Source organism: Staphylococcus sp. acrmy, from assembly GCF_022690565.1.
Taxonomy (GTDB): domain Bacteria; phylum Bacillota; class Bacilli; order Staphylococcales; family Staphylococcaceae; genus Staphylococcus; species Staphylococcus caledonicus.
In genome coordinates, this window is sequence record NZ_JALCVE010000008.1 from 1 (window position 1) to 57,671 (window position 57,671).

Consider the following 57,671-nt stretch of genomic DNA (forward strand, 5'->3'; position numbering starts at 1 on the left):
CTAAATAATGTTTGTAACATTTAAGTTACTTATTGGAATTAACGTTGACATATTGTCATTCAGTTTTCAATGTTCATTTCAAACAGTTACATTTATTAATTATATCAACAATCAATATCTTTTGTCAAGAACTTTTTTCTTTTTATTTAATCGAAAATTTATCTCTTCAAAACTCAATTGATTATTTCAACAAATAATATCTTATAATGTTTTGTTTTTATTTTCAATAGTCAAAATTACACTTTCTTAACATTAAGTTAAAAAACTTAATTATCCGTTTCAAAAATGTTTCTTTCGTTTTTGACGACTTTTACATAATAGCAAGTTTGTAATTGAACGTCAATCATTTATTATATAGAATTATGTTTAATTTTATACATCAAATGTATTCTTTAACGTTTAAGAGTATTATTTATATGAAATATATTAAATTATGAGCCTCTTTTACTAAAAAGCCAGGTAAATAATAGATTAGAAATATTAATTATTTGTAATTTATTCATCCCTTTAGCAAACGTAAAGGTAATTATTACCTTAATCATTTTAATAACTCACTATATTATAACGTCCCTTTTTAGCTAGATATTAGAGTTCTTCGATTTAGTTTTATTCATCTTACTTTATTCTCTTTTTTAATTAAAGTTATTTTATGATCATTCAATTTATATTTCTTAATCACAATTAATATTCCAAACCTGCACTTTTATCTATTGTAAAAAGAAAAAACACAATGGATGTTTTAATCCATTGTGTTGCCGATTTAATTTCACTTCATTATTGTTCTTCTTTATCTCTGCATTCTTTACATATTCCATATATTTCCATACGGTGATGTGTTACGTCAAATTCCGTAATATGTTGAGCAAGCTGTTCAACTTCATCCAATTGTGGATAATGGAAATCGACAATCTTGCCACATTTCTCACAAATAACGTGATAATGATTATGTGTATTAAAATCAAATCGACTTGATGAATCTCCATATGTTAACTCTTTAACAATACCGATACTTTTAAACACTCTTAAATTATTATAGATCGTCGCAACACTAATATTTGGAAAATCAGGTGAAAGTGCTTGATAAATTTCATCCGCTGTTGGATGTGAATGAGAAGTAATTAGAAAACGAATAATTGCTTGTCTTTGTGGTGTGATTCTTACTCCTGCTTTTCTAAGAGCTGCAATTGATTCTTCAAGTTCATGTTCTATAGATTCTATCTCCGCACTCATTGTGTTCACCATCTTTCTACATAAGAATTATTATTACTTTATACTAATATAACTGTTTAGAAAGCTTAATGTCAATAAGTACGCTAGTATTCTGCTAATATCCCTTATCAAGATCGACTAAATTCTCATTTACGCCCTCGTTATTGAGAAAATCATTCAAGTTTCTTTCAAATATCTTTGTGGAATCCTTTTTAATATTGTCATCATTTCCAGTTATGTGAGCAGTTATTGTTACATTTTCAATATCATAAAGAGGATGTTCTGATGGTAAAGGTTCATTTTCAAAAACATCTAAATACGCATGTCGGATAGTTTTATTTCTTAATACCTCTAAAATAATCTCTTCATCTACTATTGTTCCTCTACCAACATTAATAAATAATGTCTCACTATTCATACGTTCAAAGTGTTCTTTATTTAATAAATGATAAGTCTCCTTTGTTTCAGGCAACGTATTAATGATAATATCCGCTTCACTTTGACTTAGAATATTATCCAATTCTTCTATTTTATATATTTGATTAAAGTCTTTCTTTTCTTCTCCTGATTTGCTAATACCAATAATTTCTACCTTAAAGGGTTGTAATAATCTTGCAGCTTGTTGTGCTAATGCGCCAGTTCCTAAAAATAATATTTTTGCTCCACTTAGGCGTTTTCCTGTTAATTTTGAATCATAGATATGATTTTGTTGGTTGTCATATGATGTACGCATTTTTTTATAATCATCTAAGATGAACGCTAATATAAATTCAGATAGTTGCTTAGCTTGAACGCCTCTACTATTGGTTAAGATTATATTTCTCTCTTTTATATATTCTAATGGTAGGTTATTTACACCCGTAGCGTACCAAGCTATCCATTTTAATTTCGGACATTCTTGTAGAAAAGCTTTATCGACTTTACCATCATAGCCTATCAAGATGTCTAATGTGTTTTTTAAATGTTTTGGTATTTCACTAGCTTTTTTAAAGAAAGAAAATTCTAATTCTGGATATTTGTTAATGAGATATTTCTCTATATCACCTAATCGTTTTAAACTAACAATTTTCATAGTTTCACCCCAATATTTGTTTCAAGATTTCCATTTGTGTTTTTACTTTAACCTTCTCAATAACATCAATGATATACCCTTCTTCATCAATTACAAATGTGGTACGCACAATTCCCATGCTTTCTTTACCAAATGAACGTTTAAGTTGATACACGCCCATTTCTTTAGAAAAGTGGTAATCTTCATCAACCAATAAATCAAAATTCAAATCATTTTTCTCAATAAAATTTTGGTGCTTTTTCTTAGAATCTCCACTTATGCCAAACACTTTAACGTTTAAATCATTAAAATTTGATAAGTTATCTCTAAAATCGCACGCTTCTGTAGTACAAGTCGGCGTGTTATCACGTGGATAGAAGTATAAAATAGTCTTACCACCTTTAATTGTATCGTTTGTAATCCAATCGCCTTGTTGGTTCTCTAGTTTAAATGTTGGTAATTTATCGCCCTTTTTTAACATTGTTTCACCTATTTCTTAATATTGTTAGTTATATGATACGATAGTAATGAATATTATTAAAATAAGAGAGGTTGATAATAAATGAATTTCACAGAGAGTGAACGTCTCCAAGAATTATCTAATGAATATATCTTAGGTGGAGTAAACTCACCTTCACGTTCTTATAAAGCAGTTGGTGGCGGAGCACCAGTCGTTATGCGAGAAGGACACGGAGCTTATTTATATGACGTAGATGGCAATAAGTTTATTGATTACTTACAAGCTTATGGTCCTATCATTACTGGCCACGCCCATCCTCACATTACTGAAGCTATTCAAGATCAAGCAGCTAAAGGTGTTCTTTACGGTACACCAACAGAATTAGAAATTGAATTTAGTAAAAAATTACATGAGGCTATTCCCTCTTTAGAGAAAATTAGATTTGTAAACTCTGGAACTGAAGCAGTCATGACAACTATTCGTGTTGCACGTGCGTACACTAAACGTAATAAAATTATAAAATTTGCTGGCTCATACCATGGTCATTCCGACTTAGTATTAGTGGCTGCCGGTAGTGGTCCTTCACAATTAGGTTCTCCAGACTCAGCGGGCGTTCCTGAAAGTGTTGCTAAAGAAGTTATCACTGTGCCATTCAATGATGTTGAATCTTATAGAGAAGCTATGAAACATTGGGGCGATGAAGTAGCTGCAGTATTAGTAGAACCTATCGTAGGTAACTTTGGCATGGTAGAACCTCAACCAGGATTTTTAGAAAAAGTAAATAAAATAACACATGATTATGGAGCATTAGTGATATATGATGAGGTAATCACTGCCTTCCGCTTCCATTACGGAGCTGCACAAGACTTATTAAACGTCTACCCAGATTTAACAGCTTTCGGGAAAATTATTGGTGGTGGCCTTCCAATTGGAGGATATGGCGGACGCCAAGATATTATGGAACACGTTGCGCCTCTAGGTCCAGCATATCAAGCAGGAACAATGGCTGGTAACCCTCTATCAATGAGAGCCGGTATTGCCCTACTAGAAGTTCTTGAACAAGATGGCGTATATGAAAAGTTAGATGCACTTGGTAAACGCCTAGAAGATGGATTAAATAAATTAATCGAAAAACACAATATTACCGCTACAATTAATAGAGTTTATGGTTCATTAACACTTTATTTCACTGATGAACATATTACTCATTATGAACAAGTTGAGAACTCAGATGGGGAAGCATTTGGAAAATTCTTCAAACTTATGTTGCATCAAGGTATTAATTTAGCACCTTCTAAATTTGAAGCATGGTTCCTTACAACTGAACACACTGAAGAAGACATCGACAAAACACTTGAAGCTGCCGACTACGCATTTAGCCAAATGAAATAACTGGTTGAAAGCTTTTAAAGTCTGTCATCTCAGAATTTAACGTCAAAATAATCTACTAAATTGTTAACTTTAAATAGTATCTCAATTTAGTAGATTTCTTTATTTCTTCAATATAAAACTTGTATAGGTTCTTATTTCAAGTGTATACTAAATTCAATGTTATTAACTATAAATAAATTTTAAAGGAGCGTTATAGTTGAGGCTAGGAGCTCGTATACTTAAGACTGGTATTGCAATCATCCTCGCTTTGTTCATAGCTTCTTTCTTACCTGATAATGTCGGTTTGAAATCTGTAGCAGGGATTAGTGCGATTGTAGCAATGCAACCTAATATTTATCGCTCTATTAAAACAATCTCCGAACAAGCTACAGGTAACGTCATTGGCGCTATTCTCGCAGTTGTTATGGTCACTATATTTGGTAAAAATATAGTTATCATGGGTGTAACTGTCATTCTATTAATCGCCATTTTATACAAGTTGAATTTAGCACATGTAGCTACATTAGCTGGAGTTACTGCACTTATTATTATGGGGCAACACACTGGTTCTTTTTATGTAGCCGCTGCATTTAGATTTATTTTAGTCATGATCGGTGTAGTAAGTGCTTCGGTGGTTAACTTAATTTTCCTTCCACCTAAATTCGAAACAAAAATTTACCATAATTCAGTGAATATAGCTTCTGATATATTTATATGGTTTAAACTTGTATTAAATGACGCCTCTGACTATCATCAGATTAAAGAAGATGGTGAACAGATAGAATCACGCATATCGAAACTCGAACAAATTTTCAACTATTACAATGAAGAGAAAGCTTTAACTAGGAAAGCTACTTTTCAACAAAATAGAAAGAAAATCCTATTTAAAGAAGTAGTGGGTACTACTAGACAAGCTTATGAAGTTTTAAATCGTATGGCACGTTATCAAAATGATTTGCATAGTTTAAATCATAATCTTATTTTCCAAATTAAATTAGAATTAGATTCTTTAACAGCGTATCATGAACAAATTTTGAAAAGTTTATCAAAAAAAGCGCGCTATAATGTTGAACATTTTGATAATCAAATTAGAAATCCACAAAAGAAAGATCTTATGGATGCTTTCCAACAGCAACTTATTCAAAATCCTTATCAAGTAGAGTATTCTTATTCAAATATTATGCAAATCATTGCAACAATTGAGGAATATCGCTACTTTTTAGAACATCTTGATCGTTTAAGACTAAGTTTCTTTACCTATCATCGTAATGATACGGATATAGATATTGCAGATGAAGACTTTGATTTATAATTCAAGCATGAGACTAGCATATCAACCTCTTTGATAGAAACATGCGAAATAAACAAAAATACCAAATAAGGCGTAGAGTCGATTCATAATAATTGAATCTTCTCTACGCCTCTTTATTTTAGGATTTAACCCTTAGAATCTGTAATTTTTTATAGGTTTTGAATGCTATATAAATGTTCATAAGCACCTTGTTTAGCAATAAGTTCTTGATGTGATCCTGTTTCAACGATTTGTCCGTTTTGCATAACAATAATCTTGTCAGCATGAGTAATCGTAGATAGTCGATGGGCAACGATAAGCGTCGTACGATCTTTACTTAATACATCTAATGCTTCTTGAATGATTGCTTCACTTTCTAAATCAAGTGCACTAGTTGCTTCATCTAAAATTAAGATTGGTGGATCGTTTAGGAAGATACGTGCAATCGATAGTCGTTGTTTTTGACCACCGGATAATTTAACTCCTCGTTCCCCTACTTCTGTATCGTAACCATCTTGTAAGTTCATAATAAAATCATGTGCATTGGCCATTTTAGCAGCTTTAATAATCTCTTCTTCTGTCGCGTCAGGTCGTCCTAGTAGAATATTTTCTCTAACCGTATCAGAGAATAATACATTATCTTGTTGTACTAATCCTATTTGATTTCTTAAACTACCTGTTAAGAAGTCTTTAATATTATGACCGTCAATTAAGATTTCACCTTTTGAAACATCATAGAAACGTGGTATTAGATTGATTAGCGTCGACTTACCACCACCACTCATTCCTACAAAGGCTACAGTATCACCTTTATTGATGTTAAGATTGATATCTTTTAAAATTGTTGCCTCATTTGAATTATATTTGAAGCTTACATCTTTTAATTCAATATGGCCTTCTTTAATTTCAATTGGCTGAGCCCCAACGCCATTTTTAATATCGTAATCTTCATCTATGAGTTGGAAGACCCTGTCCATAGATGCAAAACTTTGAGTTAATGTAGTAAAAGAAGCTACTAGTCTTCTTAAAGGACCGAAAAGTTGTTCTAAATAACCAACGAAGGCAGCTAATGTACCAACTGTGATTGAACCATTAATTGCTAGATAGGCACCTACGCCAATGACGATAATTGGTCCTAGGTCTGTAACTGTATTAATAGCAGCGAAAGAATATGCATTCCATGATGTATGTTGGAACGCTTTATTTAAGAAGTTTTTGTTTTTATGGTCGAAGTTTTGAGCTTCATTATTTTCTATCGCGAAGCTTTTAATTACAGACATGCCTTGCACACGCTCATGTAGAAATCCTTGAACTTCTGCTAACGCTTGTGAACGTTTGCGGGTTAATTTTCTTAAGCGTCCAAAGAAAAAATATACTGTTAAAATATAGAATGGGAAAATGATGAGCGCAGCAAATGTTAATTTAACGTCTAAGAAGAACATAATTGTTAGTGCAATAATAATAGTGATACAGTCTAACCAAATGTTCATTAAACCTGTTAAAATGAAGTCTTTCGTTTGTTCTACGTCATTAATAACCCTTGAAATTACTTGACCTACTTGATTATTAGCATAGAATCTTGCACTTAATGCTTGTAGGTGATTGTATAATTGTTTACGAATATCATACAAGATTTTGTTACTTGTCCATTGCGCTAAATACTGACGTAAATACTCGATTGGTGGTCTCACAATTAAGAATATGAATAAAGCAATCCCAATAGCGATGCCAAGATGTTGGAATTTCTCATTTGTTGAAAGCGCATGATTATTAATTACGCCATCAATAGCGTATTTGATTAATAGTGGAATTAACATCGGTATGCCAAATTTAATAATACCAATTATAATAGTGGCAATAATACGATATTTATATGGTTTTACAAACTCTAAATAGCGTCGTATCATTCCAATCCCCCCTTTATGTCGCTTAATTTACTTATTGAAAATTAATAGAGGTTGAAGACTTAGTATTACAAACTACGACGTCCATAATAATACAGTCATTTCAACCTCTAACTATTATCACTCAAGTACTATAAAACAAATAAATCGTAATTACATCTTTTATGCTTAATAATTACGTATCTTTTTATATCTTTGCTTCCAAACTTTGATAAAATCAGGTGCAAACGGTCCTTTCTTTTGTTCAATCCACTGTTGAAGGATATCGACATTGCGACGTAAGATGACATCAATATCAGAAGGATAATTCATTTGATTCATATGTTGCTCATACTCATCTTCATCTAATAAGTGATATTTCCCATTAGGATAAACCTTAATATCTAAATCATAATCGATATATTTTAACGCTTCCTCATCACAGACAAAAGGTGAAGATAAATTACAATAATAATAGATGCCGTCTTCTCTAAACATACAAATGACATTGAACCAATATTCTGAATGGAAGTACACAATTGCTGGTTCTCTTGTAATCCAAGTTCTGCCATCACTTTCAGTAACTAACGTGTGATCATTACCGCCTATGATAACATGATCCGTACCTTTTAATATTGTTGTTTCAGACCATACTCTATGAATGTTACCATCATGCTTGTAGCTCTGAATTTTTATATTTTCGCCTTCTTTAGGTATGGATTCTTTAACCATACTCCACACCACCTTTTATTATTTTCGCACTTTAGATTATAGCATATTTTTCATAAAGTCTTTAAAAAGGAATGTTTAAAATATTAACGAATTTATATTTAGATTGTGACATACCTATATAAGTTAACCATTAATGAATTCATATATTTTATTCATCGATACGGGCATCGTATAATCTTGTCGCGTATCTAAATCAAACCAGGCCATATTTTTCTTATTTAATTCTTCTTCTGAAATATTCACTTCCTCAATTACGCTATATACTTGCATATTCCACGTTTTATGTGTGAATTGATGTTTAAATTGGCATACTTTTTCTTCAGCAATAGTTAATGACATGTCCAACTTTGCTTCTAATTGTTCTAATGCATTAGGTTCTTCAAACATTAGAAACTGCCACATACCGTTTAATAACTTTTCTTGCCGTTTCTCAATGAGATAATGTCCTTTATTATTTCTAATTAAAAATATACTTTGTTCTACCGTTTTTTTCTTAACATTTTTAGTTTTTACTGGAAGTTCTAAGACGGTGCCCTCTTTGAAGGCTTCACAATTTTCTTGCACAGGACAAAATAAACATAATGGATTTTTAGGTGTACATATTAAAGCCCCTAGTTCCATCATCGATTGATTGAAAGTTCCAGCTTCTTCATTGACGTATGGTTGTAATTCCTTTTCAAAAGCTTTTCGCGTTGATTGTAATTTAGTATCACGGCTATCGTTATTTAAACGTGACCATACTCTAAATACATTTCCATCTACAGTAGCAAGGGGCTGATTATACGCTATACTCATAACAGCTGCTTGCGTATAGGGCCCAACGCCTTTTAACTTGCCAAATTTTTCAGGGGAATTCGGTACGAGACCTCCATATTCCGCTTCTACTTCTTTAACAGCGGTATGGAAATTTCGTGCGCGGCTATAATAACCTAAGCCTTCCCAATATTTGAGCACCTCGTCTTCATGGGCTTGACTTAAATCTTCAATAGTAGGAAAACGTGCAATAAATCGGTGATAATAATCTATAACTGTTTTCACTTGAGTTTGTTGCAACATTACTTCACTTAGCCATATATAATATGGATTAGTAGTTTCTCGCCAAGGCATTGCTCTTTGATTTTTCTCGAACCACGTTACTATATTTTCTTTAAAAGAGTGCTCTTTTAACATCAACATTTTTCCTTTCTACAACTATCACGTGTATTGAATCTATTTCAATGTGCTAAATTATTTAATATTTTGTTAAGTCTCTTCATTTTGTTATTGTAACTTTTAGATTATAATATAAATTAAATTAAGATGAAAAGAGTGAAGGTTTATGGATACAGCCACACATATTGCAATGGGTGTCGGGCTAACTGCATTAGCCACACAAGATCCTGTGATGGCTAATACGATGGTAGCTACTGCAACTACACTTATTGCGGGATCTTTAATCCCTGATGGTGATACAGTTTTAAAATTAAAAAATAATGCTACATATATTTCTCATCATAGAGGGATTACACATTCAATACCTTTTACTGTTTTATGGCCCATATTGATTGCATTCTTTATTTACGTCATATTTCCTAATGTAGATACCACTCATATGTGGTTATGGGCTCAACTTGCAGTATTTTTACATGTGTTTGTAGATATTTTTAACTCATATGGTACCCAAGCATTACGACCAATAACTAACAAGTGGATTCAGCTAAGCGTTATTAATACCTTTGACCCCATTATCTTTGGCATCTTATGTCTTGGTATTGTCATTTGGTTGCTAGGCGTTCATCCGTTTTTAGTCTTTTTCCCTATTATTGGTGTGTTAATAGTGTATTATATTATTCGTTTCCAAATGCAAGCTATTATTAAAAGACAAGCGTTAAAACAAATCCAACAACAACATAATCCAGTAAAAATCTTTGTAGCACCTACAATGAAATTTATGGAATGGAGAGTTGCTATCCAAACTGAAGAACATGATTATGTAGGAAGAGCTCATGGTCGTAATGTCGTATTTAGCGATAAAGTGAAACGTCAAAACTTTTCTCCTGATACATTACTATGGCAACTTAAAAGTAATCCTGACATTAGAACATTTTTAAACTTTTCTTCAATCTATCGTTGGCAAACAAGAAGATTAGATGACGATACTACTGAGATAAGACTTATAGACTTGAGATATTTAAATAAAGGTCATTATTCTTTTGCCGCTATTGCTCATGTTGATAATGACAATCATATTGATCACTCTTATATTGGATGGGTTTTCAGCGAAGAAAAGCTACAAAAAAAATTATATTCACATTAATCTAATAAACACGTTATTAATACGTGTTAATAGTTCTATTATTAATTGCTAAACTAGTAAAGGCTGAGACATTAATTTAAGTGTCTCAGCCTTTTCCTATAACAATTGCTATTACGTCTTTTTTAATTTTCATTTCTTAGCGTTATTGCATTCTGTAAGTATCTATATTTTTCATGTGCGACATATCTCATTATCATAAAATTTAGTGTTCCTAATATAACTAGGAAAATTAAAAAATACACATGATAAGCCACATTATACATATTAATTGCTCCAAAAATAGCTGAAGTTGCAGAACCATCCACTATATAGTAAAACGGATTTAACTTTAGAATTTGGTTCAATAAACTTGTTTTGGTACTAGGTAAATAAAGTATTGGTAATAATAAGAAACTTACAACACTACCTATGATAAATATTGTTAATATTTTTTTACTTAGAATATCAAGTAATCCTAATGTAACTGTTATAAAAATCATACTTACTATAGTCATCAACATGAAGAATAAATACGCTAGCATTGATGTTTCAAAATTAATAGGTTTAAAAACCGCGATAATTAACGTTAAAACCATCAGAATAATATTCCCAACTAAAATATTAGCTATCGTTGTTACTAGGGGCGTTAATTGAAATGATTTTGTAACTAAATAATCTTGACTATACTCTCTATACGACTTATAAACTGTAGCCGTGATAGTGATGAATGATATGAACGTGATCATTCTATATAACCATCTTGCTTTGACAATTTCTTCGATATCTATAATTGAAAGTGAGATGAGGACAATCGCTATAAGTATTAATTGGGCTACAAATAGAGTTATAAACCATTTTTTAGTATCAATAATTCGTTGTTTAGCGAATTTCATGAGTGATGGAAAAAATTTAAAATATAATAATAAATTATCTATCATTTTTACACCTACAATTCAATATAAATCCATTTGCTATCATTCATATCCGCAATAAGATAACCATTGTCCGTTTTCACAGTCCATAAATCTTGAGTAATATGATATTTATCTTTTAGTTTATCTTTATCAACTATTGGAAAAACGAAACCAGTTAATTTATTTTGATCATTAAATAGCATATCAATGGGTTGTTGCGTTACAGAGACGACGTAGCGTGAATCTTCGTCAGGTACTAGCGTTTTCTTAACTTGTTCATGTTTTTTATGTAATTGACTATTAAAGTAATCAACGTAATTACTATAATTAGATTTCATATATGGAGCTAGAGTGCTTAATGAATGCGACTCATATAGCGCAGCTGGATTGAAATATTGTAGCTTACTTTTCCCTACCTCATAATCCTTATTATTCATCGTCACTTGATATTTTTTGGAATTTTCACCCGTGATTGTAACAAATGTATATTTAGGTACTTTTATATTAGATTCACCATCAAGCGTGATTGAATCATTCATGACAATACCATAAGCAAGCTTTTCTTCAAAAGGATCTTTGTTTTGAACTTTCTTCTGTGTTTCAATCGTAGGTGCTTCGATTGTTCCAATATTATTCATTACTAAAGCGCCGATTAAGATGAGTGCTAATACACTTGTGATAAGTATCGTCCAAAATTTAACGACGAAATCTGGGACTTTAGCATTCTTATATCGTTCTACACGTTTAAAGTTATAACTCATATCAGGCAAACGACTGCGACTTTCTTTCCAATCTAAATCAAAGTTTTGTTGTTCTTCTTCATTATCAATGCTTAATCTATCCCGCTCATGATCTTTAAATGCCGGTAACACTTGGTTTAAAGAACCTTCCATCCGTACTTGGCCATGTGATATCCAAGCTACATAGTTACTGACTTGAGTAACTTTATTAATATCATCATCAATAAGTATGAGGGATTGATTATCAGAAATATAATCTTTAGAAAGTTGTTTTGCTTTTTCTAGAAAAGCATCGTCTAGATGTTCAATAATATGATTGAGAATTAATACCTCGGCACGGCATACACGTGCGAGACTTAGTATTAATTGAGCAAATTCTGTATGACTTAATTCATTAATCTTCACAGATGCTTTCTCATCTAAATGAGCGTATTTAATAATTTGTTCAATATTATGTGATGATGTTTCATATGTAAATAACTGTTGAATATCTTTAACATATTCCTTAACAGTAATGTGAAGTAAATGTTTATCTTTAATATCTCCATAATACGTGGAGGCAGATTTCACCATTTTACCTCTATCGGGTTTGATATCGCCAGCTATAATTCTACCTAATAACGTTTTAGATGAGCCAGGTTCTCCAATAATAGCTAATGCTTCACCTTGGTAAATGTGCAAGGATATTTTGTTTAATTCAATATCTTCTGCATCATATCCAAAAGGTAAATACCATTTTCTATTTTTCTTATTTCTATAATAATGTGTAACATTAAGTAACTTTAAAATTATTGAACTTCCCATTCGTGTTACATCCTTCTAAATTTTTAATAAAGCAAGTGGCAAACCTTCTTCAGGAGATGAACTATTAATTCTATATCCCCAAGCAAATATGCCTTTTAAGCGTTCTACTTTAAAATATTGATCACTACTATCGTTTAATTTATACATTCTTCCAAGCTCAACCTTTGTCCGGTCAACTAAGTAACTTTCAGCTACAATAACTTTACTTTGATATACATCATATTCGTTCATGATGCCATTCATTTCAGCTTTACGCATTTTTTCTCTATATGTTTGAATTTCATGTCTAAGCTCTTGTTCTGACATTTCATTTAGTCTCTTGTTATCCATCTGAAATACCACTTTCTTCTAGTTTAATTTTAATTTTATCATACTTATATCCTTTTCTCATAAGAGACTCAATTGTTTTCATCACTAACATTTGGCCATCATATTTACGGCGTTGTTTAGTATAAACTTTTTCCAAATCGTTAGCTAATAACTGATCAATGGTTTCTTCATCTTGGGTGAAATCCAATTCACCCAAAGCTTGTTGCGCCACTTCCATTGAATAACCTTTTTGAATGAGGCTTTGTAAAACTTTCTGTTTAACCTTTGAAGTGGGACCTTTTTTTGTTCGCATTATTTTCTCTGCTACACCTATGACCGCTTCTAATGATTGTTCTTCTTCATATAGTGCTACATAATTAGCAATAATATTAGGTTCAATACCCACTTGGTATAATTTTTGTTTATATATTTCCGGGCCTTTATCAGTAGTATTTAGCATTGTATTTTTTAAGCTTTCTGCATAATCATCATGATTAATATACATTTCTTTATAGCAATAATCGATAACTTGCTGAATAGCAGTTTCACTTATTTCATTTTTAGCAAGATGTTGTCGTACTTCTTTCTCTGTTCTTTTCTTGTAGGAGAGATATTGAATCGCCATGTTAATGCCTAATCTATAGTGCTCATGTTTCTGAATTTGCTCCATATCTTTAGCTTCAACGATTTGACCTTTTTTTAAATTGAATTTAACTAAAGTATCAATATCTATACCCATTTCGAATTCTCCGTCTAAGAATAGATTAAAGCGTTCTTTATTTTTCTTTTGTACTTCAATTTTAGTGATTTTAGGCATCTCAACCCCTCCTTCTTAAATATGGAGAATATAATTTACAATACCCTTTCAAAGAAATGAAAAGCATGTACTTTGCCACACTCATTCACGGTCTATTCTTACCAAGGTATCATCTCAATCTCATATAACTTATTCTATAATAGTCTTAGCATGTCTCAAAGTATTTTATCCATTAAAAAGAAGAGATTGGAGCAAAAGTATTGATGTTCCAGTCTCTTCATTACATTAATAATTATTGAGTTGTGATAATGCCTCTTGATATTGATTGTCAGAAATATAATTTTGTTGTTTCATCTTTTCAAGATTGGTTTTGATACGATTTTTAAAATTATCTGACATATTGCTAATATCATACACGCTTGGCGCATTAACTTTACTAGCTAAAATGGCGCTTTGTAAAACTGTTATTTGAGAGCCACTGCCGTTATTCTGGTTTGTAGTTGTACCAAAGTAATAATTTGCTGCACCTTCTATTGTGTATTGGTTACTACCGTAATAAATATTATTCAAATAAAAACTTAAAATTTGATTTTTACTATATTGTTGTTCTACTTTATGTGCAACAAAGAGTTCTTTTAACTTTCTTGTAAAAGATTGTTCATTATCATAGTAATAATTTTTCACTGTTTGTTGAGTAATAGTACTTCCACCTTGCACATCATGTTCACCAATAGTTGAAAACAATGCTCGTGTTGTACCTTTTAAATCAAAACCGTGGTGTTTATAAAATCTTTCATCTTCCATAGAAATAAAAGCCCCTTTTACATAATCAGGCATATTATCTACAGAAACATAGCTATTTTTATTTTCAATTGATTGTAAATCATCAACATTCGCTCTCGAAGATAAGAAATACATTAAACCGGTAAATAATGCGAAAATAAGAATAAAGATTAAGAATATTCTTAGGAATATGCGTTTACTTTTCTTTTTTTTAGGTGGTTTACCTACAGGCTCGTAATACGTATTGTAATACGGTTCATTACGATACTGTGTATGTCTTTCAGGCGAGTTATGATATCTTTGGCTTCTTTTCATGCGCTAGCTCCTTTACTTAAACTCACTCTATAATTGAGAGTTTAACAGTAGTTGATATATTTAGCTATACTTAACGCTAAAAATCAGTCCCAGGGTGTACACGGCCTGATACCTTAGCACGAGTGTCTTTAATTAATAATCATGAAATAAGCAATATTGAAAACTGATACATTCTCTAAATTTATAACTCTGGTTAAATAATCTTTATAACATAAAAAACCTAGGACATTTAATTAAAAATGTCCTAGGCTCTTCAATCATTACTACTAATCTCTAAATTAGTCTTCTAATTGTTTAACAATTTCTCTATTGAAATCGTCTAAGTCGTCTGGAGTACGGCTTGTAACGATGTTGTTATCAACAACAACTGATTCATCAACTACGTGAGCACCAGCGTTAGATAAGTCTTTACGTACATTTAGCACTGCAGTTAATGTACGACCGTTTAAATCGTCAGTATCAACTAAGACTTGTGGGCCGTGGCAAATTGCGAATGTTGGTACATCGTTTTTAGTGAAGTATTTAGCAAATGCGCCATAACGACCTTCAGCATCGCCACGTAAGTGGTCTGGTGAAAATCCACCTGGGATTAATAAGCCATCGTAGTCTTCTGGTTTAGCATCAGCAATGCTTACATTTACAGTAGCTTTTTCGCCGTGTTTACCTACTACTTCTGCGTTTGCAGTATCTCCAACGATTTCAGTTTCAAATCCTGCTTCTTCTAAAGCTTCTTTTGGACTTGTTAATTCTATATCTTCAAATTCGTCTGCTAAGATAATTGCTACTTTTTTAGCCATGTGTATATCACCTTTCTTAATCGTATTATATTGTATGTATAGACACTTTTAAGAGGTTTTAAACATATGACGTTAGTTTAAATTAATTTTCCTTAGATACTGATTTCACTTTTTCTTCTAATTGGTCTAATAAACCAATCCATTCATCAATATCTTCCACGCTTACTTCGTCCGGGTTCACATGATCAATATCTTCTAAGAATTTTGATAAGCGTGTTTTAATTTGGTCAATTGTTAATTGTTCGTCCATGAAAATTTGTCTCCTTTAATTATCTATTTTATTTAACATTTACGTTAGTTTTATCCTAACAGAATTTGACAAAAAGGGATATAATCTTAATAATGTTTACTGTACTTTTTAGCAACGTATAAAGGAATTTAAATGTTTAGGAGTAATAAATATGTTGATGACAAATCAAAAAAAGCCTATTTCTATTAATAATGATCCTTGGGAAGCATATAACGATATAGAAGAACATGGCAAATTAACATTAAGTAATATAGAATTTACAACTACTAATTTATGTAATATGAGATGTAGTCATTGCGCTGTAGGCTACACATTACAAACGAAAGATCCTGACCCCCTACCTATGGATATTATTTACCGTCGATTGGATGAAATTCCTAATTTACGTACAATGTCGATAACTGGTGGAGAACCTATGTTCTCTAAAAAATCAATTAAAAATGTAGTCAAACCACTTTTAAAATATGCGCAAGACCGTGGTATTTATGTTCAAATGAATTCTAATCTAACGCTTCCTCAAGATCGTTACTTAGATATCGCTGAATACATAGATGTAATGCATATTTCTCATAATTGGGGAACTATTCAAGAATTTACTGATGTTGGCTTTGGTGCTATGAAAAAACAGCCACCATTAAAAGCTAAATTGAAATTATATGAACAAATGTTAGATAACGCGAGTACTTTATCAGAACAAGGGATGTTTATATCTGCTGAAACTATGCTAAATCAAAGTACTTTGCCCTATCTAGATAAAATCCATAATGAAATCGTCAATGATATGAAATGTAGTCGTCATGAAGTGCATCCAATGTATCCTGCCGACTTTGCTAGTCAACTTAATGTCTTGCCTCTAAAAGAAATGAAACAAGCTATTCATCATTTATTAGATATTCGTGATGAAGATGTATGGATGTTATTTGGCACTTTACCTATTTATCCTTGTATTAATGATGAAAATGACCAAGCTTTACTACAACGATTAAGAGATGCCAAAAATGTGACGATGCGTAACGACCCCGATGGACGTAGCCGATTAAATGTAAATGTCTTTAGTGGAGATGTTATCGTGACAGATTTTGGAGATGAGAATGGTACTATCTCTAATATTAAACGTGATAAATTATCAGATGTCTTTAATAAATGGTTAACATCTGATTTAGCTAAATCTTTAAACTGTCATTGTGAAGCTTTCCAATGTTTAGGTCCAAATGTCTTAGTAAAAAATATGTACTACCCTGATACAGACTTTAAACAAAAAGAAATTGAAATGCATACAGAAAGTATATTTAGTTAATTGAGAATATTTAAAAGCAGCGAATCCTATTTTAAATCAATAGAATTCGCTGCTTTTTTACTATCTTTATTATTATGATTTTATATTTCTTCTATATTTTGGACGTCTGATAGAAAATCAAGCGTGTTTTTACTTTCTTCACGTCGATCTTTTCTTCGTTGAACACGACTAGGTGCACCTTCATAGAACCATTTTTCAATTTTAGTTTCAGGATAAACTTGTGGTACTTTTGTAGGTTTGCCATTGTCATCTAAAGCAACGAAAGTTAAAAAGCTAAGCGCTGCCAAATGTCTTTCTTTATTTAGTACGTCTTCAATAATAATTTGAACACAAATTTCCATTGAGCTTTTACCAGCATAGCTCACCATAGCTTCATATGAAGTAATTTCTCCTGTTTTAATTGGTCGAAGAAAATCCATTGAATCCATAGAAGCTGTCACCACTTGTGCATTAGCGTGTTTCATTGCTGTAATTGCAGCAACTTCATCAATATTAGACATTAATGAACCGCCAAACATTGTGTGATGATGATTGGTATCTTGAGGAAATACTTGTTTCGCTTTAATACTTTTAGATTCAGACATTGATTTTTTATTGTCTTGAGAATTTGACATATACTTTGCTCCCTTTATCTATACTATATTTAATGAGTTATTGTGCCCAATTCCCATTTTCAAAAACTAATTCTTTAGAGCCATCATGAAGAATGCCATAAATAGTTAAATCTGAGCTACCAATCATAAAGTCTTCATGCACATTGGAGTCATTTAAACCACTTGCGATTTTTTCTTCAGTAGTCATTTCTGTTCCGCCTTTAACATTGAAACCATATGCGGAACCAATGGCTAAGTGGCAAGAGGCATTTTCATCGAATAACGTATTGTAAAAGATAGTGTTACGGTTTGAAATTGGTGAATCATCTGGTACAAGCGCAACTTCACCTAGGCGTTTTGAACCTTCGTCGGTATTAATTAAGTCTTTGAGTACTTCTTCACCTTTATCTGCTTTAAAATCGACGATGACTCCATCTTTAAAAGTTAAAGTAAAACCATCGATAATATTTCCATTATAACTTAGTGGAAGTTTATTTGTTACATAACCATTGACGTTGTTTCGGTCAGGCGCAGTAAAGACTTCCTCTGTAGGAATATTGGCAATAAAAGGTTGTTGATCTTCATTAACATAACTTGTAGCATCTTCCCAAATGTGATTTTCCGGCAATCCAACTACTAAATCTGTACCTTCTGAAATGTAATGTAGTACTTTATAATTTTTTTGTTGTAAACGTTGAGCGTGAACGCTTAAATCATTCACATGTTGTCTCCAATTAGCAACTGGATTATTTCCGTCTACTCGTACAATATCGAAGACTTCATCAATAAATTTAGCGTAAGCCTCTTCTTCAGACAACTCTGGGTACACTCTTTTAGCCCATGCTTTTGATGGAAATGCAGCTACCACCCAAGGGAACTTATTCTTTTGACTACCTTCCATGTAGCCTTTAAATCCTTGAGAATATTTTGTTTGATAGGCTTTTAACTTCTCAGCATCGATACCACTTAATAAATCAGGGTCTTCAGTTAGAAGTGCTAAATTGGCAGCACCACGGTTGGCATAATTCATTCGTTCCTCTACATCAAAATCTTTGATTTCAACAGTCTCGAAGTGTTCTACAGTTTCATATTCAAACTTCAAGCGTTTTAATGTTGGATCTGAGTAAACTACTCTTACGTCAGAAGCACCAACTTTATATGATTCTTCTACTATCAAATGAGTTAATTCTATTGCGTCAACTGATGATCTAATGAAAACGGGTTGTTTTGGTTGTATATTCATACCCACTTTTACTAGCAGTTCAGCATATTGTTGTAATTTATCTTGATAATTTGAGTTTGTCATTTAAAATTCCTCCTTAGTCTTGACGTAAATTCCCTAATTCGTCAGCTATTGCTGTAACTTCACTTGGTGAAAATGAATCTTTTGACATGACAAAACCATGAATTTCTTCTATATCTTGTTGATTAGAATTTTTAAATTTATCTGGATCTAATAATCCTTGGTTTACTATATTTAATTTTTTTCTAATATCGGCAATCATTTCTTCATTACTTTGCGCCATTCTTCTCACCTCTTTAATACAACATTTTATCAGAGTATGAAAATTTAATAAACTTTTATAGAAATTAGCAAAGTTATGCCTTTCTAAATGTTTAAAATACCTATAAAATGGTTTTATATTAATAGTTTGGAGGAATACAAGATGGTAGATGTAGCATTTGTCTGTCTCGGAAATATTTGTCGTTCTCCTATGGCTGAAGCGATTATGCGCCAGCGTTTAAAAGATCGAGGAATTTCCGGTGTTACAGTTCATTCACGAGGCACTGGTCGTTGGAATCTTGGAGAACCACCTCATGAAGGGACTCAAGATATTCTTAATCGTCATAATATCTCATATGATGGTATGATTAGTGAGCTGTTTGAACCAGATCATGATTTTGATTATATTATCGCAATGGATCAAAGTAATATAGACAATATCAGATCAATTAATCCTAATTTAAAAGGACAATTGTTCAAATTGCTAGAATTTAGTAACATGGAAGAGAGTGATGTGCCAGATCCATATTACACAAATAATTTCGAAGGCGTGTATGAAATGGTACAATCATCTTGTGACAATCTAATAGATTACATCGTTAAAGATACAAATTTGAAAGAGGGGTAAGCAAAATGCAAAATAAATTAATTCCTGGTATTTTAATTGGCGCTATTGTTGGTGGCGCTGCTACATTAGCTGACAAATCAACTCGTACTTCATTAGTACAATCTGTAAAAGATATGAAAGAAGGTAATCGTTCACGTAAACCTTCTAAAGTCAGCTCTATCAAAGATGAAGTTTTATACTGGAAAGATACTATCGAAGAAATTCGTCGTAACAATCCAGAGTTAGAAAAATCAATTAAAGATGCTAAAGATACTTTTGTAAATCGCAAAAATAATCGCATCGGTAAATAATTGATTGATTTTAGAGGTTGGGACAAAGGCGTAAACCATTCGTGTCCCAACCCCTTTCTTTTAAAATAAAATAAGTTGTCGTTTTATAGAGGAGGCCATTATGTCGAATAAAAATCAATCAAGCTCGAACTACCTTAATTCTGTGAAAGAACAGCAAGAAGGAGATCAAGATAAAATCAAGGTTGATCGTACATATGTAGAACCGCAAGAATTCCAATCTAAAGAACCTAAAAAGGATGATCAGGTTTTCTTCGTGTCACGATTAAATAAACCTGCAAAATACACAAAAAAATCAAATTTTATTTCTTATTTAATTTATCGTATCGGTAAGGATGATGCTTCAGGTTTAGCGGCACAAATGACTTATCACTTCGTCTTAGCGCTATTCCCAATGTTAATCTTCTTATTAACATTATTACCATTCTTCCAAATCGATCCTCAACAGATTAAAGATTTGGTTAGTCAAAATGCACCATCTGAAACTGCAGACGTAGTATCAAGAATCTTCGAAGATATCACGAAAAACTCAAGTGGCAGTTTACTTTCTGTCGGGTTATTATTAGCAATCTGGTCTGCATCAAATGGTATGTCTGCAATTATGAATTCATTCAATGTTGCTTACGATGTAGAAGATGCGCGTAACCCTGTTGTTCTTAAAATTTTAAGTGTTGTTTTCACTATAGTTATGGGAATTGTATTAGCTTTAGCGTTAACACTACCTACATTTGGTGATTTTATTAAAGAACATCTATTTGGTCCATTAGGCTTAAGTAATGAAGTCGCATGGATATTTGATTTAGTTAGAATTGTTCTACCGTTTATTGTTATTCTTATTTTATTCCTAACTTTATATTCAGTAGCACCAAATGTTAAAACTAAATTTAAATCAGTATTTCCTGGTGCGCTATTCACATCAATTATATGGTTAGTCGGTTCATTTGCGTTTGGATGGTACTTATCTAACTTTGGTAACTATTCTAAAACGTATGGTAGTTTAGCCGGTATCATCATCTTACTACTTTGGTTATATATTACTTGTTTCATCATTATTATTGGTGCAGAAATCAATGCTATTGTACATCAAAGACATGTGATTAAAGGACAAACTCCTGAAGAAGCTGCATTAGTACATGATGATAATAACCAAAACCATTACAACGAAGATACAACATATGAATATAAACGCACTCAACCTGGTAAGGATGAGGATTATAATATCGATAAGGATGACGATGATAATAACGCTGAAGAAAAAGAATCGTTAACTGATAAAATTAAAGATAAGTTCACTTCAAATAACGATAATGAAGATAATAAGAAATCATAATTCGATATGAAGAAAGTGAAGTGTAGAAATCGTTAAAAGTTTGTTTTTTGTGACACTCATTTATGACTTTCAACCTTCTTTTATCTAAATTCATTACAAAAATGCTCTTAAATGACGTCTATGGATATCATTTAAGAGCATTTTTTATTATTAAAGGATAGTTATTGAATTAAGTTATGTTGGAATGCATAAATAACAGCTTGTGTTCTATCTTGTACTTCTAATTTACTTAATATATTACTTACGTGCGTTTTAACTGTCTTGATAGTAATATGAGACGCACTTGCGATTTCTTGGTTAGAATACCCTTTAGCAATTAATAATAAAATTTCCATCTCGCGCTCAGTTAACATTTCATATAATTCAGCACGTTTTTTCATTCTATTACGCATTTTAACTAGCACTTCAGGTTCGAAGACTGATTCATTATTATAGGTTTTACGTACAGCATCGGCTATACCACTCGCACTTGTTGTTTTTAGGATATAGCTATCTACCCCTGCATCAAGGGCTCTATATACTTCTTTATCCTCAATAAAACTTGTTAACATGACTACTTTTATATGTGGCAAATCTTTTTTTATTTGCATTGTAGCCTCAACGCCATCCATATCTTCCATTAATAAATCCATTAAAATTAAATCAGGTTGTAATTCATGTGCCTTAGCTATGGCATCTTTTCCTGATTCACCTTCCCCTACGATTTCAATATCTGATTGCGTTGATAAATAACTTGAAATTCCAATTCTAACCATTTCATGGTCATCTACAAATAGTACTTTAATCGCCATACGAATCATCCTCCTTATTTAACGGTGCTTTTACTTCTATACGCGTTCCTGAATCAGGTAATGACACAATGTGGAACGTAGCCCCAATTTCTAATGCACGTTCTCTCATATTTTTTAAACCATAGCTTTGTTCAACTTTTTCATCAACATTAAATCCCTTACCATCATCTTGAATTCTTAATAGTAAATAATCTTGTTGGTTAAATAATTCTACTGTTACCTTTGTACCATTAGAATGTCTCAATGTATTAGATATGGCTTCTTGAGTAATTCTAAACAAATGATCCTCAATCCCTTTAGGTACTTTAAAATCTTGAATGTCATGTATTACTTTCATAGGAACTTTTTTCTGTAAATCAATAACTAAATCTTTAATACCTTCGCCAAGCGTTTTATCTTTTAGTCCTATTGGGCGTAAATGTAATAATAATGCACGCATTTCTAGTTGAGATTCTTGAACCATTTTTTCAAGCACGGGTATTTGTTGATCCAGTGGTGGCTCTAATTTAGTTTCTTTAATTGCTGATAACATCATACTTGCTGCGAAAAGTTGTTGACTTACTGAATCATGTAATTCGCGAGCTAAACGTTGACGTTCATCTTCAATAATTTTTTTAACTTTAACGTCGTTCATATTATAATTTTCATTAGTTAAATTCTGAGTCTTAATTCTTAAACGATGTAATTCCTGATTTAAAGGCACTAATGTTTGATAAAGTTCCACTGTTTCGTTGTATAATTCAATATTTTGGTCGTTAATCCCAACAGTTTCCCCTTCGATTGCATGTTCGATTTGTGATTTAATCCAATGATTTTGTTGATTAATTTTATAAGCTAATATTGAACCCACAATAATACATAATAAAATAATCACTAAATTTAAAAACAAGAAGACGGGTATGCCAAATATTTGCGTATAAAACATCCCTTGGAAATAGATAATGTTAACAAATACTTTATCTATAAATAAGAACGCAGTAAACATGCTATACACGAGTATAAGCATGGAACCTATAGCTCTTAAGTAGTGATTCATCGATAAATCACCTCTACATCTCCTATAAACGTTGATACGTAAATATTCACATTATAATTCTCTTCTTTAGGTTTTTCTTCAACTTGGATATGATTATTTTCTACTTTGTAGGATTGACCATTGACGTAACCAGTACCATAGAACGCTGCCATGTGTAGGTTAATATTATAGTTTAATGGAACGACTAGCTGTACTTTTCCTAAAACGTGTCTAACTACAATCGTATTATTCTCTTTTATATTAGCAGCTTTCGTCATATCAATGTGTACATCTCCAACCCCGTGTTGAATCTGCACATCTTCCCATTTATAGACATAAATAGGTGTACGTTGTTCTCCAAACCACTTCTGTTTTATAAATTGTGGCGAAGTCACTTCATCTTCAGAAGCAACAATTTTTAACGGTTTAAATTTGAAAATTAAATACCTAATAATCACAATCACTAAGAAAATAAACAATATAATAATCGTATACTTATTCGATAATAAGGTGAATGCAATCAACAAAGCACCTATCCAAAACGCCAAAAGTCCTCTTACTTTATGGAAGTATAGGTATCCAACATAAACTAAAATACACCCTAGCAAGAGAACGAATAAGTAGCCAATCTTCTCAAAAAAGATATAGTAAAAATTAGCAATGATCATTAATGCTGTAAAAATGATTAATAATTCTGTCGATATATATTTACGTGTCAACACGTCGCCTCCTATCTTTCTTGATTATTTAAGCTACTACACTCATCTGTTCAATCATGTCACACTGACCTAAGGTAGTAATTCTTTCTTTTGCACAACGGTGTATATCCGCTTCTATTCTTGCGCAATACGCTTCAAACATATCTAATTGATTTTTCAAATCTTCAATTTCATAATTATTAATTTCTTGAGCATGTTTAATATTATAAGTATTCGCTATATCAATATACTTATTTTCTAATGTAGCAGATAAACTGTCAATCAACTTATTCATTTGTTGTTTTTTCTTATTTAAATACACTATGTATGTTTCGATACTTTTAAGTTTATTATCTAAAAGCATTCGATACTCGTCGATATTTTGTTTAATTACTACTTTTAAAAAATGTTGTAAGTACACGTACATATAGTTCATAAAAAACACCTCACCCTTGATTAAGCTTTATTATAGTACATCGCTTCATGAAGGAATATAGGCTTAGGAACCATATTTAACTCATACTTAAGCACTACTTAAAGATGGTGATTTTTAATGAAATCATAATGATAATGCTCATAATTATAGCGTAAGAAAGATATGACATTACTATCTTTCTCACGCTATAACAATTAGTCTATTTTAGTTGTTAACACTGGGCCGTCTTTAGTTACGATGACTGTGTGTTCAATTTGAGCTACAAAGCTTTTATCTTTAGTTTCAAATGCCCATTCATTTTTACCTTCTGTTACAAATGTAGCTTTAGAAGAAATAAATGGCTCAACTGCGATAACTACGCCCTCTTTTAAAAGTGTTTTATCTTTAGGGTCATAATAATTCATTACATGATTCGGAGCTTCATGTAACGATTGACCTACACCATGTCCAGTTAAGTTTTTAATCACTGTTAAATCGTTTTGACGTGCTGTTGCATGCACTGCTTTACCAATATTACTTAATTTAGTGCCTGGTTTAACTTTAGCCATAGCATTCTCAAAAGCCATTGTCGCCACATCACACACTTTTTGTTTAAGTGGGTTATCTGCTTCGCCCACTACAAATGAAATACCTGTGTCTGCATAGTAGCCATTTTTCAAGGCTGAAACATCAATATTTACTAAATCACCTTCGCGAATGATACGTTTACCAGGAATGCCATGCGCTACTTCTTCATTAACGCTGATACATGTTTGGCCTGGGAAATTCTCATCATGAATGGGTGCTGAAATTGCCCCATGTTCTTCGAATAACTCTTTCGCGATATTATCTAGCTCTTTCGTTGTAACTCCAGGTTTGGTAGCCTCTTGCATTGTATCTCTTACTTTTGCACAAATATAACCTATCTCTTTTAAGGCTTGTAATTCTTCTTCTGTTTTTACAATCATATTATCCCGTTCCTTTTTAATTGATATTACATCTTATTATACCAAAAATTTTTTGATATACTAAACGTGACTAATAATGAAACGTAAATAATTTTCAATTTCACACTTACTACAATGATTATTTTCGTGCAACGAGAGGATTTATGACATGGATAAATGGTATAAACGGATTATTGGCGCTAGAACGATTAAAACAGGTTTAGCTACTTTCTTAACATCTTTATTTTGCTTAATGTTAAATTTGACACCTATCTTCGCAATTCTAACTGCTATTGTCACTATTGAACCGACCGCTAAAGCATCATTAAAAAAAGGTTATCGTAGATTACCAGCTACTGTTATTGGGGCATTATTTGCAGTAGTATTCACCTTCATCTTTGGAGATCAATCACCACTTTCATATACCTTTAGTGCGCTATTTACTATTCTAGTATGTACAAAATTAAATTTACAAGTAGGTACGACTGTTGCCGTATTAACTTCAGTAGCCATGATTCCAGGAATTCATGATGCCTATTATTTTAATTTCTTTTCTAGATTACTAACTGCACTCATCGGATTGGTAACTGCCGGCGTAGTTAATTTCCTCGTTTTACCGCCGAAATATTATCATCAAATAGAAGATAATCTGACTTTATCCGAACATAAGATGTACGAATTGTTCGCTTTACGATGTAATGAATTATTATTAGGTAAATTCCATTCCGATGATAGTAATGAGTTATTAACTAAATTAACAGCCATTATCGATAAAACTGAAACCTTAACTGGTTACCAACGTGATGAATTGCGCTATCATAAAAATAAAGAAGATGAGTGGAAACGGTTAAAACATATTTCCAATAGATCCTACGTAGACCGTATACTCACAACGCATTTATCCAATATTATCTATTTACCTAAGAATGTAAATCTTATTTTTACTACAGAGGAAAAAATGGCCATTATTAAAATAAGTAATAGCATCCATGATATTCCATCAAATAATTATTTTGAACGTCAAAAGAAATCCGCTTCTACACTAAAATCTTCAGTTAAATTACTTGAAGAATTTGATCAAAATCAAATAAAAAGTCACGTAATTTACGAAATACTATTAATTTATAAATTGCTTGATAATCGATTTAAAGACAAATAACAAGAGCAGGACAGAGACTGAGACATTAATCATTTGTGCTTTGGGAAACCGATATACGGTGTCCCAAAAGTAGGATTCTCGGCAGATACCGTCACGATTCGACAAAATTTGAAAAACAATTTTGCTCATCGTTCGGTTCTGCTCAAATCCTAAACACTTTTGTCCCAACCTCATTGTCCTGCTCAATTTTGTTTATTATTTATTTTTAGCTGAACGATCGATAATTACTTGTTTAGCCGCTTCTTCTTCAGTATTATCTAACTGTTTTGGCTCAAAAGGTATACCTTTACGTTCACATGCTTTTTCTAAGAGATAGTCAGTGAGTTCATGGTTTTTTGGCAAAATTGGTCCATGAAGGTAAGTACCTAATAAATTCTTGTAGTGGATGCCTTCTTGCTTGTCGTCATCATTATTGCCATAGCCTACTGTTACATGGCCGAGTGTACCGAAATCATGATGAGTACGGCCACCGTGGTTTTCGAAACCGACAATAGTACCGAACGTATCGCTTTCAATTACAATATCGCCTGTTAAACGATCTGTACGTGATTCAGTATAGAAATCTAAAATACCTAAACCTTCAAGCTCAGTTCCATCAGGTGTAATATATTTTGTACCTAAGAATTGATAACCACCACAAATTGTTAAACCTGGCATCCCATCTTCAATAGCATCCTTAAGTACTGTTTTAATTTTACTTAATTCTTTAGTGGCAATGCTTTGTTCTCTATCACTACCGCCACCAATGAAGAAAATATCACATTCTTCGAGAGTTACACCTTTAGTTTCATTGATTTCTACTACGTTTAATTTAATATTACGTTTTTTAGCTCTTTGTTTTAGGGCTATAATATTCCCAATATCACTGTATAAGTTTAATTTATCTGACATAAAATGATAAATCGTTAATTCATGCATATTAATTGCCCCCTACAAATGAACGGTTTAGTTGTTCAAGCATTGGTGATAATGAAGTGTAGTTAGGAATTGCTACGGTGAAACCACTATAGTTCATAGTTAATGCCGTCGCTTTGTAAATATCCTTTTCAAGAATAATAGGAACATCGACTTCGGCTAATTTCAAACGTAATTGCAATTCTTCGGCACGCGTACCAGTTACAATAATGGCTCCAATATCTTGGTCATTTAATTTTTCAAAATCTGCATCATAAATCCAAGACGTATCACGCCCATCTGCAGCATTATCATTTAAGCTGATAACATAAACTTTTTTATCATCTAACTGCTCTCCTACAGATAAGCTTGCATTCATACCAGCCGGATTCTTAGCTAAGTTTATCATTGCTTCTTTTTGATTCATTTTAAAATATTGCATACGGCCGTTATCAGACGTATATGTTTCAAAACCTTTACGTATTGCGTCATCGTTAAGGCCTAGCTCTCTTAATACTGAATATGCTGCTAAAGCATTATATGCATTGAAATCGCCCGCAATTTTCATATCAAATATCGCGTCATTCATATTTAATTTTAAAAATGGTGAGACATCAAATGAAGTTATTTCATACTTAGGAGTTTCACGTTTAAAACCACATGTACAATGATAATGACCAATTTGGTTATAATGTATGTAATCGTATTCTAGTAATCTACCACAATTTGGACAGTATTTACTTTCATTCATGCTGCTCTGTTCAAATTCATGCGCATGTGCCTTCATACCATAATAAACAATAGTCTCGCTTGCTATCTTTAAACGACTTACAAAAGGATCATCCGTATTTAGAAGTAATTTAATCCCTTTATTACTAATAGATTTCGCAATATTATTTACCATAATATCAATTTCACCGAAGCGGTCCATTTGGTCTCGGAAAAAGTTAGTAAATACGAACATAGAAGGTGTTACTTCTTTAAGAACACGAGGAATAGAACCCTCATCTATTTCAATCACAGCAACTTTCGTCTGTTTCGTACTTTGCATAATAAATGCCGAAGTAATACCAGCTGCCATATTGGCGCCTTCATTATTATGAATAATATCAATATTATTTGCTTTTAAAGTATGGCCTATCAAGTTAGATGTGGTCGTTTTACCATTTGTACCACTAATAAATACGATGTCATCTACTTGAGTAGCTAATTTACGTAATATATTTTGATCCACTCTACGAGCAATTTGGCCCGGCAAGTCTGTCCCTTTTTTACCAGCTGCGATACTTGCTTTACGTGCCAACTTAGCCAAGTGGGTTGCAGTCCATTGTCTCATGTGTTTCCTCCTTGTTTAAATCACTCGAATAATTATAACATGTAACGGGTATAACAAAAAATATTCTCAATTAAAATTAACAACTTTCACTCTAGATTATAATAATTATTATTTACTAATGAGAATAGATTTGATATAATCTTATCAAACATATAAATAACAAAATTTTAAAGAGGTGACCTTTATGTTAAGTAAAGATTTATTAGAAGCGTTAAATGATCAAATGAACCATGAGTATATCGCAGCACACGCCTACATGGCTATGGCCGCTTATTGTGATGATACATCATACGAAGGTTTCGCAAACTTCTACATTCAACAAGCTAAAGAAGAACGTTTCCACGGTAAAAAAATCTATGATTACATCAATGATCGTGGTGAACGTGCAGAATTCAAAGCTATTCCAGCACCTAAAACAGACTTCAATTCAATTTTAGAAACATTTAAAGATGGTTTAGCACAAGAACAAGAAGTGACACGTCGTTTTTATAATTTATCTGAAATTGCTCAAAAAGATAAAGACTATGCTACAACTTCATTCTTAAATTGGTTCTTAGATGAACAAGTTGAAGAAGAGTCTACATTTGAAACACACATTGATTATTTAACTCGTATCGGTGACGATTGCAATACATTATACTTATATGAAAAAGAATTAGCTTCACGTACATTTAACGAAGAATAATTTATACTATAAGATATATTTAATGCCCGGTTTGTGCTTTCTAAGCATAAACCGGGCATTTATATGTGCGAATGCAATTTACTGTTCAATGTATGAATGTTTAGCTACAATAATATAATCAAATTATAATTGAGAAAGGATTATGTATCGTGGATAACTCATTCGTAGCTTTAGATTTTGAGACTGCTAATGGTAAACGCACAAGTATTTGTTCAGTCGGCATGGTGAAAGTGGTAAACAACGAAATAGTAGAATCCTTTTATACCTTAGTGAATCCATTTGATTACTTTTCACAAACAAATATTAAAGTGCATGGTATAAGACCAGAAGATGTTCAAGAGGCTCCTGGATTTGATCATGTTTATCCTTATATGATGCAATTTATAGATCAACTTCCTGTTGTCGCCCACAATGCCGCGTTTGATATGAATGTCTTACATCAAAGTTTGAAGAACTTAAATATCGAAACGCCTTCAATGGTTTATTTTTGTTCTTATCAATTAGCTAAACGTACTATCAGTGCTTATCGCTATGGTTTAAAACACTTAATGAATCATTATAAACTTGACTTTCATGGCCATCATGATGCTTTAAATGATGCCAAAGCATGTGCGATGATTACATTTAGATTATTAAAACACTATGATAATTTACAAAGTATGCTTCAAATTTACGGTAAAAATTTAAAAGATAAAGGTTAGAGTCATTATTGGAATGAGAGACATACCTCTTATTCACAATCAATGTCGCCTTTATCTTTAAATAAAATCATATATTGTCATATTTTGATACGTTGAACGTTCCAAATTACCAACTGTAACGCCAATTAAACGAATAGGTACATTTGGATCCTTTAGTTCATTATATAAATCATACGCTACATTATAAATATCAATATCATTTCTAACTGGATCTCTTAAACTTCGTTGTTTCGAGAATGTTTCATACTGATACGTCTTCAATTTTACCGTTACAGTACTGCCAGATTTTTGTAGTTTTGCTAACCGTTCGGCAGTTTTACCTGATAATTCCCAAATTTTTTGTAGAATCTCATCATCGTCATTAACATCCGTAGAAAACGTTCGCTCCGTCCCTACTGATTTACGAATTCTAGTAGCCTTCACTTCGCTATGGTCGATCCCTCTCGCTTTATTGTATAAACCTCTACCTCTTTTACCAAACCATCGAATTAATTCAAATTCTGTCTTTTCATGTAAATTTTTACCGGTATATATCTCATGTTCATGCATAATTTTTTTCGAAGCTTTTCCAACACCGGGGAACTCACCAATATCTAGATTCATTAATATATCATGTACATTGTTATAATCGATGACCATCATTCCATTTGGCTTGTTCATACCACTTGCCAATTTAGCTAAGTATTTATTGTATGAGACACCTGCAGATGAGGTTAAACCTGTTTTTTCGAAAATATCTCGCCGTATAAAAGAAGCAATTTTTGATGCAGACAAATCAGGTCTTACTAAATGTGTAATATCTAAATATGCTTCATCAAGCGCTAAAGGCTCTACAATTTCTGTATAACTTTTGAAAATACTCATAATTATTGAAGATGCCTCACGGTACGCATCAAAACGTGCCCTTACGTAATAACCATTTGGGCACAGCTTATGGGCTTGAGACATTGGCATAGCAGAATGTACACCATATTTACGCGCTTCATACGATGCAGTAGAAACGACACCCCTATTACTTGCTTTACCACCTACAATAACGGGTTTACCTCGTAGCTTGGGATTATCTCGCATTTCTACTTGAGCATAAAAATAATCCATATCGACGTGTATAATTCTTCTTTCTGCCATTCTCTCACCCCCTTTTCAAAAAATAATAAAATAAGCCTTAATATAATTATACTGGTCATGAAACAAAAACTCATGAAATGTGCACAATATAACATATTAAGACTCATCTTTAATTTATTCATAATAATTATGAGTTTGAAGTGGTTTATGGTAGTACATGTATAACCCTTCCTCACTCGGATGTATATATTTAAACTTATTAATCAATGTGACACCGACTAAATAAACGTCAATTAAGCAATAACCAATATGTATGCTTAAAATAAAGAGAATTGAAGAATAAGAATAATAGCTAAACACTACCATTAAACTGGCAGTAATAAGTATCATGGGCGCTAGCATTATTGTACAATATTGCCATTTATTAAAGTATTTATTTGAGCTATGAACAAGTAAAATACCCTTTTGAGATTTAACGCGAGGATGCTCCCCATGCGAAAAAATATAAAACATGAGTCGATGTATTAATTCATGTAGACCTAAAGCGAGTATAAACCCTAAAATACCATACAACCCATTAGCTATAAATGTCTGTTCTCTAACTTCGGTAAACATAAACGCCCATTTATACATGATTAAAATAACAAATAAGATAACGACAAATTGAGTCGCAATAAACTTTGGTAAGTTCAATTTATTAGATAATAAATCAATCTTATGCACAATAATGACCTCCCAACTGCTTGAATTCAAACTTAGTATACATGGCTCACTTTCAGAAACAAAGACTTTCTCAATAAATTAAATACCTTGTAATCTGATCTTAATGAAAGTCACCTAACTTAAAAATATTGTTTAAAATATTACACAGCGAAAGGCCTATTTTATTGTTATCTTAGCACGACGATTACGAGTTGCACAAAGTACAAAGCGCCAATATCTTAATACGGTCTCATGTCTTCTAAATGACGTGAATCGTGCCTACTATTAATTAATTTGAGGGATTATCTAAACTTTCAAATAGTGCAACTGTTTCGATGTGTGTCGTTTGTGGAAACATATCGAATGGCGTGATTTCTTTCAATTGATACTTCGCAGCCAGTATTTGAGCATCTCTTTGCTGTGTTGATGGATTACAAGATATATAAACAATACGTTTAGGATTAAGCGTTAATAATGTATCTAAGAAGGTTTCATCACATCCCTTACGTGGTGGATCGACCATTACCACATCAGGTTTAATTCCTTGTTGTTTCCATTCTATAATGACGTCTTCTGCTTTACCACAGACAAAAGTTGTATTTTCTAATTGGTTTAAAGTCGCATTTTGTTGTGCATCTTTAATCGCAGAGGGTACAACTTCTACACCATAAACATGCTTAGCTACTGGCGCCATATAAAGACCAATCGTACCAATTCCACAATAAGTATCAAGCACCGTTTCTTCGCCGTCTAATTGAGCGTAATCGATTGCTTTTTGATAAAGTTTTTCAGTTTGACTTGAATTAATTTGATAAAAAGATTGGTCGCTGATTTTAAATGTAGTATCACTTAATTGGTCCACAATTTTATCTTTACCATATAAAGTCACCGATTGTTGCCCCATAATAACATTCGAATGGCTATTATTAATATTTTGTTTAATACTTGAAATATTTGGAAAAGCTTTATTTAACTTTTCAACCAAAATATCAACTTGTTTAAATTTCGAACCATTTGTCACAAAGATAACCATAATTTCATCTGTGTAATGGCCTGTACGTATAACTAAATGTCTTAGCAAGCCTTTTTTCGTTTTTTCATTATAAATACTTACTTTTAATTCATTAAGCCATTGTTTAATTTGATTCATAATTTCTTGATGTTGTTCATCTTGAATTAAACAGCTATCCATATCGATAATGTCATGGCTTCTGTGACGGTAATACCCCATGATTGCAGTGTTGTCTTTATCTTTACCAATTGGAAGCTGAGACTTATTTCTATAGCGCCAAGGATTGTCCATGCCAACCGTATCGTTAATCACTGTATCGTTGAATTGAGCCTTCCTATGGAAAAGGTTCACAACTTGTTCTTTCTTCATTGCCAATTGCGCTTCGTAGGTCATATGTTGTAGTTGACAACCTCCGCATTTCCAATAATATTTACATGGTGGCTCTACGCGGTTTTCGCTTTCTTTAAGAACGTTCATTAATTTCCCAATAGCAAAGTTCTTTTTAACTTTAATAACCTTAAATTCGATATCTTCATTTATTAACGCATTGGGTACAAATATGGGGTAGCGATCAAATTTAACTACTCCATGGCCTTCATGCGTTAAGTCAATCACTGTTCCCTGTTTAATATCATTTTTATTTATTACTTCCATTCTTTCACCCCACACGAAAAAGAGGTTCGAATAGTTAAATACAGACTATGATGCACGTACTATGTATTCAAACTATGTCTCAACCTCTTCATCTCGTTCTATAACTATTTAGTTTAATTTATCATTATTGTTCTTCGATTGGTGACGTCTCGGTTACATCATTAACTTGTTGGTCCTCTGTTAAATCTTCATTATAAATATCTTTAGGCGTACACACTTCAATATGACGTTTTAAATTTAAGAAATTAGCTGGTAATTTACCGCCATATTCACCATCTACGTTTAGTTGCATATCAGTATATGACGAAATATTAATTGATGTCGCTTTCTCATATATCACCTTAGGATGTTTAATATGTTCTCCACGGGATGCTAATGTCATAATATGGCCTAATTCAGCTAGATTTGCTTTTTCAACGATAATTAACGTAAAATGGCCGTCGTCTAGTTTAGCGTCAGGTACTAACTTTTCAAAACCAGCCATAGAATTTGTAAGACCTAATAGGAATAATAGTGCTTCACCTTGAAAAACGTTATCATCATATTCTATTCGCAAATCGACAGCCTTCATCTGTGGTAACATTTCAAAACCTTTAATGTAATAAGCAAAAGGACCAACTATGGATTTCAAACGACTTGGCGTTTCATATGATACTTGGGTTAGTTGACCACCTGCAGCTAAATTAATAAAATAACGATTATTCATCTTGCCAATATCAACTTTTGTTGTATGGTTATCAATAATGACATCGACTGCGCCCATAATATCATTAGGTAAGTGTAATGCACGGCCGAAATCGTTAACGGTTCCCATTGGAATGATACCTAGCTTAGGACGGTTCGGTTGTTCGGAAATACCATTTACTACCTCGTTAAGTGTACCGTCACCACCTGCAGCTATTAAAATATCATAATTTTGTTTCAATGCACGTTCCGCTTCTAGCGTAGCATCACCTTCTCTTTCAGTGGCATACGCGCTTGTTTCGTAACCTGCTCGCTCTAATTTTATTAAAACATCTGGTAAAGTTCTCTTGAATAATTCCTTTCCAGAAGTTGGATTATAGATGATTCTTGCCCGTTTTCTCATAAATTATCCCTCAACTTTTTATACATATATTTATATTAAATGATTTGCAAGTAAGTTAAAAGTATTTCAATCAATTATCTTTACTTTACTTTTCAATTTGCAGAATTTTAATCACGAGATGCAGGATATTTGAAATAAAAAAGGCTTAAAGATGAGTTCTTATTGAATCACCTTCAAGCCTATTAATTTTGGACATATGTCCTAAATATTAATAATTATACTTATCTTTTATCTAATTCTTGTTTTAATAATTGATTTACTTTTTGAGGGTTAGCTTGTCCTTTTGAAGCTTTCATAATTTGACCTACTAAGAAGCCCATAGCTCTACCTTTACCATTTTTGTAATCTTCAACCGATTGTGGGTTATTGTCTAAAGCCTCAACTACAAATTTAGTTAATGTAGCTTCATCAGAAATTTGGACTAATCCTTTGTCTTCCATGATTTGCTTAGCGTCGCCACCATTTTCAGCTAATTCTGGGAAGACTTTCTTAGCGATTTTACTACTCATTGTACCGTCTTCAATAAGTTTAATCATGCCCGCTAAGTTCTCAGGTGTTAATTTAGTATCTTCTAAATCAACTTGGTTTTTATTTAAATATTCGTTAACGCCGCCCATTAACCAGTTAGATGTTAATTTAACGTCAGCGCCATGGTCGATGGCACCTTCAAAGAAATCTGACATTTCTTTTGTAAGAGTTAACACGTGTGCATCGTATTCAGGTAAACCTAATTCTTTCACATATTTAGCTTTACGTTCATCTGGTAATTCAGGAATTGTTTGACGTACGCGTTCTTTCCATTCGTCATCTACGTATAAAGGTACGATGTCTGGCTCAGGGAAGTAACGATAATCGTCTGATCCTTCTTTAACACGCATAAGAATTGTTTTACCAGTTGATTCATCAAAACGACGAGTTTCTTGACCAATAGTACCACCATTTAACAATTCTTCTTCTTGACGTTTTTCTTCATATTCTAAACCTTTTCTTACATAGTTAAATGAGTTAAGGTTTTTCAATTCAGTTTTAGTACCGAATTCGTCTTGACCATAAGGACGTAAAGAAATATTGGCATCACAACGTAATGAACCTTCTTCCATCTTACAGTCTGATACGCCTGTATATTGAATGATTGAACGTAATTTTTCTAAATAAGCATAAGCTTCTTTAGGTGAACGAATATCTGGTTCAGATACGATTTCAATTAAAGGCGTGCCTTGACGGTTTAAGTCAACAAGTGAGTATCCGTCTTTATGAGTTGATTTACCCGCATCTTCTTCCATGTGAAGACGAGTAATACCAATACGTTTAGTTTCGCCATCTACTTCAATGTCGATATATCCATTTTCACCAATTGGTTGGTCAAATTGTGAAATTTGATATGCTTTTGGATTGTCTGGATAGAAATAGTTTTTACGGTCGAATTTAGAATGAGTTGTAATTTCCATATTTAAGGCCATTGATGCACGCATAGCCCAATCTACTGCACGTTTATTTACAACTGGTAAAACACCAGGATATGCTAAGTCAATAACATTAGTATTTGAGTTAGGTTCAGCTCCAAAATGCGCTGGTGATGGAGAGAACATTTTTGAGTCTGTTTTTAGCTCAACATGAACTTCAAGTCCGATAACTGTTTCAAAATGCATTATTTCCACTCCTTATAAATTTTCATATACGTCGTGTAAGTTGAATTGTGTTTCATATTGGTACGCAACACGATATAACGTTTTTTCATCAAAAGGTTTACCGATAAATTGTAAGCCAATTGGTCGTCCGTTTGATTGTCCACAAGGAACAGAAATACCTGGTAAACCGGCTAAGTTAACAGGTGTAGTTAATAAATCATTAGCATACATAGTTAACGGTTCATCAATTTCTTCTCCCAAGTTGAAAGCAGTCGTTGGTGCAGTTGGACCTACAACCACGTCATAATTTTCAAAGACTTTATCGAAGTCATTTTTAATTAATGTTCTAACTTTTTGTGATTTTTTATAGTACGCATCATAGTAACCAGAACTTAACGCGAATGTACCTAAGAAGATACGACGTTTAACTTCGGCACCGAAACCTTCAGATCTAGACATTTTATATAATTCTTCTAATGATTGCGCTTCTTTAGAATGATAGCCATAGCGAATTCCGTCGAAACGAGCTAAGTTTGCTGATGCTTCTGAAGAGGCAATAACATAATATGATGGAATACCATATTTTGTATTAGGTAATGACACTTCATCGACTTCAGCACCTAATGATTTAAGTGTTTCAATCGCTTTTTTAACTGATTCTTTGACATCTTCATTAACGCCTTCGCCTAAGTATTCTTTAGGTAATGCAATTTTTAAGCCTTTAATATCTTTGCCGATTTCAGAAGTAAAGTCTACATCATCAACAGGTGCACTTGTTGAGTCATTCTTATCTATTCCTGAAATAGCTTCTAATACTAATGCGTTGTCTTTAACATTACGTGTAATTGGTCCGATTTGGTCTAATGAAGACGCAAACGCTACTAAACCGAAACGTGATACACGGCCATAAGTAGGTTTCATACCTACCACACCACAATATGCTGCTGGTTGTCTAATAGAACCACCAGTATCAGAACCTAAACTAAATGGTACTAAGCCAGCTGCCACAGCTGCTGCTGAACCACCTGATGAGCCGCCTGGAACTGCAGTGTGATCAAATGGGTTAACTGTTTTTTTAAAGTAAGATGTTTCAGTTGAACCACCCATAGCAAATTCATCCATATTTAATTTCCCGATTAACACGGCGTTTTCATTATGCAATTGTTGCATAACTGTTGAATCATAGATAGGAACGAAGCCTTCTAACATTTTACTTGCACACGTTGTTTCTACATCTTTAGTAATAATGTTGTCTTTGATACTCATTGGAATACCAAACAACTTGCCTTCCATTTGGCCTTTAGCTTGGAGTTCATCTAACTCTTCAGCTTTTTTTATCGCATTTTCTTTATCTAAAGCTAAAAATGATTTTACTGTTGGATCAGTTTCTTCAATAGCGTCGTAAATATCTTTTACTACGTCAGAAGGTTTGATTTCATTGTTTTTAATCATTTTTAATAAATTTTCAACAGATTCATAGCGAATACTCATCTTAAGCGTCCTCCTCGTTCATGATAGCTGGTACTTTGAATTGACCATCTTCAGTTTCTTTAGCATTTTTTAATGCTTGCTCTTGAGGAATGCCCTCGATTGCTTCATCTTCACGTAAGACATTTTGTAAATCTAAAACGTGATAGGTTGGTTCAATACCTTCAGTATTAGCTGTATCATTTTGTTTCGCAAAATCTAAAATACTTTCAAGTGTTTGAGCCATTTCTTCTGTTTCTTCTTCAGAAATTTGAAGTCTAGCTAAGTGTGCTATATGTTCAACTTCTTCACGTGTAACTTTAGTCATTAATTAAAAAGCCTCCTTATTACTCATTCATCATAAAATTGTATCAAATTTTCACTTAAAAATCTAAATATTTATTATTATAACAGTCAGTTAACCACCCTATTATACTAAATAAAGACAAAATTTTTTGCTTATACTACTGTCAATTTATAGTCCAGTCAAATTAATGTAACTCATTTAATATTTTTGAGTTAATTTAAATGTACAAATATAGTTAAAGTTAACTTTTTCCAATATATACAATATACGTATAAATACAATTATTTTACTTTAATTATTAGTAAGCGCTTACTAATCTGTTATAACAATATTTTTATCTGAAAATTAAAAATAATACTCCTCTAATACATGCATTATATTGTATAATATTACATGTAACTTATTTATTTAATATCTTATTACTAAATATTAAAAGGTAATGCTTTTGATTAAGTTAAATTTTTAGTGATAGATAGCTTAAAACAAAGGGGGTACTTCTAGATGTTTACTTTGGGAGCAAGTTTAAGCAGTAATGTGAACGCTAGTTGGCAAACATATATCATGATTGCTGTTTATTTTATTATTTTACTTATTATCGGGTACTACGATTATAAACAAGCAACTGGTAACTTAAGTGAGTACATGTTAGGTGGTAGAAGTATCGGACCATACATTACTGCCCTATCTGCGGGAGCGTCAGATATGAGTGGTTGGATGATAATGGGATTGCCTGGTTCAGTCTATAGTACTGGCTTATCGGCAATATGGATTACTATTGGGTTAACGCTTGGCGCTTATTTAAATTATTTAATTGTTGCACCGAGGCTAAGAGTTTATACAGAACTTGCCGGTGATGCGATTACCCTACCTGACTTTTTTAAAAATAGATTAAATGATAAACAGTCTATTATTAAAATTGTTTCTGGTTTAATCATTGTAGTATTCTTCACTTTATATACACACTCTGGTTTTGTGTCAGGTGGCAAACTATTTGAAAGTGCATTTGGTCTAGATTACCACTTTGGACTTATTTTAGTAGCAGTCATTGTTATTTTATATACATTTTTTGGAGGCTATTTAGCTGTATCAATTACCGATTTCTTCCAAGGAGTGATTATGTTAATCGCCATGGTTATGGTACCTATCGTAGCTATGATGCAACTAAAGGGATGGGATACTTTCTCTCGTGTAGCTGAAATGAAACCAACAAATTTAGATTTATTTAGAGGCACTACTTTCTTAGGTATGATTTCCCTCTTTGCCTGGGGTTTAGGTTATTTTGGTCAACCTCATATTATTGTGAGATTTATGTCAATTAAATCACACAAGATGTTACCTAAGGCACGTCGTATCGGTATTAGCTGGATGGCGGTTGGTCTTTTAGGAGCTGTTGGCGTTGGTTTAACAGGTATTGCCTTTATTGCCGACAACGATATTAAGATGAATGATCCTGAAACATTATTTATTATTATGAGTCAAATTCTGTTCCATCCACTTGTAGGTGGTTTCTTACTTGCAGCTATTTTAGCAGCTATTATGAGCACGATTTCTTCACAACTTCTTGTAACTTCAAGCTCATTAACCGAAGATTTCTATAAATTATTCCGTGGTGAAGAACACGCTAAAACACATCAAAAAGAGTTTGTATTAGTAGGTAGACTCTCAGTACTTGTCGTAGCTATCGTAGCCATTGCTATTGCCTGGTCTCCTAATGATACTATTTTGAACTTAATTGGTAACGCATGGGCTGGCTTTGGGGCCGCATTTAGTCCATTAGTATTATTCGCACTTTACTGGAAGAAGCTCACACGCGCTGGTGCCATTAGCGGTATGATTGCTGGAGCATTAGTCGTTATCGTATGGATTGCATGAGTTAAACCATTAGCAAGTATCAATGAAATCTTTGGTATGTATGAAATCATTCCAGGTTTCCTTGTAAGTGTAATTGTTACTTATGTTGTTAGCTTATTCACACAACAACCTGGTGAGTTTGTTGAACGAGATTTAGCACAAGTAAAAGCTATTATTAAAGAGAAATAAGCGGAAAGAAATTTTTTTTTAAAACTAAAATCATATATAACTATCGTAGTATTGATAATTAAAGAGTTGTAGAGGTAATTCATTATCGAATCACCTCTACAACTCTTTTTTAAAATTTATATATCAGTCTTGTAATTATGACTAATTATTATAAATATGAACTTGTGGTTCTTTATCGTCTTTTGTTTTACTAATTAAAGCACGTGATGTGTTACCATCTTTAATGCGAATTTCATAGCTGTCAATATCGTCAAAGTATTTCTCAGCTTGTTCAGTTACATACTGAGTAATACCGATTGTTTCAGCTTGACCATAATAATCAATTGGCAAGTCAATTGTCAGTTGTCTTGGTTTCTTATCTTCAAACTTAACCTTACCTACTGCTTGAGTAAAGTTAGTAAAGTAAGATTGTAGATTATTATTAAATTGCTTGAAATTATTATTTAAAGTTTCGTTGTACTTCTCTGCAGTTTCTGACGGTAATAATGCTGATACTTCATTAATTTTATTCCATTTATTAATTTTAGTTTGATCTTCATCTACCGTAGTATTTGCTATAAATTCACCTGGTGTAATTGAATTTTGATCAGATTGTTTATAAATCGCAAAGTGGATAGGTATATCTTTCAAATCATCATTTGCTCTTAAGCGGGTAAGGATTTCAGACGCCATAGCTTTACCTTGTTTTTCAATTTCATCATCATCAAGCTTTTTACTATATGTTTCGCCGTCTTTTTCTTTTTGATAATAATAAACACTATTCATAGCTAAGCCGATGGTCATACCTTTAATATTAGACCCTTTAGTATCACTGTTATCGTAAAAATCTTGTTCTAAAATATTAGACAAATAAGCGGGAGACTCATCTGCTATCTTTTCAGGGTCATCCTCTCCATTATGTGAAGGATTTAAACCTAAATTTTCACTAGCTTTTTTAGATTTTTTCTCACTATCGCTCATTTTATCGATTTCTTTTTTAGAGTATTTAGGGTTTAAATAGTTATTAAGTGTATCTTTATCTAAATATTGTCCATCTTGATAAAGGAAATCATCGGTAGGAAAAACATCCTTACTCAAATTTAATAGACCACTCTCAAAATCATCCCCGTTATAGCTATTGGCCATATTATCTTGTAATACCCCTCTAGCTTTACTTTCTTTAAATGGCAAAATTGTACGATAATTATCCCCTTGTACTTTCTTATCTGTTGCAATTGTCTTTACATTATTTGAATTTGAGCTCGTATCTTCTTGTTTGTTAACCGATTGATCATTTTTATTATTACCGTTGCCACATGCCGCTAACAGCACAAGCGACATAATTACCAATAGTAGTGTCCGCTTCATTGCCGTTCTCCTCTAATTTGATATTTCATCTTTCTTAGTTATAAACTGTTCTTCTGTCCAAACTTCAGTACCAAACTTTTCAGCTTTAGTTAGTTTCGAACCTGCGTCTTCACCTGCAATAACAAGGTCCGTGCTTTTGGTTACACTGCTTGTTACTTTAGCGCCTTGCATTTCTAACCAAGCCGAAGCTTCTTTTCGAGTCATTTGTTGTAACTTTCCTGTTAGGACTATTGTTTTATCTTGAAAATCAGGATGCCCTTCTATTTCACTTGTTTTAACACCATTATATACCATATTAACGTTTTTATTTTTCAATTTTTCAATTAAAGCTTGTATATCTTCATTTTCCAAATAAGTGACTACAGATTGTGCAAGTTTATCTCCTATATCATGAATACTTACTAATTCATCTTCAGTAACTTCAAGTAAGCGATCCATAGTTTCATATTTCTCAGCGAGAACTTGGCTTGCTTTAACACCTAAATGGCGAATGCTTAAACCAAATAATAAGTGTTCTAATGAATTTGCTTTAGAGGCTTGAATTGCAGTGAGTAAATTCTCAACCTTTTTAGCACCCATACGTTCTAACGGTAATAAATCATCTTCTGTTAAATAGAAAATATCTGCTACATCTTTAATCACATGATTATGATACAGTTGTTGAATGATTTTAGTGCCTAAGCCATCAATATTCATTGCCTGACGTGATACAAAGTGGATCAGACCTTCTACAAGTTGTGCCTGACATTTAGGGTTGATACAACGTAGAGCTACTTCACCTTCAATACGTACAAGTTCGTGACCACAACTTGGGCAATGGGTTGGCATATGATACGGTTGAGCATCGTCTGGGCGTCGTTCAATCACACTTCTAACCACTTCTGGAATAATATCCCCAGCCTTTTTAACAACTACACTATCTCCGATTCTAATATCACGTTCTCTGATTAAATCTTCATTATGTAAGGAAGCTCTAGAGACTGTAGTTCCCGCAACACGCACTGGTTCGAGAATAGCTGTAGGTGTAACGACGCCTGTACGCCCTATACTCAATTCGATGTCTTGTAAAGTGGTCACCACTTCTTCAGCTGGGAATTTGTAGGCGATGGCCCATCTTGGCGATTTCTGAGTATAACCAATTTCATCTTGTTGGTCCAAATCATTAACTTTTATTACAATGCCATCAATATCATATGGAAGTTGTTCGCGTTGTGCCGTCCACTTTTCAATATAATTTAAAACACCTTCAATATCTTGAACACGTTCACGTTCTTGATTCGTTTTAAATCCTAGACGATCTAACTCATCTAAAGCGCCACTTTGAGTAGTAGCATCAAAATCAGTAAAATTATTTACACTATATAGAAAGACACTTAACTTACGTTTGGCTGCTAATTTAGGATCTAATTGTCTTAAAGAACCAGCGGCAGCATTACGCGGATTAGCAAATGGTTGTTCTTCATTTTTTTCTTTTTCTTCATTTAAAGCCATAAATGAGCTACGTGGCATATAGGCTTCGCCACGTACTTCAAAGTTTAATGGTTCTTTAATTTTTAAAGGAATCGCATGAATGGTACGCAAGTTTTCAGTTATGTCTTCACCAGTCGTTCCGTTTCCACGTGTCAATCCTTGTACGAAACGGCCATCCACATACTTAAGAGACACGGCTAATCCGTCAATTTTTAATTCACACATATATTCCACATTGTCTGTATGGTCGTGTATACGTTCATCGAATCGACGTAGTTCGGCTTCATTGAAAGCATTACCTAAACTTAGCATAGGGGTATCATGATCGACCTTTTCAAATGAGGATTGCGCTTCTCCACCAACACGTACTGTAGGTGAATCATTGGTTTTATATTCTGGATGTGCCTCTTCAATATCAATTAATTCACGCAATAATTTATCATATTCACTATCTGGTACAGAAGGATTATCTTGCACATAATATTCATAACTATATTGATTTAATAAATTATGCAACTCATTCACTCGGTTTTGGATGTTCTCCATTAATTAATCCTCCTTTTTACTAATAGGGGCAAATTGAGCTAATAAACGTTTAGGTCCTTCAGCTTTAAAAATAATATCTAATTCTACAGAACCGTTTTTCTCGTTCACATTACTTACCATACCCTCTCCCCAAGATTTATGCGTCACTTTGTCTCCTACTTTCCAGTCTGAAGCTGAAACTTGTTTCTTAGATGACGTAGTACGCTTGCTAAAACCTCGCTTCGATTGTGATGAGGACTTAGGTGTAATCGTTTGTCGTTGTTGTTTTGCAGGTACTTCTAATAAATCTTCAGGAATCTCTCGTAAGAATCGTGAAGGCATATTCGATTGTGAACGTCCGTATAACATTCGTGACGTTGCGTGCGTAATGTACAAGACTTCCTCAGCACGTGTGATTGCTACATAGCAAATACGACGTTCTTCTTCCATTTCATGTTCGTCGTCACTTTTAATTGCGCGGATATGAGGGAATAAAGATTCTTCCATACCCATTAAGAAGACAATTGGGAACTCTAAACCTTTAGCTGAGTGCATAGTCATTAAAGTAACGCCACTCTCAATATTAGCTTCATCGATATCAGCCACTAATGATAAATCTGTTAAAAAGTTAATTAATGACTGTTCTTCTAGAGGCGTATTTTCTTCGTAGTCTTTAGGTACTGACATGAACTCATCGATGTTCTCTAAACGACTTCTTGATTCAATTGTTTGTTCACGTTCTAGCATGTCACGGTAGCCTGATTTTTCAAGGATTTCAGTTACAATTTCACTTATTTCTAAAAATTCTTGTTCTTTAATTAAGTTTTGAATTAACTCGTAGAATTGAATACACTCTTGTGTCACTTTTTTAGAAAGTCCGATGAAATCAACTTCACCCAATGCATCAAACATACTTATATTATTCTCAACGGCGTATCTTTGAATCTTCTCAACTGATGAAGGACCAATACCACGTTTAGGCACATTTATAATACGTTGCAAACTTATATCATCATTACTATTAGCCACAATTCGAAGATAACTTAGTAAGTCTTTAATCTCTTTACGGTCATAGAATTTTTGTCCTCCAACCATCGTGTAAGGAATATTTGATTTCATAAATGTTTCCTCTAACACACGAGATTGCGCATTGGTTCTATAGAGAATCGCCATCTCTTTATAGTCTTTTCCAATTTTTCGATGCTTCATAATTTCACGCACGACGTATTCAGCTTCGTCACGTTCAGTCATCGCTTCATAGTATTTTATCTTATCGCCACCCGTATTAGCTGTCCATAAGCCTTTAGGTTTACGTTCCGAATTATTTTTAATCACTTCGTTAGCAGCCGTTAAGATGGTTTTAGTCGAACGATAATTTTGTTCTAGGAAAATGGTTTTCGCATTAGGGTAGTCCGCTTCAAAAGATAAAATATTTTGAATGTCAGCACCTCTCCAGCCATAGATAGATTGGTCTGAATCACCAACAACACAAAGATTTTTAAACTTGCTAGCGAGAAGTTTGACAAGTGTGTATTGAGCTTTGTTGGTATCTTGATATTCATCTACATGAATATATTGGAATTTATTTTGATAATATTCTAACGTATCTGGAACACGTTCAAATAATCTAATCGTTTTCATAATTAAGTCATCAAAATCTAACGCTTGGTTACGTGACAATTGACGTTGATAACCACTATATACCGTAGCCACCATTTGTGAATGGAAATCATTAGCTTCATTTATCGCATCTTCAGGTGTCTTCAATTCATTTTTTAGATTACTGATTGCGCCGATAAACATACGTGGTTCAAAGCGTTTGCTATCGATGTTTTCATTTTTTAATACATCTTTTATCACAGATTTTTGATCGGTTGGATCAATAATTGTAAAGTTACGTTCAATTCCAATGCGATCTGCATCTCGTCTTAAGATACGCACACACATAGAGTGGAAAGTTGACATCCATATGACATGGGCTTCTTCGCCCACTAATTGTTCAACACGCTCTTTCATTTCTTTAGCTGCTTTATTAGTAAAGGTAATTGCTAAAATATTATAAGGAGAGACATCTTTTTCATCTAATAAATAGGCGATTCGATGCGTTAATACTCTCGTCTTACCTGAACCAGCACCAGCCATTATAAGTAGTGGTCCTTCTGTAGTTCTTACCGCTTCACTTTGCTCTTTATTCATATTACTGACTAATGAATTCATTTATTAGACTCCTTTTTAATTTTTACTGTTTTAAGGGCTTTCTTAATGTCTGAATATATAATATTTCCTACGATAATGGTATCGGCGAATTGCTTCATTTCTTTCGCATGTTCTAGAGAACTTATGCCGCCCCCATATATTAACTGTGTATTGGTTAGCATTTGAGATACTGCTTTCACCATCTCAACGTCTCCATAAGTCCCACTATACTCAATGTACATCATAGGTAGTTTGTACATTTCATTGACCATTTGTGCATAAGCTTCCACATCTTCAATATCTAGGTTTGTGTCAGCTTGCGTCAATTGTGCAACTTTACTATCTGGATTAAGCACTAAGTAACCTTCCAATACGACTTCTTCAAAATTAACCATGTGTCCAAATTGTTTTAACGCTTTATGTAACATACCATTGTAATAAGTTGTATCTTTACTATTTAGTACCGTTGGAACAAAGTAAAAATCAAACCCAGGCATAACAGTATCTAAATTTGAAATTTCAAGAACGAGCGGTAACGGATATCTTCTCACTCTACTCATTAAATGAATGACATTATCCTCGGTTACGTTATCTGTTCCACCAATCATTATTGCATCTGTGTTTGACATGCATAATGCGTCTAAATCTTCGTCACTTATCTCTTTAGCCGGATCAAGTTTAAACACATGTTGCCATTCCTTAATGTCGTACATATATCCATAACTCCTTTTTTTAACATACACTAAATTATAGCATTTTTAATCTTTGAGTTCTAAACAGATTAGACCATTTTAACATCGAAAATTTACAACTTATAGCCGTTAAATCGATTTGTATTTCTACCTACTTAGCTTTAGAAAGACTCTATTTAAATCATTTATAAAAGAAAGAAACTCGAAGACCATTTCCTAATTGGAAATCATCTTCGAGTTATGAGTACGATATCTATAACTAAACTATTAAAACTTATTCTTTCGTCTCAATATTTAATCGATCTAGGATTATTGTATAAGCATCATTACCCCATTGTAATGAACGTTTCACTCTAGAAATAGTCGCTGTTGATGCACCCGATTCTTTTTCAATCGTTGCATAAGTAAAACCTTGTTTAATCATTTTAGCAACTTGAAGTCTTTGAGATAATGATTGTATTTCATTTACAGTGCATAAATCATCAAAAAATTGATAGCACTCTTCTCTATTTTCAAGTGTTAGAATCGCATCAAATAATTCATCTAATGCTTGTCCTCGTAGTTTTTCGATTTGCATCTCAAACAACCCCTATATTCCAATTTCAATATAATCTCATTTTAACGCATTAAATAGTTAAAGTGTAGTGATTTCATTGAAAAGAATAGTTACTTATTCTAAGCCGGCACGTTGGAAGATTGTATCCACTTGATTTAAATGATGTTCAGGGTTGAAACATTCATCTAATTCTTCTTTAGAAAGAACGTTAGTAATATCATTATCTTGTTCAATTAATGTACGGAATGGTGTTTTAGTTTCCCATGATTCCATAGCTTTAGGTTGTACTTTATCATATGCTTCTTCACGAACCATACCTTTATTAATTAAAGCCAATAATACACGTTGTGAGAAGATTAAACCAAATGTTTTATCAATATTATTTCTCATATTATCTTCATATACAGTTAAACGATCAACAATATTTGTAAAACGGTTTAATGCATAATCTAACGCAATAGTTACATCTGGTAACATAATACGTTCTGCTGAAGAATGAGAAATATCACGTTCATGCCATAATGGTACATTTTCATATGCTGTTGTAATATAACCACGGATGACACGTGAAATACCAGTAATATTTTCAGAACCAATTGGGTTACGTTTATGAGGCATAGCTGAAGAACCTTTTTGTCCTTTGGCAAAGGCTTCTTCTACTTCACGTGTTTCAGTTTTTTGTAAGTTACGAATTTCTACAGCAAATTTTTCTAATGAAGTAGCTACTAATGCTAGCGTCGCAATATAATATGCGTGACGATCACGTTGTAATGTTTGAGTAGATACTGGTGCAGCATCGATACCTAAATGTTTACAAACATAGCTTTCAATTTCTGGTGGAATATTCGCAAATGTTCCTACTGCGCCACTCATTTTACCTACTTCGATCTCTTCACGTACTTCTTTAAAACGTTTTAGATTACGTTTCATTTCTGTATACCACAGCGCCATCTTCACACCAAACGTTGTTGGTTCAGCATGTACACCATGAGTTCGTCCCATCATTAACGTATATTTATATTTTTTAGCTTTTTGTTCTAACACTTTAATAAAACGTTCGATATCTTTTTCAATAATTTCGTTCGCTTGTTTAATAACGTAACTTAATGCAGTATCGACTACATCCGTTGAAGTTAAACCATAATGCACCCATTTACGTTCTTCACCTAAAGTTTCAGAAACTTGTCTAGTAAAGGCTACCACATCATGACGTGTTTCTTCCTCAATTTCTTTGGCACGTTCAACATTTACTCGCGCATTTTCTCTTATTTTCTTAACATCTTCTTTAGGAATATGACCTAATTCACTCCATGCTTCACATGCTAAAATTTCAACTTCTAACCATGCTTCATATCTATTTTGGTCTGTCCAAATATTAGACATTTCTTCTCTTGAATAACGTTCAATCATCTTTAAACTCCTATTCTATGTATTAAATTTGTGGCAAAAACTGTACATTAACCATAAAAACACAAAAATAGTTCGTGTCTAAGCTTTCTGTTTAAGTTTAACAGATTCTATATGAAAAGTATAAGCCTTTTTCTCGCATTTCTAGTATAAATGATTCTTATAAGAAAAACACTAATATCTTAATTTGTCGTAAATGCAACAATAAAAAGAAACCTAAGTGCGTGTAATACGAATAGATGATAATGTGTCGTTCAATCATCTTATCTATTAATTCTTCACTTAGATTTCTTTTAGGAAATGACGATGGAACAACCAAACATTTAAATTACATTTGATTGCTAACCCACGTCCTATTCTATTTTTTTACCAACAAACTGAATATCTTGACGTAATACTTCAATATTACCGTCTTTATCTTCAGTATATACTGGCTTTTCAATACGTTTGACAGGCATATAGCCCGCTTCACGCATGCGTGCTAAACACTCTGAGATGGTTTCATTATCATTTACTCTGAACTTCATCGTGTTCCACTACACTTTCTATTTCTTCTACTTCATATGCTTTAACTTTTCTAGTACGTACGCCTTTAGTCCAGAAACCACCGTGTATTGCTCTAGGCTCATACGCAATGATAAAAGCTTTTTCATCCAAAGTACGTACCGTATCCATTAACTTACGTTCAAATCGTCTAGGGGTTAAAATTTGCATTACCATTCGACTACCGTCTCTACCATGAGCTTCATAGTGCGTAACGCCGTACCCAAGATTTCTTAATTCATTTGGTAAATCTAATTCATACTCTGATGAAGTTACATTTACAACTGTATAACCTAATGCGAGTTTCTCTTCAATCTTCATTCCCACTATGATACCAATTGAGAAACCAAAGGCATAAGCGACGATATTTTGAATTTGATCAAGGCTACTCATAACTAATCCAAGACCAACGACATATATCAATACCTCAAGGAAACTCACTACTGCGGCCATATAGCGATAGCCTTTTAACGTTAAGATTGTACGTACCGTTAAAAATGTCACGTAAAAAACGTTAATAACGAATATCGCTGCTACCATTAACCATGGGTTTGCCGTTATCACTGACATGTTATTCCTCATTTCTTCCTTGTATTACTAAAATCGAGATAATTTCATCAGTGATATTTTATTTTGTCACTAGTAAATCATCATAAACTGTGTGTATTTAATTTCAATTTAAATTAGTAAATTATAATTTTTTTATTCATTCAACCTATTTTAATGCTTGCTTATAAAATATTTAATGGAACTTCTCATAAATTCGGCGAGTTAGTTCTTTGGCCATGTATATCGTGTATATGCTAGTTCACGTTTATGTGCATTACGAACATAGTGCTTTTCAATTGTTTCACGTGCGTCACTAGGAACTTCTTTACCTTCTAAATAATCATCAATATGTTCATAACTTACGCCTAGTGCTTCTTCATCAGGTAATTGTGGCTTATCGTCTTCTAAATCAGCAGTTGGAACTTTTTCATATAAACGTTTAGATGCGTCTAAATACTTTAATAATTGTTTACCCTGTCTTTTATTTAATCCGAAAATTGGAGCAATGTCTGCTGCACCATCACCATATTTAGTATAAAATCCAGTGATATTTTCTGCAGAATGGTCTGTTCCAATGACAATACCACTTCGATTAGAGGCAATAGAATATTGAACTTTCATACGTTCACGTGCTTTCTCATTACCACGTTGAAAATCAGTTAACTCAATGCCTGCTTCTTTTAAAGATTGTACACTTTGATCTACGGCTGGTTTAATATTTACGGTAATCGTTTCATCCGGATTAATAAATTTTAAAGCTTCTTCTACTTCATCAGCATCTTTTTGCACACCATATGGGAGCTTTACAGCGATAAACTGACATTCACGACCTTCTTTGCGTAATTCTTCAACCGCTAATTGTGCAAGTTTACCAGTAAGCGTTGAATCTTGCCCACCTGAAATACCCAATACAAGTGACTTAATAAAAGCGTGAGATTGAACATAACTTTTAATAAAATGAATGATTTCATGAATCTCTTGTTTACTATCAATATTCTTTTTAACTTTCATTTCTTTCATTACAATATCTTGTAACTTAGTCATTGTCTTCCTCCATTTCTTTTACATGTTCTGCCACTTCAAAGATGCGTTTATGTTTATTGTCCCAACAAGCTGTACTTAAATCAACTGGATATTCTTGTGGATTTAAATAACGTTTATTTTCTTCCCATAATTTAGAAAGTGCTTCTTTTAAATAGTCTTGTGCTTCTTTTTCACTTAGTAAATCGTATACGAGTTGACCATTTTCAAAGATAGAGTGATGTAAGTCGATCGCTTCGAAGTGTTTAATATATTTCATTTTATAGGTATGGACTGGGTGGAACATTTTTAACGGTTGTTCATTGTTAGGATTTTCATGTTCTAACGTAATATAATCGCCTTCTGCTTTACCTGATTTCGAGTTAATAATTCTATATACTTTCTTTTTACCTGGTGTCGTTACCTTTTCAGCATTATTAGACAATTTAATTCGGTCAACATATTGGCCATGTTTATCTTCTACTGCTACAAGTTTATAAACTGCGCCTAGTGCTGGTTGATCAAAACCAGTAATTAATTTAGTACCTACACCCCATGAATCCACTTTAGCACCTTGTGATTTCAAGCTCATAATTGTCTGTTCATCTAAATCGTTTGAAGCAATAATTTTAGCGTCTGGGAAACCAGCTTCATCTAACATACGGCGTGCTTCTTTAGATAGATAAGCAATATCACCAGAGTCTAAACGGATACCTACAAAATTAATTTTATCGCCTAACTCTTTAGCAACCTTAATCGCTGTTGGTACACCAGATTTTAAAGTATGGAATGTGTCTACTAAAAACACACAATCTTTATGGCGTTCGGCGTATACTTTAAATGCTTTATATTCATCGCCGTAAGTTTGTACTAATGCATGTGCATGCGTTCCTGAAACGGGTATACCAAACAGCTTACCTGAACGCACGTTACTTGTTGAATCGAAACCACCGATGTAGGCTGCACGTGCGCCCCATAAAGCTGCGTCAAGTTCTTGAGCACGACGCGTACCAAATTCCATTAATATATCATTTGGAGCAACTTGACGGATTCTGCTAGCTTTAGTTGCGATAAGAATATGGAAGTTAACGATATTTAATAATACTGTTTCAATAAGTTGAGCTTGGATAAGAGGTGCTTCTACACGTAGTAGTGGTTCATTACCGAAACAAAGTTCCCCTTCTTGCATAGCTCGAATATTACCCGTAAATTTAAGGTTTTTTAAATAATCTAAAAAATCATTTTGATATCCTATCGATTGTAAATATTCAATATCAGAATCGCTAAAATGGAAATTTTCAATAAATTGAATCACTCGTTTTAACCCATTAAATACAGCGTAACCACTTTCGAATGGCATACTTCTGAAATATAAGTCGAATACTGCATTATGTTCATGAATGCCATCATTCCAGTAACTTTCGGCCATGTTAATTTGATATAAATCATTATGTAACATTAAACTGTCATCTTCGTAACGATACACCATTATCTCTCCTAACGATCTTTTTCATTATTTTATCATAATTCGATAGAAGTGAGTATTCTCGGGGGTTTTACTCTTATTTTAAATATGAAATATTAGTTATCCGACAAATTCGTGACAAAAGAAGTATTTAAATGAGTTAATTAATTGTCTAGATTATAATATTGGATGAGGTGGTCATATGATATTAGAAGAAGCTAAGTCTTTTATACACACAATGTATACTGAATTAGAGTACTCAAAAGCTGATATGGAAACAAGAATTGCAATGATAGAAAAAGAAATTGCTTCAACAGGGACATATACACATACGTACGAAGAGTTAAGTTATGGCGCTAAACTTGCTTGGCGTAATTCTAATCGTTGTATAGGCCGATTGTTTTGGGAGTCGCTACATGTTGAAGACGCGAGAGATGTGAGTAATGACTCAGAGTTTATTACTGCAATCAATAAACATCTTGAAGAAGCGACAAATGGCGGGAAAATAAAACCATATATCACTATTTTCTCAGCTGAAAATGCGCCGAAAATTTATAATAATCAATTAATACGTTATGCAGGATATGAAGATAAAGGAGATCCATCTGAACGTGAAGTGACCTAACTAGTTGAACATTTAGGTTGGAAAGGTGAAGGTACAGATTTCGATGTCTTGCCTCTGATTTACCAATTGCCTAATGAAGAAATTAAGTTATATCCACTACCTTCTGATTTAGTTAAAGAGGTTAACATCGAGCACGATCGTTTTCCAAAATTAAAAGATTTAAATTTAAAATGGTACGGTGTGCCTATTATTTCAAATATGGATTTAAACATCGGTGGTATTGTCTATCCAACTGCGCCATTTAATGGTTGGTATATGGTTACTGAAATAGCAGTGCGTAATTTTACTGATACGTATCGTTATAATTTATTAGAAACTATTGCGGATGCCTTTGATTTTGGTACACTTAAAAATAATTCATTTAATAAGGATCGAACATTAGTAGAATTGAGTTATGCTGTTTATCATTCTTTTAAAACACAAGGTGTATCAATCGTCGATCATTTAACCGCTTCAAAGCAGTTCCAACTATTTGAAGAGAAAGAACATCGACATGAGCGAGAAGTAACTGGTAAATGGTCATGGCTAGCGCCACCTCTTTCACCTACACTGACTGAGAATTATCACCATGGATATAAAAAGAAACAAGCATTGAAGTGTCCATTCCATTAATGTTCAGCAGACACGGAGGTAAAGTTTGTGATGAAATTATACTATTTAGGACCTAAAGGAACCTTCTCTTATCTTGCAGCAAAGCAATATTCTTTAGAAAAAGAGTTTGCGTATAGTCATTGTCCGAAACAAAACTTATATGATGTAGTTAAATCTGTCGCAGACAATGATGACGCAATAGGTATCGTGCCACTTGAAAATTCGATTGAAGGTACTATCAATATTGTCGCTGACTCATTAATTCAACAAGAGATTTACGCACATGGTGAAATTCATATGAATATTGATTTTGGTTTATACGCAAATGAAGGAACTCAAATTGAAGATATTACAAAAGTATATTCAATTGCGCCAGCCATTAGTCAAACAATTCAATATATCCATCAACATCAATTTGAATATGATTATGTTGACAGTACCATTCAAGGATTAGAGAAAATCTCTTCTACTGAAGCGGCTATTGCGCCACTTGGAAGTGGAGAATTATATGGTTTCGCTCCTATCGATAGTCATATTCAAGATTATTCACTTAATGTCACTCGTTTTTTAGTTATCAAAAATCATGCTAACTTTGATAAAGATGGAGACAATACTATTTTACTGATATCACCTAAAGCTAATAAAGCCGGTTTATTAGCTAAAGTACTAAATACATTTGCGTTATTTGATATCAATTTATCATGGATAGAATCCCGTCCAATGAAACAGAAGTTAGGTTTTTATTACTTTTTTGTCCAAACTACGACAGGTAAGACGAAAGAACTGGATAATGTGATATCAATTTTAAACAACTTGAATTTTAAAGTGAAAATTATTGGAGTTTTTAATGCATACTCCTAAAAAATAACTTCGAGAGTTAGGGATAATGAAATCTGTGTCATCACACTAGACTTTTCCCTACTCTCGAAGTTTTTTATTTTACATTAATTTTTTAACTTTGACATCATCGTGTTGATTAAATGTTAATTCTGAAATATCTTCTAGATGTATCATTTGAGAAGCGTCATCAAATGTATTGCCTGCAATAAATACTTGCTTATGCTTAGCATTATTATAACTTCTAATATGAATCGCATCTCGTGTCATTTTTCCTGAAAAATGGTTGCCAATCACACTTAAATTCTCTCCACCTTGTGACACTTGAACGTGGCCAGTCAATGGATCAGCCGCGTTCTTACCATCTTTAACGCCCAAGAAACGAATGCCACCATTACAATTTCTAAATTCATTTTGTGAAATAATCATATTTTTAGATTTTAAAGGAGTGAGCGCATATTCATTGAGGCCGTCGAAAGTATTATTTCTGATAGCCACATTGTCATAGAATTTATTGTGACGACTTGCATGTGAACCAATCGCTCTATTCCATGCTTTCATATCAGGGTGGTCAGCTGCTCCGAAGTAACAATTTTCAATCACGACATTTTTTGTTATCGTTCCATCCGTTGTGCCAAATTTTGGAAATGCGCCTGGTACTTGAATATCTAATTGAATTGCTTCTGAAAATGAGCGATCCCCATCTATATCTCTAAATCCTTTAAAAACACAATCTCTGATATATAGTCCATCAATACCGCAAGCATCTAAGGCATGGCCTCCCACAACATTTAATACTGTCACACCAATCAATTGAATATCTTCAGCGTGACCAATCGACATTGCCGTATTATTGTAAGGATAGTCTACCCCATTCATATCAAATGTTCCACCCTTTATATAAATATGACTATTTCCTTGATAGCCATGATAAAAACCGAACTGTCTACCATTCTTTAAAAGCGCATCCTTGCTACATCGTAAAAGTGTCGTATCTTCCTCTAATAATAATGTAGTTGAATCATAAATAATGAGCGCTTTACCAATATGATATGTACCACTTGGTATATAAACAGTATGTTCACCGTGTTTCGCCTTATTAAGCGCTTTTTGAATAGCTTTCGTATCTTTGCGTTTGTTATATCCAGTTAATCCGTAATCTTGTGCGTTAATTAACATTTTCTGTCCCCTGTTCAAGTTTCTATATATGTAAATATCTATTGTATATACCAATTTCACCATGTATTAGCTATACTATATATAGACATAATACGAACTATTTACATTATCTTATCCATATTATTATACAATTTGTAACTAACTTAAACATTTATATGAGAGGAATGTTGAACATGAGCAAAAAAGCATTAATTGTTGTCGATTATTCATACGATTTTATTGCCGATGATGGTCGCTTAACTTGTGGTAAACCTGGCCAAGATATTGAAGATTTTATTGTAAGTCGTTTAGAAAAATATCACTCAAATAATGAAGACGTATTTTTTATGATGGATTTACATTATGAAGATGACCCATATCATCCAGAAACAAAACTTTTTCCACCTCATAATATAGAAGGCACTTCTGGACGTGAATTATACGGTAAAGTGAAAACTTTTTACGATGAGAATAAAACAAGTTCAACGATTCACTTTTTAGATAAACGCCGCTATGATTCTTTTTATGGCACACCTTTAGATAGTTTATTACGTGAAAGAGGTATCACTTCTCTCGAAATTGTTGGCGTATGTACGGATATCTGTGTCTTCCATACTGCTGTGTCAGCCTACAACTTAGGGTATGACATGACGATACCTAAAGATGGTGTAGCTTCTTTCAATGAAAATGGTCACAACTACGCTTTAAGCCATTTTGTAAACTCATTAGGCGCAGAGGTAGAAGTAAGTAATTAAAACATGCTAAAATAAGATTAAAATTATATGATAAGGGTGGATAATAAACATGGCAAAAACTTACATTTTTGGACATCAAAATCCAGATACTGATGCAATTTCTTCAGCTATCATCATGGCTGACTTTGAACAATTAACTGGAAATTCAGACGCAACACCTTATCGCTTAGGCGATATCAATGCTGAAACTAAATATGCTTTAGACCATTTTGAAATTAAAGCACCTGAATTATTAACTGATAATTTAGATGGTCAAGAAGTTATCTTAGTAGACCACAACGAATTCCAACAAAGTGCTGAAACAATTGCTGATGCAGAAATCAAACACGTTGTTGATCATCATAGAATTGCTAACTTTGAAACTGCAGCACCTTTATGGTATCGTGCAGAGCCTGTTGGTTGTACTGCTACAATCTTATACAAAATGTATAAAGAACGTGGTTTCGAAATTAAACCTGAAATTGCTGGTCTAATGATTTCTGCAATTATTTCAGATAGCTTATTATTTAAATCACCAACATGCACTGAAGAAGATGTTAACGCTGCTAAAGCGCTTAAAGATACAGCTAATGTTGATTTAGAAGAATATGGTTTAGCTATGTTAAAAGCTGGTGCTTCTACTGTAGATAAAACAGCTGAAGAGTTATTAGATATGGATGCTAAATCATTCAACATGGGCGACTACATTACTCGTATTGCACAAGTCAATACAGTAGATATCGATGAAGTTTTAAATCGTAAAGACGAATTAGAAAAAGCTATGTTAGAAACAAGTACAAATCAAAAATATGATTTATTCGTACTAGTTGTTACTGATATCATTAATAGTGATTCTAAAATCTTAGTTGTAGGTGCTGAAAAAGATAAAGTTGGAGAAGCATTTAAAGTCCAATTAGATGATGGTATGGCCTTCTTATCAGGCGTAGTATCTCGTAAAAAACAAGTAGTACCTCAAATTACTGAAGCATTAACTAAATAATTGGATATACAATTTAATTTCACAAACAGTCTAAAACAATGTGTTTTAGACTGTTTTTATATAAGCAAGCAGAATACAGAAATTACGATGTCTCCATCTTTTATTTATAATTAACATAGTGAACTATTAAGACACAATCTTAGAATTATCGTGTGTTTTATCCTCCACTTTCCATTAATAAAGTAATAATTCGGGTATAAGTATAATAAATTAAATGATTAATTTTTATTCAAATTATCTATAAACGATATTAGTTTAATATATTTAGGAGGTAGATCAATTGTCATCAATAGCACAACAATTTGAAGAAAGTAAGAACTTTTTCAAAACACATAAAACTAAAGACATTAAATTTAGAAAGCAACAATTAAAGTTATTAAGTAAAAGTATTAAAAATCATGAAAATGAATTACTCGAAGCGTTAAAGCATGATTTAGGAAAAAGCGCTGTGGAAGCCTATGCGACTGAAATAGGTATTACGCTTAAAAGTATCAAGATGGCGCGCAAAGAACTTAAAAATTGGGCAAAAACTAAGCAGGTGGATACACCTATATTTATGTTCCCTTCTAAAAGTTATATTAAGCCTGAACCATATGGTACTGTCTTAATTATTGGACCATTTAATTACCCAGTACAACTATTATTCGAACCATTGATTGGTGCAATCGCTGCAGGAAATACTGCTATCATCAAACCTTCTGAGCTAACACCTAACGTGGCAAATGTGATTCGCCAAATCATTGAAGATGTCTTCTCTGCGGATTTCGTTG

The 57,671-nt window shown here is 32.9% G+C and carries 55 protein-coding genes and 2 pseudogenes (1 of these 57 running past the window's edge); 16 read left to right on the plus strand and 41 right to left on the minus strand.

The features are described from left to right. Positions 1-774 precede the first annotated feature (774 nt). From perR to bcp, 3 genes are all read right to left on the minus strand, one after another. Positions 775-1,230 (minus strand): peroxide-responsive transcriptional repressor PerR, encoded by a 456-nt coding sequence (perR, locus tag FH144_RS08880; RefSeq protein ID WP_107507759.1) that lies wholly within the window; start codon positions 1,228-1,230, stop codon positions 775-777. Between the two features lie 94 nt (positions 1,231-1,324). Then, positions 1,325-2,281 carry a phosphoglycerate dehydrogenase gene (locus FH144_RS08885; protein WP_242315213.1) on the minus strand — a complete coding sequence of 319 codons (957 nt, stop codon included), beginning with the start codon at positions 2,279-2,281 and terminating at the stop codon, positions 1,325-1,327. 4 nt (positions 2,282-2,285) lie between these two features. Further along, a complete protein-coding gene (gene bcp, locus FH144_RS08890; protein WP_242315215.1) occupies positions 2,286-2,741 on the minus strand; it encodes a thioredoxin-dependent thiol peroxidase in 456 nt (151 codons plus the stop codon). Positions 2,742-2,822: 81 nt separating this feature from the next. Between bcp and FH144_RS08895 the strand changes: the two genes are divergently transcribed. Together FH144_RS08895 and FH144_RS08900 are read left to right on the plus strand one after the other, a co-directional pair. After that, positions 2,823-4,112 carry a glutamate-1-semialdehyde 2,1-aminomutase gene (locus FH144_RS08895; RefSeq protein ID WP_242315217.1) on the plus strand — a complete coding sequence of 430 codons (1,290 nt, stop codon included), beginning with the start codon at positions 2,823-2,825 and terminating at the stop codon, positions 4,110-4,112. A gap of 196 nt (positions 4,113-4,308) precedes the next feature. Next, entirely contained in the window at positions 4,309-5,403 is a 1,095-nt protein-coding gene (locus tag FH144_RS08900; protein ID WP_107507755.1) for an FUSC family protein, read from the plus strand. Positions 5,404-5,552: 149 nt separating this feature from the next. Here the strand turns inward: FH144_RS08900 and FH144_RS08905 are convergent, their stop codons facing one another. The 3 genes from FH144_RS08905 to mutY all read right to left on the minus strand — a co-directional run bounded on the left by FH144_RS08905 (position 5,553) and on the right by mutY (position 9,167). Continuing rightward, positions 5,553-7,289 (minus strand): ABC transporter ATP-binding protein, encoded by a 1,737-nt coding sequence (locus FH144_RS08905; RefSeq protein WP_242315219.1) that lies wholly within the window; start codon positions 7,287-7,289, stop codon positions 5,553-5,555. Between the two features lie 165 nt (positions 7,290-7,454). After that, positions 7,455-7,997 carry a nucleoside tri-diphosphate phosphatase gene (gene ntdP / locus FH144_RS08910; RefSeq protein WP_103166685.1) on the minus strand — a complete coding sequence of 181 codons (543 nt, stop codon included), beginning with the start codon at positions 7,995-7,997 and terminating at the stop codon, positions 7,455-7,457. Between the two features lie 123 nt (positions 7,998-8,120). After that, entirely contained in the window at positions 8,121-9,167 is a 1,047-nt protein-coding gene (gene mutY, locus FH144_RS08915; RefSeq protein WP_242315221.1) for an A/G-specific adenine glycosylase, read from the minus strand. A 148-nt stretch (positions 9,168-9,315) separates the two neighbouring features. Here mutY and FH144_RS08920 point away from each other — a divergent pair, with 148 nt between their 5' ends. Next, positions 9,316-10,293: a metal-dependent hydrolase gene (locus tag FH144_RS08920; RefSeq protein ID WP_242315223.1), complete on the plus strand. Its 978-nt coding sequence runs from the start codon at positions 9,316-9,318 to the stop codon at positions 10,291-10,293. Between the two features lie 122 nt (positions 10,294-10,415). Here FH144_RS08920 and FH144_RS08925 read toward each other — a convergent pair whose 3' ends face one another. The 7 genes from FH144_RS08925 to FH144_RS08955 form a co-directional block, all read right to left on the minus strand. Further along, positions 10,416-11,210 carry a teichoic acid transporter gene (locus tag FH144_RS08925; RefSeq protein WP_242315225.1) on the minus strand — a complete coding sequence of 265 codons (795 nt, stop codon included), beginning with the start codon at positions 11,208-11,210 and terminating at the stop codon, positions 10,416-10,418. Positions 11,211-11,218: 8 nt separating this feature from the next. Beyond that, entirely contained in the window at positions 11,219-12,730 is a 1,512-nt protein-coding gene (locus FH144_RS08930) for an ATP-binding cassette domain-containing protein (RefSeq protein WP_242315227.1), read from the minus strand. Positions 12,731-12,745: 15 nt separating this feature from the next. Further along, positions 12,746-13,060: a YfhH family protein gene (locus FH144_RS08935; protein ID WP_242315229.1), complete on the minus strand. Its 315-nt coding sequence runs from the start codon at positions 13,058-13,060 to the stop codon at positions 12,746-12,748. Continuing rightward, complete coding sequence (recX, locus tag FH144_RS08940; protein ID WP_242315231.1) at positions 13,053-13,856, minus strand: recombination regulator RecX; 804 nt, start codon at positions 13,854-13,856, stop codon at positions 13,053-13,055. Before recX ends, FH144_RS08935 begins: the two co-directional genes overlap by 8 nt. A gap of 225 nt (positions 13,857-14,081) precedes the next feature. After that, entirely contained in the window at positions 14,082-14,894 is an 813-nt protein-coding gene (gene sgtB / locus FH144_RS08945; RefSeq protein ID WP_107507747.1) for a monofunctional peptidoglycan glycosyltransferase SgtB, read from the minus strand. A gap of 278 nt (positions 14,895-15,172) precedes the next feature. Beyond that, on the minus strand, positions 15,173-15,691 hold the full coding sequence (locus FH144_RS08950; RefSeq protein WP_119526230.1) for a type 1 glutamine amidotransferase domain-containing protein: 519 nt from the start codon (positions 15,689-15,691) through the stop codon (positions 15,173-15,175). Between the two features lie 82 nt (positions 15,692-15,773). After that, entirely contained in the window at positions 15,774-15,941 is a 168-nt protein-coding gene (locus FH144_RS08955; RefSeq protein WP_103166676.1) for an SE1561 family protein, read from the minus strand. A gap of 157 nt (positions 15,942-16,098) precedes the next feature. On the opposite strand from FH144_RS08955, the gene yfkAB reads away from it, so the two are divergent. After that, positions 16,099-17,238, plus strand: coding sequence for a radical SAM/CxCxxxxC motif protein YfkAB (gene yfkAB / locus FH144_RS08960; RefSeq protein ID WP_423585783.1), 1,140 nt, complete (start codon positions 16,099-16,101; stop codon positions 17,236-17,238). 80 nt (positions 17,239-17,318) lie between these two features. Here yfkAB and FH144_RS08965 read toward each other — a convergent pair whose 3' ends face one another. The 3 genes from FH144_RS08965 to FH144_RS08975 are packed head-to-tail and all read right to left on the minus strand — an operon-like array spanning position 17,319 to position 19,357. Next, positions 17,319-17,852 carry an acyl-CoA thioesterase gene (locus FH144_RS08965; RefSeq protein ID WP_242315235.1) on the minus strand — a complete coding sequence of 178 codons (534 nt, stop codon included), beginning with the start codon at positions 17,850-17,852 and terminating at the stop codon, positions 17,319-17,321. Between the two features lie 37 nt (positions 17,853-17,889). After that, on the minus strand, positions 17,890-19,137 hold the full coding sequence (locus FH144_RS08970) for an aminopeptidase (protein ID WP_242315237.1): 1,248 nt from the start codon (positions 19,135-19,137) through the stop codon (positions 17,890-17,892). 13 nt (positions 19,138-19,150) lie between these two features. Next, positions 19,151-19,357: a DUF1128 domain-containing protein gene (locus FH144_RS08975; protein WP_107507742.1), complete on the minus strand. Its 207-nt coding sequence runs from the start codon at positions 19,355-19,357 to the stop codon at positions 19,151-19,153. A 141-nt stretch (positions 19,358-19,498) separates the two neighbouring features. Here FH144_RS08975 and FH144_RS08980 point away from each other — a divergent pair, with 141 nt between their 5' ends. The 3 genes from FH144_RS08980 (at position 19,499) to FH144_RS08990 (ending at position 21,580) form a co-directional block, all read left to right on the plus strand. Beyond that, positions 19,499-19,963 (plus strand): low molecular weight protein-tyrosine-phosphatase, encoded by a 465-nt coding sequence (locus FH144_RS08980; protein WP_242315239.1) that lies wholly within the window; start codon positions 19,499-19,501, stop codon positions 19,961-19,963. A gap of 5 nt (positions 19,964-19,968) precedes the next feature. After that, entirely contained in the window at positions 19,969-20,253 is a 285-nt protein-coding gene (locus FH144_RS08985) for a YtxH domain-containing protein (RefSeq protein ID WP_242315240.1), read from the plus strand. A gap of 100 nt (positions 20,254-20,353) precedes the next feature. Continuing rightward, positions 20,354-21,580, plus strand: a complete 1,227-nt coding sequence (locus tag FH144_RS08990) for a YihY/virulence factor BrkB family protein (RefSeq protein WP_242315243.1) — start codon at positions 20,354-20,356, stop codon at positions 21,578-21,580. A gap of 161 nt (positions 21,581-21,741) precedes the next feature. On the opposite strand, the gene vraR is transcribed toward FH144_RS08990, so the two are convergent. The 5 genes from vraR to map all read right to left on the minus strand — a co-directional run bounded on the left by vraR (position 21,742) and on the right by map (position 25,467). Next, complete coding sequence (vraR, locus tag FH144_RS08995) at positions 21,742-22,371, minus strand: response regulator transcription factor VraR (RefSeq protein WP_107507738.1); 630 nt, start codon at positions 22,369-22,371, stop codon at positions 21,742-21,744. Then, positions 22,361-23,407, minus strand: a complete 1,047-nt coding sequence (gene vraS / locus FH144_RS09000; RefSeq protein WP_242315245.1) for a sensor histidine kinase VraS — start codon at positions 23,405-23,407, stop codon at positions 22,361-22,363. The genes vraR and vraS overlap by 11 nt, the downstream gene beginning before the upstream one ends. Continuing rightward, on the minus strand, positions 23,404-24,105 hold the full coding sequence (vraT, locus tag FH144_RS09005) for a cell wall-active antibiotics response protein VraT (RefSeq protein WP_107507736.1): 702 nt from the start codon (positions 24,103-24,105) through the stop codon (positions 23,404-23,406). Before vraT ends, vraS begins: the two co-directional genes overlap by 4 nt. A gap of 28 nt (positions 24,106-24,133) precedes the next feature. Continuing rightward, positions 24,134-24,520, minus strand: a complete 387-nt coding sequence (locus FH144_RS09010; RefSeq protein WP_242315247.1) for a hypothetical protein — start codon at positions 24,518-24,520, stop codon at positions 24,134-24,136. 194 nt (positions 24,521-24,714) lie between these two features. After that, a complete protein-coding gene (gene map, locus FH144_RS09015) occupies positions 24,715-25,467 on the minus strand; it encodes a type I methionyl aminopeptidase (protein ID WP_107507734.1) in 753 nt (250 codons plus the stop codon). A gap of 148 nt (positions 25,468-25,615) precedes the next feature. On the opposite strand from map, the gene FH144_RS09020 reads away from it, so the two are divergent. Next, a complete protein-coding gene (locus FH144_RS09020; protein ID WP_242315249.1) occupies positions 25,616-26,605 on the plus strand; it encodes an FUSC family protein in 990 nt (329 codons plus the stop codon). Positions 26,606-26,800: 195 nt separating this feature from the next. On the opposite strand, the gene gatD is transcribed toward FH144_RS09020, so the two are convergent. Together gatD and murT are read right to left on the minus strand one after the other, a co-directional pair. After that, positions 26,801-27,523 (minus strand): lipid II isoglutaminyl synthase subunit GatD, encoded by a 723-nt coding sequence (gene gatD / locus FH144_RS09025; protein WP_242315251.1) that lies wholly within the window; start codon positions 27,521-27,523, stop codon positions 26,801-26,803. Position 27,524: 1 nt separating this feature from the next. Next, positions 27,525-28,835 (minus strand): lipid II isoglutaminyl synthase subunit MurT, encoded by a 1,311-nt coding sequence (murT, locus tag FH144_RS09030; protein WP_242315253.1) that lies wholly within the window; start codon positions 28,833-28,835, stop codon positions 27,525-27,527. A 184-nt stretch (positions 28,836-29,019) separates the two neighbouring features. Here murT and ftnA point away from each other — a divergent pair, with 184 nt between their 5' ends. Together ftnA and FH144_RS09040 are read left to right on the plus strand one after the other, a co-directional pair. Then, positions 29,020-29,520 (plus strand): ferritin, encoded by a 501-nt coding sequence (gene ftnA, locus FH144_RS09035; RefSeq protein WP_242315255.1) that lies wholly within the window; start codon positions 29,020-29,022, stop codon positions 29,518-29,520. Between the two features lie 146 nt (positions 29,521-29,666). Beyond that, complete coding sequence (locus tag FH144_RS09040; protein ID WP_242315382.1) at positions 29,667-30,221, plus strand: 3'-5' exonuclease; 555 nt, start codon at positions 29,667-29,669, stop codon at positions 30,219-30,221. 57 nt (positions 30,222-30,278) lie between these two features. Here FH144_RS09040 and dinB read toward each other — a convergent pair whose 3' ends face one another. From dinB to gatC, 7 genes are all read right to left on the minus strand, one after another. Continuing rightward, complete coding sequence (dinB, locus tag FH144_RS09045; RefSeq protein ID WP_242315264.1) at positions 30,279-31,349, minus strand: DNA polymerase IV; 1,071 nt, start codon at positions 31,347-31,349, stop codon at positions 30,279-30,281. A gap of 114 nt (positions 31,350-31,463) precedes the next feature. After that, positions 31,464-32,012 (minus strand): DUF3267 domain-containing protein, encoded by a 549-nt coding sequence (locus FH144_RS09050; protein ID WP_242315266.1) that lies wholly within the window; start codon positions 32,010-32,012, stop codon positions 31,464-31,466. A 268-nt stretch (positions 32,013-32,280) separates the two neighbouring features. Further along, positions 32,281-33,657 (minus strand): 23S rRNA (uracil(1939)-C(5))-methyltransferase RlmD, encoded by a 1,377-nt coding sequence (gene rlmD / locus FH144_RS09055; RefSeq protein WP_242315268.1) that lies wholly within the window; start codon positions 33,655-33,657, stop codon positions 32,281-32,283. A gap of 124 nt (positions 33,658-33,781) precedes the next feature. Continuing rightward, positions 33,782-34,744, minus strand: a complete 963-nt coding sequence (locus FH144_RS09060) for a diacylglycerol kinase (protein WP_242315269.1) — start codon at positions 34,742-34,744, stop codon at positions 33,782-33,784. Between the two features lie 221 nt (positions 34,745-34,965). Continuing rightward, positions 34,966-36,393: an Asp-tRNA(Asn)/Glu-tRNA(Gln) amidotransferase subunit GatB gene (gene gatB, locus FH144_RS09065; RefSeq protein WP_242315271.1), complete on the minus strand. Its 1,428-nt coding sequence runs from the start codon at positions 36,391-36,393 to the stop codon at positions 34,966-34,968. Between the two features lie 12 nt (positions 36,394-36,405). Next, entirely contained in the window at positions 36,406-37,863 is a 1,458-nt protein-coding gene (gene gatA / locus FH144_RS09070; protein ID WP_242315273.1) for an Asp-tRNA(Asn)/Glu-tRNA(Gln) amidotransferase subunit GatA, read from the minus strand. Between the two features lies 1 nt (position 37,864). Beyond that, a complete protein-coding gene (gene gatC / locus FH144_RS09075) occupies positions 37,865-38,167 on the minus strand; it encodes an Asp-tRNA(Asn)/Glu-tRNA(Gln) amidotransferase subunit GatC (protein WP_107507723.1) in 303 nt (100 codons plus the stop codon). A 480-nt stretch (positions 38,168-38,647) separates the two neighbouring features. Between gatC and putP the strand changes: the two are divergent. Next, positions 38,648-40,186, plus strand: a pseudogene (gene putP, locus FH144_RS09080) (sodium/proline symporter PutP). 141 nt (positions 40,187-40,327) lie between these two features. On the opposite strand, the gene FH144_RS09085 reads toward putP, so the two are convergent. From FH144_RS09085 to FH144_RS09130, 10 genes are all read right to left on the minus strand, one after another. Further along, on the minus strand, positions 40,328-41,533 hold the full coding sequence (locus FH144_RS09085; RefSeq protein ID WP_107507721.1) for a CamS family sex pheromone protein: 1,206 nt from the start codon (positions 41,531-41,533) through the stop codon (positions 40,328-40,330). Between the two features lie 12 nt (positions 41,534-41,545). Further along, positions 41,546-43,549: an NAD-dependent DNA ligase LigA gene (gene ligA / locus FH144_RS09090; RefSeq protein WP_242315275.1), complete on the minus strand. Its 2,004-nt coding sequence runs from the start codon at positions 43,547-43,549 to the stop codon at positions 41,546-41,548. A gap of 3 nt (positions 43,550-43,552) precedes the next feature. Continuing rightward, positions 43,553-45,745, minus strand: coding sequence for a DNA helicase PcrA (gene pcrA / locus FH144_RS09095; protein WP_242315277.1), 2,193 nt, complete (start codon positions 45,743-45,745; stop codon positions 43,553-43,555). Further along, on the minus strand, positions 45,742-46,437 hold the full coding sequence (gene pcrB, locus FH144_RS09100) for a heptaprenylglyceryl phosphate synthase (RefSeq protein ID WP_242315280.1): 696 nt from the start codon (positions 46,435-46,437) through the stop codon (positions 45,742-45,744). The genes pcrA and pcrB overlap by 4 nt, the downstream gene beginning before the upstream one ends. A 253-nt stretch (positions 46,438-46,690) precedes the next feature. Then, positions 46,691-46,993: a YerC/YecD family TrpR-related protein gene (locus FH144_RS09105; RefSeq protein WP_107507717.1), complete on the minus strand. Its 303-nt coding sequence runs from the start codon at positions 46,991-46,993 to the stop codon at positions 46,691-46,693. A gap of 93 nt (positions 46,994-47,086) precedes the next feature. After that, entirely contained in the window at positions 47,087-48,382 is a 1,296-nt protein-coding gene (gene purB / locus FH144_RS09110) for an adenylosuccinate lyase (RefSeq protein WP_107507716.1), read from the minus strand. A gap of 350 nt (positions 48,383-48,732) precedes the next feature. Beyond that, positions 48,733-48,906: an NETI motif-containing protein gene (locus FH144_RS09115; protein WP_107507715.1), complete on the minus strand. Its 174-nt coding sequence runs from the start codon at positions 48,904-48,906 to the stop codon at positions 48,733-48,735. Continuing rightward, positions 48,887-49,492: a DUF2179 domain-containing protein gene (locus FH144_RS09120; protein WP_107507714.1), complete on the minus strand. Its 606-nt coding sequence runs from the start codon at positions 49,490-49,492 to the stop codon at positions 48,887-48,889. The genes FH144_RS09115 and FH144_RS09120 overlap by 20 nt, the downstream gene beginning before the upstream one ends. 201 nt (positions 49,493-49,693) lie before the next feature. After that, positions 49,694-50,515, minus strand: a complete 822-nt coding sequence (gene nadE, locus FH144_RS09125) for an ammonia-dependent NAD(+) synthetase (RefSeq protein WP_242315290.1) — start codon at positions 50,513-50,515, stop codon at positions 49,694-49,696. After that, the gene (locus FH144_RS09130; protein WP_242315291.1) at positions 50,508-51,977 is read right to left on the minus strand and encodes a nicotinate phosphoribosyltransferase; all 1,470 of its coding nucleotides are present in this window, start codon (positions 51,975-51,977) and stop codon (positions 50,508-50,510) included. Before FH144_RS09130 ends, nadE begins: the two co-directional genes overlap by 8 nt. A 181-nt stretch (positions 51,978-52,158) precedes the next feature. Between FH144_RS09130 and FH144_RS09135 the strand changes: the two are divergent. Both FH144_RS09135 and FH144_RS09140 read left to right on the plus strand, forming a co-directional pair. Then, positions 52,159-53,193, plus strand: a pseudogene (locus tag FH144_RS09135) (nitric oxide synthase oxygenase). A 30-nt stretch (positions 53,194-53,223) separates the two neighbouring features. Beyond that, positions 53,224-54,033: a prephenate dehydratase gene (locus FH144_RS09140; RefSeq protein ID WP_242315294.1), complete on the plus strand. Its 810-nt coding sequence runs from the start codon at positions 53,224-53,226 to the stop codon at positions 54,031-54,033. Positions 54,034-54,111: 78 nt separating this feature from the next. On the opposite strand, the gene FH144_RS09145 is transcribed toward FH144_RS09140, so the two are convergent. Then, positions 54,112-55,188 carry a glycosyl hydrolase family 28-related protein gene (locus tag FH144_RS09145; RefSeq protein ID WP_242315296.1) on the minus strand — a complete coding sequence of 359 codons (1,077 nt, stop codon included), beginning with the start codon at positions 55,186-55,188 and terminating at the stop codon, positions 54,112-54,114. A 173-nt stretch (positions 55,189-55,361) separates the two neighbouring features. On the opposite strand from FH144_RS09145, the gene FH144_RS09150 reads away from it, so the two are divergent. The 3 genes from FH144_RS09150 to FH144_RS09160 form a co-directional block, all read left to right on the plus strand. Continuing rightward, positions 55,362-55,922, plus strand: coding sequence for a cysteine hydrolase family protein (locus FH144_RS09150; protein WP_242315298.1), 561 nt, complete (start codon positions 55,362-55,364; stop codon positions 55,920-55,922). A gap of 49 nt (positions 55,923-55,971) precedes the next feature. Then, the gene (locus tag FH144_RS09155; protein WP_107507709.1) at positions 55,972-56,901 is read left to right on the plus strand and encodes a manganese-dependent inorganic pyrophosphatase; all 930 of its coding nucleotides are present in this window, start codon (positions 55,972-55,974) and stop codon (positions 56,899-56,901) included. A 280-nt stretch (positions 56,902-57,181) separates the two neighbouring features. Further along, positions 57,182-57,671, plus strand: the start of a protein-coding gene (locus tag FH144_RS09160; RefSeq protein WP_242315300.1) for an aldehyde dehydrogenase. The gene runs 893 nt beyond the window's last position; only the first 490 of its 1,383 coding nucleotides appear in the window; it begins with the start codon at positions 57,182-57,184; its stop codon lies off the right edge, out of view.

Excerpts from the sequence above, each read along its gene's own strand:
- FH144_RS09145 (WP_242315296.1), bottom strand. The coding sequence starts at position 55,188 with ATGTTAATTAACGCACAAGATTACGGATTAACTGGATATAACAAACGC.
- FH144_RS08935 (WP_242315229.1), bottom strand. The coding sequence starts at position 13,060 with ATGGATAACAAGAGACTAAATGAAATGTCAGAACAAGAGCTTAGACAT.
- FH144_RS09060 (WP_242315269.1), bottom strand. The coding sequence starts at position 34,744 with ATGAGAAAACGGGCAAGAATCATCTATAATCCAACTTCTGGAAAGGAA.
- gatC (WP_107507723.1), bottom strand. The coding sequence starts at position 38,167 with ATGACTAAAGTTACACGTGAAGAAGTTGAACATATAGCACACTTAGCT.
- FH144_RS09010 (WP_242315247.1), bottom strand. The coding sequence starts at position 24,520 with ATGAACTATATGTACGTGTACTTACAACATTTTTTAAAAGTAGTAATT.
- vraR (WP_107507738.1), bottom strand. The coding sequence starts at position 22,371 with ATGGCGATTAAAGTACTATTTGTAGATGACCATGAAATGGTTAGAATT.
- nadE (WP_242315290.1), bottom strand. The coding sequence starts at position 50,515 with ATGACTAAGTTACAAGATATTGTAATGAAAGAAATGAAAGTTAAAAAG.
- FH144_RS08965 (WP_242315235.1), bottom strand. The coding sequence starts at position 17,852 with ATGTCAAATTCTCAAGACAATAAAAAATCAATGTCTGAATCTAAAAGT.
- purB (WP_107507716.1), bottom strand. The coding sequence starts at position 48,382 with ATGATTGAACGTTATTCAAGAGAAGAAATGTCTAATATTTGGACAGAC.
- FH144_RS08885 (WP_242315213.1), bottom strand. The coding sequence starts at position 2,281 with ATGAAAATTGTTAGTTTAAAACGATTAGGTGATATAGAGAAATATCTC.
- FH144_RS08980 (WP_242315239.1), top strand. The coding sequence starts at position 19,499 with ATGGTAGATGTAGCATTTGTCTGTCTCGGAAATATTTGTCGTTCTCCT.
- ftnA (WP_242315255.1), top strand. The coding sequence starts at position 29,020 with ATGTTAAGTAAAGATTTATTAGAAGCGTTAAATGATCAAATGAACCAT.
- FH144_RS08920 (WP_242315223.1), top strand. The coding sequence starts at position 9,316 with ATGGATACAGCCACACATATTGCAATGGGTGTCGGGCTAACTGCATTA.
- FH144_RS08985 (WP_242315240.1), top strand. The coding sequence starts at position 19,969 with ATGCAAAATAAATTAATTCCTGGTATTTTAATTGGCGCTATTGTTGGT.
- sgtB (WP_107507747.1), bottom strand. The coding sequence starts at position 14,894 with ATGAAAAGAAGCCAAAGATATCATAACTCGCCTGAAAGACATACACAG.
- FH144_RS09020 (WP_242315249.1), top strand. The coding sequence starts at position 25,616 with ATGGATAAATGGTATAAACGGATTATTGGCGCTAGAACGATTAAAACA.
- vraS (WP_242315245.1), bottom strand. The coding sequence starts at position 23,407 with ATGAATCACTACTTAAGAGCTATAGGTTCCATGCTTATACTCGTGTAT.
- FH144_RS08930 (WP_242315227.1), bottom strand. The coding sequence starts at position 12,730 with ATGGGAAGTTCAATAATTTTAAAGTTACTTAATGTTACACATTATTAT.
- FH144_RS08925 (WP_242315225.1), bottom strand. The coding sequence starts at position 11,210 with ATGATAGATAATTTATTATTATATTTTAAATTTTTTCCATCACTCATG.
- bcp (WP_242315215.1), bottom strand. The coding sequence starts at position 2,741 with ATGTTAAAAAAGGGCGATAAATTACCAACATTTAAACTAGAGAACCAA.
- gatA (WP_242315273.1), bottom strand. The coding sequence starts at position 37,863 with ATGAGTATTCGCTATGAATCTGTTGAAAATTTATTAAAAATGATTAAA.
- mutY (WP_242315221.1), bottom strand. The coding sequence starts at position 9,167 with ATGTTAAAAGAGCACTCTTTTAAAGAAAATATAGTAACGTGGTTCGAG.
- pcrB (WP_242315280.1), bottom strand. The coding sequence starts at position 46,437 with ATGTACGACATTAAGGAATGGCAACATGTGTTTAAACTTGATCCGGCT.
- map (WP_107507734.1), bottom strand. The coding sequence starts at position 25,467 with ATGATTGTAAAAACAGAAGAAGAATTACAAGCCTTAAAAGAGATAGGT.
- FH144_RS08950 (WP_119526230.1), bottom strand. The coding sequence starts at position 15,691 with ATGGCTAAAAAAGTAGCAATTATCTTAGCAGACGAATTTGAAGATATA.
- murT (WP_242315253.1), bottom strand. The coding sequence starts at position 28,835 with ATGAGACAATGGACTGCAACCCACTTGGCTAAGTTGGCACGTAAAGCA.
- FH144_RS09150 (WP_242315298.1), top strand. The coding sequence starts at position 55,362 with ATGAGCAAAAAAGCATTAATTGTTGTCGATTATTCATACGATTTTATT.
- FH144_RS09115 (WP_107507715.1), bottom strand. The coding sequence starts at position 48,906 with ATGAAGTTCAGAGTAAATGATAATGAAACCATCTCAGAGTGTTTAGCA.
- FH144_RS08990 (WP_242315243.1), top strand. The coding sequence starts at position 20,354 with ATGTCGAATAAAAATCAATCAAGCTCGAACTACCTTAATTCTGTGAAA.
- FH144_RS08970 (WP_242315237.1), bottom strand. The coding sequence starts at position 19,137 with ATGACAAACTCAAATTATCAAGATAAATTACAACAATATGCTGAACTG.
- recX (WP_242315231.1), bottom strand. The coding sequence starts at position 13,856 with ATGCCTAAAATCACTAAAATTGAAGTACAAAAGAAAAATAAAGAACGC.
- FH144_RS09120 (WP_107507714.1), bottom strand. The coding sequence starts at position 49,492 with ATGTCAGTGATAACGGCAAACCCATGGTTAATGGTAGCAGCGATATTC.
- dinB (WP_242315264.1), bottom strand. The coding sequence starts at position 31,349 with ATGGCAGAAAGAAGAATTATACACGTCGATATGGATTATTTTTATGCT.
- ntdP (WP_103166685.1), bottom strand. The coding sequence starts at position 7,997 with ATGGTTAAAGAATCCATACCTAAAGAAGGCGAAAATATAAAAATTCAG.
- FH144_RS09085 (WP_107507721.1), bottom strand. The coding sequence starts at position 41,533 with ATGAAGCGGACACTACTATTGGTAATTATGTCGCTTGTGCTGTTAGCG.
- FH144_RS08895 (WP_242315217.1), top strand. The coding sequence starts at position 2,823 with ATGAATTTCACAGAGAGTGAACGTCTCCAAGAATTATCTAATGAATAT.
- yfkAB (WP_423585783.1), top strand. The coding sequence starts at position 16,099 with ATGACAAATCAAAAAAAGCCTATTTCTATTAATAATGATCCTTGGGAA.
- FH144_RS08905 (WP_242315219.1), bottom strand. The coding sequence starts at position 7,289 with ATGATACGACGCTATTTAGAGTTTGTAAAACCATATAAATATCGTATT.
- perR (WP_107507759.1), bottom strand. The coding sequence starts at position 1,230 with ATGAGTGCGGAGATAGAATCTATAGAACATGAACTTGAAGAATCAATT.
- pcrA (WP_242315277.1), bottom strand. The coding sequence starts at position 45,745 with ATGAATTCATTAGTCAGTAATATGAATAAAGAGCAAAGTGAAGCGGTA.
- FH144_RS09155 (WP_107507709.1), top strand. The coding sequence starts at position 55,972 with ATGGCAAAAACTTACATTTTTGGACATCAAAATCCAGATACTGATGCA.
- gatB (WP_242315271.1), bottom strand. The coding sequence starts at position 36,393 with ATGCATTTTGAAACAGTTATCGGACTTGAAGTTCATGTTGAGCTAAAA.
- gatD (WP_242315251.1), bottom strand. The coding sequence starts at position 27,523 with ATGCATGAATTAACGATTTATCATTTTATGTCAGATAAATTAAACTTA.
- FH144_RS08955 (WP_103166676.1), bottom strand. The coding sequence starts at position 15,941 with ATGGACGAACAATTAACAATTGACCAAATTAAAACACGCTTATCAAAA.
- FH144_RS09140 (WP_242315294.1), top strand. The coding sequence starts at position 53,224 with ATGAAATTATACTATTTAGGACCTAAAGGAACCTTCTCTTATCTTGCA.
- ligA (WP_242315275.1), bottom strand. The coding sequence starts at position 43,549 with ATGGAGAACATCCAAAACCGAGTGAATGAGTTGCATAATTTATTAAAT.
- rlmD (WP_242315268.1), bottom strand. The coding sequence starts at position 33,657 with ATGGAAGTAATAAATAAAAATGATATTAAACAGGGAACAGTGATTGAC.
- FH144_RS09105 (WP_107507717.1), bottom strand. The coding sequence starts at position 46,993 with ATGCAAATCGAAAAACTACGAGGACAAGCATTAGATGAATTATTTGAT.
- FH144_RS08975 (WP_107507742.1), bottom strand. The coding sequence starts at position 19,357 with ATGGCGCAAAGTAATGAAGAAATGATTGCCGATATTAGAAAAAAATTA.